The organism is Plantibacter sp. CFBP 13570, assembly GCF_014841395.1.
Lineage (GTDB): Bacteria > Actinomycetota > Actinomycetes > Actinomycetales > Microbacteriaceae > Plantibacter > Plantibacter auratus.
The window spans coordinates 1-57,671 of the sequence record NZ_JACYTW010000009.1; the positions used below are offsets into that span (position 1 = coordinate 1).

Here is a 57,671-nt window from a genome sequence, read left to right on the forward strand (position 1 = left end):
GAGGCCACGGGCGTCGCCGGGAGCCAGTCGACCATCGACCTCGTCGCGGCGACCACGCTCACCGCCTGGCCGGCGATCACCCTGGTGCTCGGCGTCGTGCTCGCACTCGCCGGGCTCGCGACCGTGCTCACCCACCGCCGGTGGCCCGGTCCGTCGAAGAAGTACCAGACCGTCCGGTTCACGCAGGTCGAGACGGCCCCGAGCGCCGACCCGGTGGGCGCCTGGGACGACCTCAGCCGCGGCGACGACCCGACGCGCTGACCGCTCCGCCGACCCCCGACGGCACCCCGGGCCACCTGGGAACTCGTGGCCCACGCACGGAACCGCGCACCGGTTGCCGGTACACTGGAACCCGCACTCGCACAGAAGGAGAACCATGAGCACCGACCCCTCGGACCCCGGCCACGGACACTCGCCCGCCGCCTGGACGGCCGTAATCATCATGTTGGTCGCGTTCGCCGCCGGTACGGTCTTCTTCTGGCTCGACATGCCCGTCCTCGTCTGGGCCTCCGCCGGCGTCCTCCTCCTCGGGTGGATCACGGGCGGTGTCCTCGCCAAGGCGGGTTACGGCGTCGGCGGGTCCAAGACCGTGGCGAAAGAGCACTGAACATGCTCGCCGACCTGATGGCCGGCGCGAAGGAGGACGCTCTCGGGCGCCTCGCGGGCCGTCCGGCTGCAGTCGTCGAAGCCGCTGCTGTCGACGCCCCTCCGGCCATCGACGCCCTCGCTGCGCTCGCCCCGGCCGACCAGGTCAAGATCATCGCCGAGGTCAAGCGGTCCAGTCCGTCCCGCGGCGCGCTGGCCGACATCCCCGACCCGGCGCTCCTCGCCTCGCTCTACGAGCAGGGTGGTGCCAGCGCGGTCAGCGTGCTGACCGAGGGCCGGAAGTTCGGCGGTTCGCTGCAGGACCTCGAGGCCGTCCGTGCCGCGATCCGCATCCCGGTCCTGCGCAAGGATTTCATCTCCTTGCCGTACCAGGTGTTCGAAGCCCGGGCATCCGGCGCCGACCTGGTCCTCCTGATCGTCGCCGGACTCGATCAGGCCACCCTGTCGTCGCTGCATGAACTCGTCGTGCAGCTCGGCATGACCCCGCTGGTCGAGACCCATTCCGCCGACGAGCTGGCCAGAGCGAGCGACATCGGCGCGCGGCTCATCGGTGTCAACGCGCGGAACCTCAGCACCTTCGAACTCGACCAACACCTCTTCGGATCGTTGACCGACCGTTTCCCCGCCGACGCCGTCAAGGTGGCCGAGTCCGCTGTGCTCCGCGCCGCCGACGTCGCCGCCTACCGACGTGACGGCGCCGACGTCGTCCTGGTCGGCGAGGCGCTCGTCACCGGCGACCCCGTCGCCACCCTCGAACAGTTCCTGGGAGCCACCGCATGACCATGTCACCAGCCACCCCCGCCCACGCGGAACCGACGCACCTCCGAGACGAAGCCGGTCCGTTCTTCGGTGACTTCGGCGGACGCTACATGCCGGAGGCGCTCATCGCCGCGGTCGACGAACTCGCGACGGCCTACGAGGCCGCCAAGGCCGACGAGAGCTTCCAGGCCGAGCTGACCACGCTGCTCCGCGACTACGCCGGCCGCCCGTCGATCATCACCGAGGTGCCACGCTTCGCCGCATCGGCCGGTGGTGCGCGCATCTTCCTCAAGCGCGAGGACCTCAACCACACCGGCTCGCACAAGATCAACAACGTCCTGGGCCAGGCGCTCCTCACGAAGCGCATCGGCAAGACCCGCGTCATCGCCGAGACGGGGGCCGGTCAGCACGGTGTGGCCACGGCCACGGCGGCCGCACTCTTCGGCCTCGACTGCACCATCTACATGGGCGAGGTCGACACCGAGCGCCAGGCGCTCAACGTCGCCCGCATGCGGCTCCTCGGCGCGACCGTGATCCCCGTCACGACGGGGTCGCGGACCCTGAAGGACGCCATCAACGAGGCGTACCGCGACTGGGTCGCGTCGGTCGAGACCACGAACTACATCTTCGGCACCGCGGCGGGCCCACACCCGTTCCCGGTCATGGTCCGCGACTTCCAGAAGATCATCGGAGAAGAGGCCCGCGCACAGCTCCTCGAGCTGAACGGTTCACTTCCCGACGCGGTCGTCGCCTGCGTCGGTGGCGGCTCCAACGCCATCGGTATCTTCCACGCCTTCCTCGACGACGCGGACGTCGCGCTCTACGGAGTGGAGGCTGCCGGCGACGGCGTCGACACCCCTCGGCACGCCGCGTCCATCGGCCGCGGTCGTCCGGGTGTCCTGCACGGTGCCCGCACCTTCGTCCTGCAGGACGACGACGGCCAGACCGTCGAGTCCCATTCCATCTCCGCCGGCCTCGACTACCCGGGCGTCGGACCGGAGCACGCCTGGCTCGCCGACACCGGGCGGGCGACGTACGTCCCCGCGACGGACGCCGAGGCGATGGAGGCCTTCCGGCTCCTGAGCCGCACCGAGGGGATCATCCCGGCGATCGAGTCCGCCCACGCACTTGCCGGGGCCATCGTCCTCGGCAAGGAGCTGGGCCCCGAGGCGACCATCCTGATCAACCTCTCCGGGCGCGGAGACAAGGACGTCGAGACGGCTGCCACCTACTTCGGACTCCTCGACGAAGCCGGGCGGAACGCATGACCGCCCCGGCCACCGACCACACGACGGTCTCACCGGTCGCCTCGGCGATCGACGCCGCCGCCGTCGACCGCCGCGGCGCCCTCATCGGGTACCTCCCCGTCGGGTTCCCCGACCTCCAGACGAGTATCGACGCCGCCATCGCGCTCGCGCAGAACGGCGTCGACGTCCTCGAGCTCGGCGTGCCCTACTCCGACCCCGTGATGGACGGAGCGGTCATCCAGGCTGCGACCATGACCGCCCTCGCGGAGGGGTTCCGGTTGCGCGACGTCTTCACGGCGATCAGCGCCATCCGCGCCGCCGTGGACGTCCCGATCCTCGTCATGACGTACTGGAACCCGGTGCTGCAGTACGGCGTCGAGCGCTTCGCCTCCGACCTCGCCTCGGCCGGCGGAGCCGGGCTCATCACCCCCGACATCACCCCCGACGCCGCGGCGGACTGGCTGGACGCCAGTGAACGCCACGGTCTCGACCGGGTCTTCCTCGCAGCACCGACCTCGAGCGACGAGCGCCTGTCGCTCGTGACCGAGCGCTCCCGCGGCTTCGTGTACACCGTCTCCACGATGGGCATCACCGGTGCCCGGCAGGACCTCGACGCGGCCGCGAAGACCCTCGTCGGTCGTCTCCGCACGGCGGGGGCACAGCACGCGTGCGTCGGCATCGGCATCTCGACCGCGGAGCAGGTCCGCTCGGTCCTCGAGTACGCCGACGGAGCCATCGTCGGCTCCGTCTTCGTCAAGGCTCTCGCCGACGGCGGCGTCCCGGCGATCACCGAGGTCGCCCGTTCACTCGCGGCCGGCACCGCCCGCTGAGGGTATCCTCACCACGTCCGCGATGCTGAAAGCCGTACACTCGATCAGAGTTCGTAACGAAAGGCGACCACTGCAGTGATTGCACCCCTCAGCATCCCGAGCCCGAACCCGGACATCGCGACCTTCAGCGTGGGCCCGTTCACGGTGCACATGTACGCGCTCTGCATCATCGCCGGGATCATCGCCGCCACCATCCTCACCTCCCGCCGGCTGACGAAGCGCGGTGCCGAGCCGGGCATCGTGCTCGACATCATCCTGTGGGCCATCCCCTTGGGGATCATCGGTGCGCGGATCTTCCACGTCCTGACCCACCCCGGCGACTACTTCTACCCGGGTGCCGACCTCCTGCGGACGCTCTACATCTGGGAGGGCGGCATCGCGATCTTCGGTTCGCTCATCGGTGGAGCGGTCGGCGCCTACATCGGCTGCCGCATGACCGGGATCCGGTTCTGGACCTTCGCCGACGCCCTCGCGCCCGGCCTGCTGCTCGCCCAGGCGTTCGGTCGCCTCGGCAATTACTTCAACCACGAGCTCTACGGGCTCCCCACGGACCTGCCCTGGGGCCTCGAGATCGAGGCCAGCAACCCCGCGTTCCCGATCGGTCTGCCCGCCGGCACGCTGTTCCACCCCACGTTCCTGTACGAGATCATCTGGAACCTGCTGGGGGTGGCCGTCATCCTCTGGATCGGACACCGCTTCAACCCGCAGTGGGGCCGCCTGTTCGGTGTCTACCTCATCTGGTACGGCGCCGGTCGCACGGTCTGGGAGACCATCCGGATCGACCCGAGCGAGTACCTCTTCGGCATCCGCGCCAACGTCTGGGCCGCGATCCTCGCGATCGTCGTCGGACTCGCGATCATCGTCATCCAGTCGCGTCGCCACACGGGTGCCGAGCCGTCGCCGTACGTCCCCGGCCGTTCCTGGGCCGATCCGAAGGCTGCGGTAGACTACTACGACACCGACGCGGAGAACCTGGGGCTGCGCAGTGCCTCCGCCGACGACGATGCCGACGGATCAGACCGCACTGCGTCATCCACTCCGTCGTCCGAAGCCACGGTCGCCACAAGCAAGACCGGCTCTCGCTCCTAGGCTGAACGCACCCTCGTCGGCCCGGTGGATCCCGGCTCAGCAGGGGATCCATCACCCGTTTCGTCCCAGGGCCAGCGACGTCCCCCTTCTGATCCCCTTTCGTGAGGACGGTAATTCCATGGCGCATGCACCGTACGCTTCGTTCAGCTCGGTTCCGCCCAAGCAGGGCATGTACGACCCGGCGAACGAGAAGGACGCCTGTGGCCTGGCGATGGTCGCGACCCTGACGGGCGAGGCCTCGCACAGCATCATCGACGCGGCGCTCGGTTCGCTCCGCAACCTGGAGCACCGCGGCGCGATCGGATCCGACGCCGGGACCGGCGACGGCGCTGGCATCCTCACCCAGATGCCCGACGCCTTCCTGCGCGGCGTCGCCGGATTCGACCTGCCGCCGCTCGGTGCGTACGCCGTGGGCATCGCCTTCCTGCCCACCGACGCCTCCGAGCGCGCACAGCTCCAGACGCGCATCGCCTCGATCGCCGCCGAGGAGGAACTCACCGTCCTCGGCTGGCGCGAGGTGCCGGTCGACCCCGACGAGCTGGGGAAGCTCGCCCGTGCGGCCATGCCGGCGTTCGAGCAACTGTTCGTCACCGGGTCCAGCACCTCGACGCCGACCGGGATCGCCCTCGACCGACTCGCCTTCCGGCTCCGGAAGCGGGCGGAGCGCGAGCTCGGGGCGTACTTCATCTCCCTGTCGAGCCGCACGCTCGTCTACAAGGGCATGGTCACGACACTCCAGCTCGAACCGTTCTACCCCGACCTGTCCGACGAGCGGTTCGCGACCAAACTCGCCATCGTCCACTCGCGGTACTCCACCAACACGTTCCCGTCCTGGCCGCTCGCCCAGCCGCTGCGCATGATGGCACACAACGGCGAGATCAACACCGTCGAGGGCAACCGCAACTGGATGCGCGCGCGGCAGTCGCAGCTCGAGTCCGAGCTCATCGGCGACATCCGCCCGCTGCTCCCCATCATCACGCCCGGAGCGAGTGACTCCGCCTCGTTCGACGAGGTCCTGGAGCTGCTGACGCTGACCGGACGGTCCCTCCCGCACGCCATGATGATGATGGTGCCCGAGGCCTGGGAGAAGCAGACCGGGCTGTCGCAGGAGCGACGCGACTTCTACGAGTTCAACTCCATGCAGATGGAACCGTGGGACGGTCCGGCCGCCCTCACCTTCACGGACGGCTCACTCGTCGGCGCGACCCTGGACCGGAACGGCCTGCGTCCCGGTCGCTGGCTGGAGACGACCGACGGCCTCGTCGTCCTGGGTAGCGAGATCGGCGTCCTCGACGTCGACCCGAGCCGGGTCAAGCGCAAGGGCCGCCTGCGCCCCGGAAAGATGTTCCTTGTCGACACCGAGGCCGGGCGGATCATCGAGGACGACGAGATCAAGGACGAGCTCTCGGCTTCGGCACCCTGGGGCGACTGGCTCGACGCCGGACGCATCAACCTGAGCGACCTGCCGGAGCGCGAGCACATCGTGCACACGCCGGCATCCGTCACCCGCCGCCAGCGGACCTTCGGATACACCGAGGAGGAGGTGCGCATCCTCCTGCAGCCCATGGGGCAGAACGGTGCGGAGCCGCTCGGCGCGATGGGGTCGGACACCCCGATCGCGGTGCTCTCCGACCGCCCTCGGCTCCTCTTCGACTACTTCGTGCAGCAGTTCGCCCAGGTCACCAACCCGCCGCTCGACTCGATCCGCGAGGAGGTCGTCACCTCGCTGAAGCTCGGGCTCGGCCCGGAGCGCAACCTCCTCTCGTGGGGCCCCGAGCACGCCAGGCAGGTCGTCCTCGACTTCCCGGTCATCGACAACGACGAGCTCGCCAAGATCCAGCACATCGACCCGAACCCGGCGAGCCCACTGACGACGACCGTCAAGGCGCTGTACCGCGTCGAGGACGGCTCGGCCGGACTCGAGACGCGCCTGCGCGAGATGTGCGACGAGGTCGACCAGGCGATCCTCGCCGGCTCGGAGTTCATCGTCCTGAGCGATCGTGACTCGAACTCCGACCTCGCGCCGATCCCGTCGCTGCTCTCGCTCGCCGCCGTGCACCACCACCTGATCCGCGCCGAGAACCGGATGAAGGTCGGGCTCGTCGTCGAGGCCGGCGACGTGCGCGAGGTCCACCACGTCGCGCTGCTCATCGGCTACGGCGCCTCCGCGATCAACCCGTACCTGGCCATGGAGAGCTGCGAGGACCTCGTCCGCAGCGGTCTCATCCAGGGCGTCACCCGCGAGCAGGCCGTCAAGAACGTCATCAAGGCGCTCGGCAAGGGCGTGCTCAAGATCATGTCGAAGATGGGGATCTCCACGGTGTCCTCCTACGCCGGAGCACAGGCCTTCGAGGCCGTCGGCCTGAGCCAGCAGCTCGTCGACAGCTACTTCACCGGTACGGAGACGAAGCTCGGCGGTGTCGGCATCGAGGTGATCGCCGAGGAGAACGCGAAGCGTCACCGGTACGCCTACCCCGAGGACGCCGCATCGACGGCCCACGAGCGCCTGCAGTCGGGCGGCGAGTACCAGTGGCGTCGCGACGGTTCGCCGCACCTCTTCAACCCGGAGACGGTCTTCAAGCTCCAACACGCGACCAAGACGCGCCGGTACGACATCTTCCGCGAGTACACCCACATGGTCGATTCCCAGGCGGCGCAGCTCATGACGCTCCGCGGGATGTTCACGCTCCGCGCCGGTGCCCGCCCGCCCGTCCCGCTCGACGAGGTCGAGTCGGTCGCGTCGATCGTGAAGCGGTTCTCGACCGGGGCGATGAGCTACGGTTCCATCTCGCGCGAGGCCCACGAGACGCTGGCGATCGCGATGAACAGCATCGGTGCCAAGTCGAACACGGGTGAGGGCGGCGAGGACGTCGACCGGCTCCTCGACCCGACGCGCCGCAGCGCGATCAAGCAGGTCGCCTCCGGCCGGTTCGGCGTGACGAGCATGTACCTGACGCACGCCGACGACATCCAGATCAAGCTCGCCCAGGGTGCGAAGCCCGGCGAGGGCGGGCAGTTGCCGCCGACGAAGGTGTACCCGTGGGTGGCGCGGACGCGGCACGCCACGGCGGGCGTCGGCCTCATCTCGCCGCCGCCGCACCACGACATCTACTCCATCGAAGACCTCAAGCAGCTCATCTTCGACCTGAAGCGTGCGAACCCGAAGGCCCGGATCCACACCAAGCTGGTGAGCCAGTCCGGCATCGGTGCGGTGGCCGCGGGCGTCGCGAAGGCGCTCTCGGACGTGATCCTGGTCTCGGGTCACGACGGCGGAACTGGCGCGAGCCCGTTGAACTCCCTGAAGCACGCCGGGACGCCGTGGGAGCTGGGTCTCGCTGAGACGCAGCAGACGCTCATGCTCAACAACATGCGCGACCGCGTCGTGGTGCAGGTCGACGGTCAGATGAAGACCGGACGCGACGTCGTCATCGGCGCCCTGCTCGGCGCCGAGGAGTTCGGCTTCGCGACGGCACCGCTCGTCGTCTCCGGGTGCGTCATGATGCGCGTGTGCCACCTCGACACCTGCCCGGTCGGCGTCGCGACGCAGAACCCGGTGCTGCGCGAGCGGTTCACCGGCAAGCCGGAGTTCGTCGTGAACTTCTTCGAGTTCATCGCCCAGGAGGTGCGCGAGTACCTCGCCGAGCTCGGGTTCCGGACGCTCGAGGAGGCGATCGGCCACAACGAACTGATCGACGCCGACCGAGCGATCGACCACTGGAAGGCGTCCGGGCTCGACCTCGCCCCGGTCCTCGTGGGTCCCGTCTTCGCCGACGACGAGCCGCGGATCAACCGCCGGCCGCAGGAGCACGAGCTCGAGAAGCACTTCGACCAGCAGCTCATCACGGCCGCCTCGGACGTGCTCGAACACGGCGGCCACTTCTCGGTCGACCTGCCCATCCGCAACACGGAGCGGGCGGTCGGCACCATGCTCGGCCACGAGGTCACCCGGCGGCACGGCGAGAACGGGCTCCCGGCAGGGAGCATCGACATCACCCTGCGCGGCTCGGCCGGGCAGTCCTTCGGTGCCTTCCTCCCCGGCGGCATCGCCCTGCGGCTCATCGGCGACTCGAACGACTACGTCGGCAAGGGCCTGTCCGGTGGACAGATCGTCGTCCGGCCATCCGAGCGCGCAGCCTTCGCGCCCGAGGAGAACGTGATCGCCGGCAACGTCATCGGATACGGCGCGACCCAGGGCACCATGTTCCTGAGCGGGATCGTCGGCGAGCGGTTCCTGGTGCGCAACTCCGGCGCCACGGCGGTCGTCGAAGGCGTCGGTGACCACGCGCTCGAGTACATGACGGGTGGTCTCGCCGTCATCCTGGGTCAGACCGGCCGGAACCTCGGCGCGGGCATGTCCGGCGGCACGGCCTACGTGTTCGACCTCGAACGCGACCAGGTCAACCGCGACTCCCTCGCATCGGGGGAGCTCACCCTGTCCGAACTCGACAGTGCCGACGCCGAGATCGTCCGCGACCTCCTCGAGCGGCACGTCGTGGAGACCGGTTCTCCGCTGGCCGGGCGCCTGCTCGCCGACATCGAGGACTCACTCGCCCGCTTCGTCAAGGTCCTGCCGCGTGACTACGCGGCAGTCCTGGCGACCCGACAGACCGCACTCGACGAGGGGCTCGACCCCGACGGCGACATCGTATGGAACCGAATCCTGGAGGTGACCGGTGGCTGATCCCAAGGGATTCCTGAAGGTACCGGAGCGCGAGCTCCCGAAGCGCCGGCCTGTGCCGGTCCGCATCATGGACTGGAAAGAGGTCTACGAGCAGAGCGACCCCGCGACCGTCCGCAAGCAGGCTGGTCGCTGCATGGACTGCGGCATCCCGTTCTGCCATCAGGGCTGCCCGCTGGGCAACCTCATCCCGGAGTGGAACGACCTCATGTGGCGAGGCGAGGGACGCTCGGCCATCGAGCGGCTGCACGCCACGAACAACTTCCCGGAGTTCACGGGTCGTCTCTGCCCGGCGCCGTGCGAGAGTTCGTGCGTACTGGGCATCAACCAGCCCGCCGTGACCATCAAGCAGGTCGAGGTGTCGATCATCGACCAGGCGTTCGCCAACGGTTGGGTCGAGTCCCACCCGCCGGAGCGGCTGACGGGCAAGACGGTCGCCGTCGTCGGTTCCGGTCCGGCCGGCCTCGCCGCGGCCCAGCAGCTGACGCGTGCGGGGCACACGGTCGCGGTCTACGAGCGCGACGACCGCATCGGTGGTCTGCTGCGCTACGGCATCCCCGACTTCAAGATGGAGAAGAAGCACCTCGACATCCGGCTGAAGCAGATGCAGGACGAGGGCACGCGGTTCCGCGCCGGTGTGAACATCGGGGTCGACATCAGCTGGGACGAGCTTCGCGCCCGCTACGACGCCGTCGTCATCGCCACCGGTGCCATGGTGCCGCGCGACCTCCCGATCCCCGGTCGTGACTTCTCCGGGGTCCACTTCGCGATGGAGTACCTCGTGCAGGCCAACCGCGTCGGCGCCGGCGACATGGTCTCCGACCAGATCACGGCGGAGGACAAGCACGTGGTGGTCCTCGGCGGCGGCGACACCGGTGCCGACTGCATCGGCACGGCGCACCGTCAGGGTGCCGCTTCCGTCACGAACCTCGCCATCGGCACGCAGCCGGCGGGGGAGCGGCCCGAGCACCAGCCGTGGCCCATGATGCCGACGCTCTTCGAGGTCGCGAGTGCGCACGAAGAGGGCGGCAACCGCGAGTACCTGGTGTCGACCGTCGAGTTCCTCTCCAACGAGGCCGGCGAGGTGCGGGCGATCCGCGTGGCCGAGACGGAGTTCGTCGACGGCCGTCGCGTGCCGAAGAGCGGCACCGAACGGGAGATCCCGGCCGACCTCGTCCTCCTCGCGCTCGGATTCACGGGCCCGGAGGGCGAGACCCTCGAGTCGCAGTTCCAGCTTCCCTTCACGGGGCGCGGCAACGTGGCACGGGAGCACGACTACCAGACCAACCAGCCCGGCGTGTTCGTCGCGGGCGACGCCGGTCGTGGCCAGTCCCTCATCGTGTGGGCGATCGCCGAGGGCCGCGCTGCGGCGGCGGCCGTCGACCAGTACCTCGAGGGCGAGACCCAGCTTCCCTTCCCGGTCCGTCCCACGGACCAGCCCATCTCCCTCTAGGCTTTCAAGCGGACGACAAGCGTCGGACGCATCATGCCGAGCAGTGAGTACCGAAGCGCCTCGCGCGCAGAAATCATGGAGAACACACACACATGAGACGAGCCAAGATCGTCGCAACGCTGGGGCCTGCAGTCTCCAGCTATGAGAACATCCGGGCCATCATCGATGCGGGGGTCGATGTCACCCGGATGAACCTGAGCCACGGCAGCTACGACGTGCACGAGGCCATCTACGCCAACGTGCGCAAGGCCACCGAGGACTCCGGCCGTGCCGTCGCCGTCCTCGTCGACCTGCAGGGCCCGAAGATCCGCCTCGGCAAGTTCGAGGGCGGCCCGTACGACCTCGCCGTCGGCGACATCTTCAAGATCACGACCGAGGACATCCTCGGCACCAAGGAGATCTCCTCGACGACGTTCAAGGGCCTGCCCCAGGACGTCAAGCCGGGCGACTTCCTCCTGATCGACGACGGCAAGGTCAAGGTCGAGGTCGTTGAAGCGGACGACACCGTCGTGACCACGCGCGTCATCGTCGCCGGCCCGGTATCGAACAACAAGGGCATCAACCTCCCCGGCGTCGCCGTCAACGTCCCCGCGCTCAGCGAGAAGGACGAAGCGGACCTCCGCTGGGGACTGCGTCTCGGCGCCGACCTCATCGCCCTCTCGTTCGTGCGCGACGCGGCCGACATCGACCGTGTCCACGAGATCATGGCGGAGGAGGGCCGCAAGGTCCCCGTGATCGCCAAGATCGAGAAGCCGCAGGCCGTCGAGAACCTTGAGGGCATCGTCGAGGCGTTCGACGCGATCATGGTCGCCCGTGGCGACCTCGGTGTCGAGCTCCCGCTCGAGGCCGTCCCGATCGTGCAGAAGCGCGCGGTGGAGCTCGCTCGCCGCATGGCGAAGCCGGTCATCGTCGCGACGCAGATGCTCGAGTCGATGATCTCCAGCCCCATCCCGACCCGCGCGGAGACCTCCGACGTCGCGAACGCGGTGCTCGACGGTGCTGACGCGGTCATGCTCAGTGGCGAGACGAGTGTCGGCGCCTACCCGGTGATCACGGTCCAGACCATGGCCCGGATCGTCGAGTCGACCGAGATCCACGGTCTCGACCGCGTTCCGCCGCTCGGCACGAAGCCGCGCACCCAGGCCGGAGCGATCACGCTGGCGGCCGTCGAGGTGGCGGACTTCGTCGAGGCGAAGTTCCTCTGCGTCTTCACGGAGTCGGGGGAGTCGGTCCGCCGCATGGCCCGTCTCCGCAACCGGATCCCGATCCTGGCGTTCACGCCCGACCCGGCCATCCGTCGTCGGATGGCGCTGAACTGGGGCGTCGAGTCCTTCGTCGTCGAGCGCGTGACGCACACCGACCAGATGGTCGCCCAGGTGGACGAGGTCCTCGTCGCCACGGGCAAGGCCGCCGTCGGTGAGCCGGTCATCATCATCTCCGGTTCCCCTCCCGGCATCCCCGGGACGACGAACGACATCCGCGTCCACAAGGTGGGCGACGTCCTCTAGTCGTCGACAGCAGCGAAGGCCGTGGTCCTCCCGTACGGGGACCACGGCCTTCGTCGTCCGCCGGGGGTGCGGTGGCACCGCGATTCCGGACGCCGTGGGTCTAGCCTGATCCCCATGAACCGTTCCGTCCTCGTCGACGACACCCTCCGCAGCGCAGTGGGCCTGGAGCCGGGAGGCGTCGACCGTGAGGCGACCGGTGCGGCGGGACTCCTGGCCTCCCGATTCGCCGTCCTGGAGCTCGCCGCGGTCGCCGTCGGCGCCGTGGAGGATGCCGCCGACCGACTCCGCATCGCCCTCGGGTACGAGCCGTTGCACACGGCTCTCGACCTCGAGCGGATCGCCGCGGCCTACCAGAGCGACCGCCTGTTGCGGATCGACGGAGCAGCCGTGGACGCGTTCGCGCCACTGTCCGGCTTCTTCGCCGCGGCAGACGGCTGGGTGCGCACGCACGCGAACTACCCGCACCATCGCCGCCGCCTGAGCGCCATGCTCGGGATCGGCGACGAGGCCACCCGCGCAGAGCTCGCCTCGGCGATCGCCTCCCGCTCGGCTCTCGACTTGGAATCGGAGGCCGCGGGAGTCGGCGCACTCCTCGTCGCCGTCCGGAGCGCTGCCGAGTGGTCGTCCACACCACAGGCCGCCGTCGGTGATGGACCGCTCGTCAGGCGTCATGGCGGCTCCGTCGGCTCGGCGATCGCCTCGTGGGTGCGGCCGACGAGGAGACACCCCTTGCGCGGCCTCCGCGTCCTCGACCTGACGCGGGTGATCGCCGGTCCGGTGTCCACGAGGACCCTCGCGCTCCTCGGCGCGGACGTCCTGCGCGTGGATCCACCGCAGGTCCCCGAGATCCCGTGGCAGCACACCGACAGCGGCCAGGGGAAGCGGACGGCGACCCTCGACGCGTCGACACCGCGCGGCCTCGCGACACTGCAGACGCTGAGCGACGAGGCCGACATCCTGGTGACGGGGTACCGGCCACACGCCCTCGAGCGCCTCGGTCTGCGAGGTCGCGACGGTCTGGTCACCGGCTCCGTCGACGCCTGGGGTACGACGGGGCCCTGGGGTGATCGACGCGGTTTCGACAGCCTGGTCCAGGCCGCCACGGGCATCGCGCTGGTCGAAGGGGAGGACGGCGCCCCGGGTGCCCTGCCGGCTCAGGCGCTCGACCACAGCGCGGGATACCTGCTGGCGGCGGCCATCGTCGACGACGTGGCGGCGGTGGTCGGCGGCGGTGATGCCGGCCGGTCGTCGGTGTCGCTCGCGCGCGTCGGTGCGGCGCTCCAGCGACTGCCACGATCCGGGGAACGCCCGCCGTCCGATCTCCCGGGAGCGCGGTGCCTGGTGACCCACGGTGCGGTGACGACGGCCCGCCCCGCGCTCAGCGCCTTCGACGACCACGCGTCCCCGGCGGCGGTCCTGGGGAGCGCCGAACCGCAGTGGACCCCGCGCAGCTGATCCCGGCACACTCCGCACCGGGAGATGACCGCCGTCCGGTCGCTCGCCTACCCTGGAGGTATGCGCCTCATCCTCATCAGACACGGTCAGACCTCGTCCAACGTCGCCGGCCTGCTCGACACCGCGATCCCCGGGGCCGTCCTCACCGAACTCGGCGAGACGCAGGCGGCCGCCCTCCCCAAAGCGCTCGTGGGGGAGCGGATCGACGCGGTCTACGCCTCCACCGCGGTGCGGGCGCAACAGACCGCCGCACCCGTCGCCGAAGTCAGTGGGCTTCCCGTGATCGTCCGTGACGGACTCCGGGAGATCAGCGCCGGCGACAACGAGATGCTCGGGTCGTCCGAGGCCGTCCAGGTCTACATCGACACCATCGTGGCGTGGGCGATGGGCGACCTCGACACCCGGATGCCGGGCGGCGAGGACGGCCACGAGGTGTTCGCGCGCTTCGACGCCGTGATCGAGGAGCTCGAGGGCTTCGGACTGGAGAGCGTGGTGGTCGTGAGCCACGGAGCGATGCTCCGGTCCTGGCTCGGGCTGCGCGGGGCGAACGTCGACGGACACTTCATCGGCACGCACCCCATCACGAACACGGGCGTCATCATCGTCGACGGGGACACGACGACCGGTTGGCGGGTCGACACCTGGACGGGCGACGCCGTCGGCGGACCGGAGCTGACGACGGAGGCCGACGGTCCGGCCGCCGCCGTCGAGCGCGGCTTCTGATCAGTTCGCGCCGTCAGCCGAGGTCGCGCCGTCCGTGAGGAACGGTCCGGGCTCTTCGCCGGGCTGACCCGGCAGTGAGCCGACGAGACGGTCGAGCTCAGCGGCGTCGACGTCGATGCCCTGGTCGCTGAGACGGTCCGCCAGCGCTGCCCGGACGTCGAGGTCCGGGGTGAGGGACCGGTCTGCTGCGACCTGCACCAGGATGCCCTGGAGCCGGTCGTCGGTGCTGGCGTCGTGGACGTCCTGGCGCGGGTCGGTGTGCTCTGCGGTCATGGTGTCGGGTCCCATCGTGTCGGACGACGTGAGGTACGCCGTGCTCTCGACGGTACGCTACGGCGTCGCCGACACCTCCCGCAGGGGCTTGACGATCGGGCGCGGTTCACGAGTCATCGGAGCCTGGACGGGCTGAGTCCGGAGCCTGAGTCCGGGCCTGAAATGGATGAAGAGAGTACCGGTGGTGGGACTCGAACCCACACGTCTTTCGACAAAGCATGTTGAGTGCGCCCGGAGGGCTTTCCCACTCATCGCGGTACCGGTGGTGGGACTCGAACCCACACGTCTTTCGACAAAGCATTTTGAGTGCTCCGCGTCTGCCATTCCGCCACACCGGCGCGTCCGCCGCACGGCGAACAGCAACCTGCATCAGAGTACCGTAGGATTTGAGGGTGACCGAGCAAGAGACCCCTCCCGCAGCCCCACGGCGCGTCGTCGTCGCTGAGGACGAATCCCTCATCCGCCTCGACATCGTCGAGATCCTCCGCGACAACGGTTTCGAGGTCGTCGGCGAGGCCGGCGACGGCGAGACCGCTGTCGCCCTCGCGACGGAACTCCGTCCGGATCTCGTGATCATGGACGTCAAGATGCCTCAGCTCGACGGCATCTCCGCGGCCGAGCGCATCGGTAAGGCGCACATCGCCCCGGTGGTCCTCCTCACGGCCTTCAGCCAGAAGGAGCTCGTCGAGCGGGCGAGCGAGGCAGGCGCCCTCGCCTACGTCGTGAAGCCGTTCACGCCGAACGACCTCCTTCCCGCGATCGAGATCGCCCTCTCGCGCTACCAGCAGATCATCACCCTCGAGGCCGAGGTCGCCGACATGGTCGAGCGCTTCGAGACCCGCAAGCTCGTCGACCGGGCGAAGGGCCTCCTCAACGAGAAGATGGGCCTCACCGAGCCCGAGGCGTTCCGCTGGATCCAGAAGGCCTCCATGGACCGCCGCCTCACCATGCACGATGTCGCGCAGGCCATCATCGAGCAGCTCAGCGCCAAGAAGTAGCGCTCCTCCCTCGTCGCAAGAGCGGCCCGTCCCCTCGGGGGCGGGCCGCTCTGCTGTGTCCGGTGCCGGGCTCGTCAGCCGGTCGGTGCGTCCTTGATGAGGTTCGTGATGCGGATCGTGGAGCACCGTCGTCCCTGCTCGTCGCTGACGGCGATCTCGTGCACGGTGAGCGAGCGACCGAGGTGGATCGGGGTGCAGACACCCGTCACGAGGCCCTCGGTGGCGGACCTGGTGTGCGTCGCGTTGATGTCGATGCCGACCGCGAGTTTGCCCGGGCCCGCGAAGAGGTTGGCGGCCATCGAGCCGAGGGACTCGCCGAGCACGACGTACGCCCCACCGTGCAGCAGCATCGCGGGTTGGGTGTTGCCCTCGACGGGCATGGTGGCGACGGATCGCTGCACCGTGAACTCGGTGAACTCGATGCCCATCTTGGCGGCGAGTGCGCCACTGCCCCTCGTCCGCAGGAACTCGAGTGCGTCGTCGGTCTCGTTCGTCATGTCCACCTTCGGATCGGGCCTGAGCCGTGTCGGCACCGGCTTGTAGGCTGGGCGCGTGTCGGAATCAGAAAAGCCTACCCTCCTCGTCGTCGACGGCCACTCGCTCGCGTTCCGGGCGTTCTACGCCCTGCCGGTCGACAGCTTCCAAACCCGCGACGGTCAGCACACGAACGCCATCCACGGCTTCATCTCCATGCTGATCAGCCTGCTCAAGAACGAGAACCCGAGCCACATCGCCGTGGCGTTCGACATCTCGCGCCGTTCCTTCCGCACCCGCGAGTACCCCGAGTACAAGGGCACGCGCGGTGAGACCCCGCCCGAGTTCAAGGGGCAGGTGCCGCTGCTCGAAGAGGCGCTCAAGGCGATGAACATCACGACGATCAGCAAGGAGGACTACGAGGCCGACGACATCCTCGCCACCCTCGCCAAGCAGGGCGCTGAGGACGGCTTCCGCGTGCTCGTCGTCTCCGGCGACCGCGACACCATCCAGCTCGTCACAGACGACGTCACTCTGCTGTACCCGTCGAGCCAGGGCGTCTCCGCGCTCACCCGGTACGACGGCGCCAAGGTCTTCGAGCGCTACGGCATCCGCCCGGAGCAGTACCCGGAGATCGCGGCACTCGTCGGCGAGACGAGCGACAACCTCCCGGGCATCCCGAAGGTCGGCGAGAAGACCGCCGTGAAGTGGCTCAACCAGTTCGGTTCCCTCGAGCAGATCCTCGAGCGCGCCGACGAGATCACCGGCAAGGTGGGGGAGAGCCTCCGCGAGCACAAGGAGAACGCGGTCCGCAACCGCCGCCTCAACCGGCTCCTCACCGATGTCGAACTGCCCGTCGGACCGAAGGACCTCGAACGCCGACCGATCGACGCGGACGCGGTGGCGGCCGTCTTCGGGCGGCTCGAGTTCCGCACGCTGCTCGATCGGGTCCTCAAACTCGACGGGCTCGAGGCCAACACGGATGTGTCCGCACCGCAGGCGGGCGGCGTGGTCATGCCACCGCAGAAGGAGCTGCTCGACGAAGAGCTCGAGGCGTGGATCACCCGTGCCGTCGCCGCACATCCCGCCGGGATCGGTCTCCACCTCGACCTCGACGGTGGCCTCCCGGTCGCAGCCGGCCTCGCGACCCCCACGGAGATCGTCTCGCTCGCCTGGCGTCCCGGTGAAGCCGACTACGCGCCGCTCGAAGCGTGGTTGGCGAGCGACGCCCCGAAGATCATGCACGACGCCAAGCCGCAGCTCCAGGCGGTCACGCGTGCCGGCCTGACGGTCGACGGTCTCGGCTACGACACCGCGGTCGCCGGCTGGCTCCTGCGTCCGAGCGGCGGCGACAAGACCATCGCCGACCTCATCACCCGCTATCTCGACGAGTCGATGCCCGTCGCCGACCCGAACCAGCTCGTCCCAGAGACCGACCCCGTCGGCGCCGGCGGTACCGCCTGGTACGCCCTCCGGGTCGCCGAGGCCACCCGCACGGCACTCGACGCAGGGTCGCTCGGCGTGCTGCTCGACATGGAACTGCCGGTCCTCCAGGTGCTGGCCCACATGGAGCTGACCGGGGTGACGGTCGACCACGACATCCTGAGCGGCCTGTCCGAGCAGCTCGGGAACCGGGCGGCGGAGCTCGCGAGCAACGCGTATGCGGAGATCGGCCGCGAGGTCAACCTCGGATCACCGAAGCAGCTGCAGGAGGTCCTCTTCGACCAGCTCGCCATGCCGAAGACACGCGCCAACAAGACGGGCTTCTCGACCGACGCCGGCGCCCTGGCCGATCTCCAGGAGAAGAGCCCGCACCCGTTCCTCGGGCTCCTGCTCGAGCACCGCGATGCGACGAAGCTCCGCCAGATCGTGGAGACGCTCGACAAGGCGATCACGCCCGACGGCCGTATCCACACGACGTACGTGCAGATCGGGACCAGCACCGGTCGAATCTCCTCGACCGACCCGAACCTGCAGAACATCCCCGTGCGCACCGAGGAAGGACGCCGCATCCGCGCCGCCTTCCAAGCCGGCTCCGGGTACGAGACCCTACTGACCGCCGACTACTCGCAGATCGAGATGCGGATCATGGCGCACCTCTCCGGCGATGCCGGCCTCATCGAGGCGTTCAAGTCCGGCGAGGACCTCCACCGCTTCGTCGGCGCGCGTATCTTCGGCGTCGCCGCCGAGGACGTGACCCCCGCGATGCGCAACAAGGTCAAGGCGATGTCGTACGGACTCGCCTACGGTCTGAGCGCGTTCGGGCTCTCGAAGCAGCTGCGGATCTCGAGCGCTGAGGCGAAGCAGCTCATGGTCGACTACTTCGAGCGCTTCGGTGCGGTCCGCGACTACCTGCGCAACGTCGTCGAGCAGGCGAAACTCGACGGCTACACCGAGACGATCTTCGGTCGTCGCAGGCTCTTCCCCGAGCTCTCGAGCCCCAACCGACTGGTCAGGGAGAACGCCGAACGCCAGGCGCTGAACGCCCCGATCCAGGGTTCGGCCGCCGACATCATGAAGCGCGCCATGATCGGCATCGAGTCCGAGCTGCGGTCCGAGTCCCTCAGCTCGCAGATGATGCTGCAGGTGCACGACGAACTGATCTTCGAGGTCGCCGAGGGGGAGTGGGACGCCCTGGAGCGCATCGTCCGAGCGCAGATGGCCGGCGCCGCCGAGCTGTCGGTACCGCTGGAGGTCCAGATCGGCCGCGGCCACGATTGGGACGCCGCAGCCCACTGAGCGCCCTGCGGGTCCGCACCCGGGCGTCGGGCGGGTGCGGACTAGGCTCGACGTCATGTCCCACGAAGAACCTCGTCAGAGCACACCGATCGACGCCATCGCCGAGAGCTGGGTGGAGACCCTCGTCCACCTGAAACCGGAGGTCGGCACCTACATCGGCCGCACGGACGTCGGCGGGCGGTACGGCGATTACTCGCCTGCCGGCCACGAGGCCTACATCGAAGCGGCATCGCGCACGCTTCGCGAGCTGCGGTCGGCCGCACCGGTCGACGCTGTCGACCGCGTCACCCAGACCGACCTCTCGGCGGAGCTGGAACTCGACCTCGCCTCGTCGGAGGCCGGTCTCCAGTACCGCGACCTCAACGTGATCGCGTCGCCGTCGCAGGAGCTGCGCGACGTCTTCGACCTGATGCCGACCGCGACGGTCGAGGACTGGAGCACCATCCGGACCCGCCTCGGCGCGTTGCCGGACGCGGTCGACGGGTACATCGAGACCCTGCGCGAGGGCATCGCCCGGGGGATCACCCCGGCACGCCGCCAGGTGGCTGAGGTGTACGAGCAGGTCCTCCGCACCGGCGCCGACGACGGCTTCTTCATCGGCTTCGCCGCCAACGCCGGTCCGGCGGACGGCCAGCTCCCGGCGTCCCTCGCCGCCGAACTCTCGACGGGTGCCGGCGCCGCAGCCGTCGCCTACAACCGTCTGGCGGACTTCCTCGCGCACGAACTGCTGCCTGCTGCAACCCAGGAGGACGCCATCGGCCGCGAACTCTACGCGCTGCAGTCCCGCCGCTTCCTCGGCGCGACGGTCGACCTCGACGAGAGCTACGAGTGGGGTATCGAGGAACTGGCGCGCATGGTGTCGGAGCAGGAGGCGATCGCGAACGAGATCCTCCCCGGCGCGTCCGTCGAGGAGGCGGTCGCCTTCCTCGAACAGGATCCGGCGCGCAAGCTGCACGGCACCGACGCGCTTCAGCGGTGGATGCAGGAGACGAGCGACCGTGCGGTCGAGGAGCTGGGGCGCACGCACTTCGACATCCCGCAGGAGATCCGCGCGCTCGAGTGCATGATCGCGCCGACGCAGGAGGGCGGGATCTACTACACCGGTCCGACGGACGACTTCTCACGCCCTGGCCGCATGTGGTGGTCCGTCCCCGCCGGCGTCACCGAGTTCGACACGTGGCGCGAGCTCACGACCGTCTACCACGAGGGTGTGCCAGGACATCACCTGCAGATCGGGCAGGCCGTCGTCAACCGGAAGACGCTCAACCTCTGGCGTCGACAGCTCGCCGGCACCTCCGGCCACGCCGAGGGCTGGGCCCTCTACGCCGAGCGCCTGATGGAGCAGCTCGGATACCTCGACGACCCGGCGGACCGTCTGGGCATGCTCGACGGTCAGCGGATGCGCGCGGCCCGCGTCGTCCTCGACATCGGGGTGCACCTCGGCAAGCCGCTCCCGGACGGCAGCGGGACCTGGACCGCCGAGTACGCCTTCGACTTCATGGGTCGCAACGTCAACATGTCGCCGGAGTTCGTCCGGTTCGAGGTCAACCGGTACCTCGGTTGGCCCGGCCAGGCGCCGTCGTACAAGATCGGCCAGCGCATCTGGGAACAGCTCCGCGACGACGCGGCCCGCCGCGCCGGGGACGCCTTCGACATCAAGGACTTCCACCGTCGGGCACTGGACCTCGGTGGCGTCGGGCTCGACACGCTGCGGTCGGCGATGCTCGGATGACGGCCGAACGGATCGTCGTCGCCGGCGCGTCCGGGTTCATCGGGCGTCGTCTGGTCGAGTCGTTCCGGGCCGACGGCGCCACCGTCTCCGTCATCGGGCGCGGTGCCGCCGACGCGCGGTGGGGTGACCACGCGGGCATCGCCCGGCTGGTCGACGGCGCGGACCTCTTGGTCAACCTCGCCGGGAAGAGCGTGAACTGTCGCTACACCCCGTCGAATCGTGCCGAGATCCTCCGGTCCCGCGTGGACACGACGACGGAGCTGGCGCGGGCGGTGCGTGCAGCCGCTGCGCCTCCGCCGCTCTGGATCAATTCGTCGACCGCCACGATCTACCGCCATGCCGACGACCGCCCGATGACGGAGGCCGACGGTGAGATCGGTTCCGGGTTCTCCGTCGACGTCGCGACCGCCTGGGAGCAGGCGTTCTTCGCGGACGAGCTGCCCGGGACACGACGGGTCGCCCTCCGCATCGCGATCGTCCTGGGCGACGGCGGAGCACTCACCCCGCTCAAGTGGTTGGCGCGCCTCGGCCTCGGCGGACCCCAACTGGACGGTCACTGGCCCCGTTCCCGATCGCGTCGTGCCGCCGGCACGGATCACCGCTTCGGGACGCCGGGCGGGCGGCAGCGGTTCAGCTGGATCCATCTGGACGACGTCGTCGGCATCGTCCGGTTCCTCCGTGGCCATCCCGAACTCGACGGCGTCGTCAACGTGACGTCCCCGAACCCCACCGACAACCGCGGATTCATGCGGACCGTGCGGTACGTGCTCGGGATGCCGGTCGGCCTCCCCGCACCCCGCTGGTTGCTGGAGATCGGGATGTCCATCCTGCGTACCGAGAGCGAGCTGGTCCTGAAGAGTCGCTGGGCGATGCCGGAGCGGTTGCTGCAGGCGGGCTACCAATTCAGGCACCCGACGCTCGATCCAGCGCTGCGGGACATCCTCTCCGACCGTGGCTTGCCTGCACACCCGGAAAATCGCTAGACTGGACTGTCACAATTGTGACGTCCTATCCGCCTGCCCGTCTCGCAGAGCGACACCGATCCCCGGATCGGTTCACACAACAGCATCGCTTCGATCAACGTCCGTGGTCATCCACGGGTCCGGAGCCGTGCGCGAGGCCGGCCTGAATCATTGTCCACCTGGAGCAATTACTACATGACAAGCGCAACGACCGCCCCCAAGCAGGTCGCAATCAACGACATCGGATCTGCTGAGGACTTCCTCGCAGCGGTCGAAAAGACTCTGAAGTTCTTCAACGACGGCGACCTCATCGAGGGCACCGTCGTGAAGATCGACCGCGACGAGGTCCTCCTCGACGTCGGCTACAAGACCGAGGGTGTCATCCCCTCGCGTGAACTCTCCATCAAGCACGACGTCGACCCCTCCGAGGTCGTCAACGTCGGCGACACGATCGAGGCTCTCGTTCTCCAGAAGGAGGACAAGGAAGGCCGTCTGATCCTGTCGAAGAAGCGCGCGCAGTACGAGCGTGCTTGGGGCGACGTGGAGAAGATCAAGGAATCCGACGGCGTCGTCACCGGTTCGGTCATCGAGGTCGTCAAGGGCGGCCTCATCGTCGACATCGGCCTCCGTGGCTTCCTCCCGGCTTCGCTCATCGAGCTGCGCCGCGTCCGCGACCTCACGCCGTACCTCGGCCAGGAGATCGAGGCGAAGATCCTCGAGCTCGACAAGAACCGCAACAACGTGGTCCTGTCGCGCCGTGCGCTCCTCGAGCAGACGCAGTCCGAGAGCCGCACCACCTTCCTCAACAACCTCCAGAAGGGACAGGTCCGCAAGGGCGTCGTCTCCTCGATCGTCAACTTCGGCGCGTTCGTCGACCTCGGCGGCGTCGACGGTCTCGTCCACGTCTCCGAGCTCAGCTGGAAGCACATCGAGCACGCCAGCGAGGTCGTCGAGGTCGGTCAGGAAGTCACCGTCGAGATCCTCGAGGTCGACCTGGACCGCGAGCGCGTCTCGCTGTCGCTCAAGGCGACCCAGGAGGACCCGTGGCAGGTCTTCGCCCGCACCCACGCCATCGGCCAGGTTGCACCGGGTAAGGTCACCAAGCTCGTCCCGTTCGGTGCGTTCGTCCGCGTCGCAGACGGCATCGAGGGCCTCGTGCACATCTCGGAGCTCTCCGGCAAGCACGTCGAGCTCGCCGAGCAGGTCGTGTCGGTCGGCGAAGAGGTCTTCGTCAAGGTCATCGACATCGACCTCGAGCGTCGCCGCATCTCGCTGAGCCTCAAGCAGGCCAACGAGGGTGTCGACCCCGAGGGCACCGAGTTCGACCCGGCCCTCTACGGCATGCTCACGGAGTACGACGAACTCGGGAACTACAAGTACCCCGAGGGCTTCGACGCCGAGACGCAGGAGTGGAAGGAAGGCTTCGACGCCGAGCGCGAGAAGTGGGAGCAGGACTACGCTGCCGCCCAGGCTCGTTGGGAAGCGCACAAGAAGCAGGTCGCTGCCGCAGCCGTCGAAGAGGCCAACCAGGCTTCCTCCTCGACCGCGTCCTCGTCGGCCGGTTCCTCGTTCTCGAGCGACTCCGCCGGCGGCGGCACGCTCGCTGACGACGAGTCCCTCGCGGCCCTCCGCGAGAAGCTCTCGAGCAACTAGTCCCACCAGCACCGACCAGCGTCGGTGTCCAGCAGGGGGTCGCCTTCGGGCGGCTCCCTGCTGCGTTGTGCGAGGGGCGCTCGTCGAAGGCGCTGCACGCTCCGCGGGTACGCTGGCTGACATGTACCTCATCGGCCTCACCGGCGGGATCGCCTCCGGCAAATCGACCATCGCGGCCCGGCTCGCTGAACACGGCGCCGTCGTCATCGACGCGGACGTCCTCTCACGAGAGGCCGTCGAGCCGGGGACCCCGGGACTGGCCGCCATCGCGAAGCGCTTCGGTGCCGACGTGATCGGGCCCGACGGAGCACTCGACCGCGCTGCGCTCGGCTCCATCGTCTTCGCCGACGACCAGGCGCGGGCCGACCTCAACGCCATCGTGCACCCGGAGGTCAAGCGGTGTTCACAGGCCCGGATCGCCGAAGCCTCGAGCGACCCCGGTGCCGTCGTCGTCTACGACGTCCCGCTGCTCGTCGAGACCGGCCGCGCAGACGAGTTCGACCTCGTGGTCGTCGCCGCAGCTCCGGAGGGGGAGCGCGCCCGTCGGCTCGTCGACCTCCGCGGGCTCGACCGGGGCGAGGCGGAACGACGGATCGCGGCCCAGGCGACCGAGGAGCAGCGCGCCGCCGTCGCCGACGTGGTGATCGACACCGCCGGCTCGCTCGAGCACACTCTCAGCCAGGTCGACGCGGTCTGGCACCGCGCCGCCGCGGCCGCTGTACCGGCGCCCGACCGTCAGGACGGCGTCTGAGCGCTTCACCCGCTCCGCTGTGGGCGAAGCGGGGCAGTGGTGTCGGTGGTCCTCCGTAGACTCGGAGCATGGAACCAACACGCGCCGTCCGCCCCTTCGAGGTGATCAGCGAGTACGAGCCGAGCGGCGACCAGCCCGCCGCCATCGAGCAGCTGTCCGGGCGCATCAACGCCGGCGAGACCGACGTCGTCCTGTTGGGCGCCACGGGTACCGGTAAGTCCGCGACGACCGCCTGGCTCATCGAAGCCGTCCAGCGCCCGACGCTCGTCCTGGCACACAACAAGACGCTCGCGGCCCAGCTGGCGAACGAGTTCCGCGAGCTCATGCCGAACAACGCGGTCGAGTACTTCGTCTCCTACTACGACTACTACCAGCCCGAGGCGTACGTCCCACAGACCGACACCTTCATCGAGAAGGACTCGTCGATCAACGCCGAGGTCGAGCGACTGCGGCACTCGACCACCAACTCGCTGCTGAGCCGTCGCGACGTCATCGTCGTGTCGACCGTGTCGTGCATCTACGGTCTCGGTGCGGCGGAGGAGTACCTGGAGGCGATGGCGGCGCTGCAGGTCGGGCAGAACATCGGGCGCGACCGCCTCATCCGCAAGTTCGTCGGCATGCAGTACAACCGCAACGACGTCGACTTCTCGCGCGGCAACTTCCGTGTGCGCGGCGACACCATCGAGATCATCCCGGTCTACGAGGAGCTCGCGATCCGCATCGAATTCTTCGGCGACGAGATCGAGGCCCTCTACGCCCTGCACCCGCTCACCGGCGACGTCGTGAAGAAGCTCGACGCGGTGTCGGTGTTCCCGGCCTCCCACTACGCCGCCAGCCCGCAGACGATCCAGCGCGCCATCGGCACCATCCAGGAGGAGCTGGCGGAGCGGCTCCAGTCGCTCGAACGCGAGGGCAAGCTCCTCGAGGCGCAGCGGCTCCGCATGCGGACCACTTTCGACCTCGAGATGATGCAGCAGATCGGCTTCTGCTCCGGCATCGAGAACTACTCGCGCCACATCGACGGTCGCTCGGCCGGTGAGGCACCGAACTGCCTCCTCGACTACTTCCCCGACGACTTCCTCACCGTCATCGACGAGTCGCATGTCACCGTCCCGCAGATCGGCGCGATGTTCGAGGGCGACGCCTCCCGCAAGCGCACCCTCGTCGAGCACGGGTTCCGACTCCCGAGCGCGATGGACAACCGCCCGCTCCGGTGGGACGAGTTCAAGAACCGCGTCGGCCAGACGGTGTACCTCTCGGCGACGCCGGGCAAGTACGAGATGGGCATCGCGGACGGCATCGTCGAGCAGATCATCCGCCCGACCGGCCTCGTCGACCCGGCGATCATCGTCAAGCCCTCCAACGGCCAGATCGACGACCTCCTCGAGGAGATCCGGGTCCGCGCCGAGCGCGACGAACGCGTCCTCGTCACCACCCTCACCAAGAAGATGGCGGAGGAGCTCACCGACTTCCTGACCGAGGCCGGCGTGCGCGTCCGCTACCTGCACTCCGACGTCGACACCCTCCGGCGGGTCGAGCTGTTGAGCGAACTCCGGCAGGGCGTCTACGACGTCCTCATCGGCATCAACCTGCTGCGCGAGGGGCTCGACCTCCCGGAGGTCTCGCTCGTGGCGATCCTCGACGCCGACAAGGAGGGCTTCCTCCGCTCGTCGACCTCGCTCATCCAGACCATCGGTCGTGCCGCCCGCAACGTGTCCGGCGAGGTCCACATGTACGCCGACGTCCTGACCGACTCGATGAAGCGCGCGATCGAGGAGACGGACCGTCGCCGCGAGAAGCAGGTCGCCTACAACGAGGAGCGCGGGATCGATCCGCAGCCGCTGCGCAAGCGGATCGCCGACATCACCGAGGCGCTCGCCCGTGAGGGCGCAGACACCGCGGCGCTGCTCGCCGGACGCGACAACGGCAAGAAGAAGAGCCCGACGCCGAACCTGCGTCGGGAGGGCATCGCCGCCGAGGGCGCGAACGACCTCGAGTCGATCATCGCGGACCTCAACGCCCAGATGCTGGCCGCCGCGGCGGAGCTCAAGTTCGAACTCGCCGGCCGTCTCCGCGACGAGGTCTCCGAACTCAAGCAGGAACTTCGACAGATGGCCAAGGCCGGGCACATCTAGTCCGGCGCTTCGCTGAGAGCGCAGTACCACAGACACCGCTCGGGAGTCCGGTGTCGGTGGTGCTGCGTAGACTCGAAGGGTGTCAATTGCCAAGGTAGATCACCACTCCACGCTCAGCGTCCGCGGTGCCCGCGTCCACAATCTTCAGAACGTCGACCTCGAGATCCCGCGCGACTCGCTCGTCGTCTTCACGGGTCTCTCGGGCTCGGGGAAGTCCTCACTCGCCTTCGACACGATCTTCGCCGAGGGCCAGCGACGCTACGTCGAGTCGCTCTCGGCGTACGCCCGCCAGTTCCTCGGTCAGGTCGACCGCCCGGACGTCGACTTCATCGAGGGCCTGAGCCCCGCGGTCTCGATCGACCAGAAGTCCACGAACCGCAACCCCCGGTCGACCGTCGGGACGATCACCGAGGTCTACGACTACATGCGGCTGCTCTGGGCGCGCATCGGCGTCCCGCACTGCCCGGTCTGCGGCGAGGTCATCCAGCGCCAGACGGTGCAGCAGATCGCCGACCAGCTGATGGAGCTCGAGGAGCGACGCCGCTACCAGATCGTCGCCCCCGTCGTGAGCCAGAAGAAGGGCGAGTTCGTCGACCTCTTCAAGGAGCTCTCGGCCAAGGGCTTCGCGCGCGCCATCGTCGACGGCGAGGCGATCCAGCTCGCGGAACCGCCGACCCTCAAGAAGCAGGTCAAGCACGACATCGCGGTCGTCGTCGACCGCCTCGTCGCCGGGCCCGAGATCCTCGGTCGCCTGACCGACTCCCTCGAGACGGCACTGCAGCTCACCGACGGCCTCGTGACGATCAACTTCGTCGACGAAGAGGGCGACGACGCCTGGAGCACCTTCTCCGAGAAGCTCTCCTGCCCGAACAACCACCCGTTGCAGCTGACCGAGATCGAGCCGCGGACGTTCTCGTTCAACGCACCGTTCGGTGCCTGCCCGGAGTGCTCGGGCCTCGGCACGCGCATGTCGGTCGACGCGGAGCTGCTCCTCGGCGACGAGGAACTCAGCATCAACGAGGGCGTCATCGTCCCGTGGACCACCCAGGGCAAGGGGCTCTACCAGTACTACGAGAAGCTGCTCGACGGGCTGGCCCGCGACCTCGACTTCTCGCTCGACACCCCCTGGCGCGACCTGCCTTCCAAGGTCCAGGAGGCGGTGCTCCGCGGCGACAACTTCAAGGTCAAGGTCAAGTGGAAGAACCGCTTCGGCCGCGAGATGAGCTACTCCTCGGGCTTCGAGGGCGTCATCCCGTACATCGAGCGTCAGTACCTCCAGGCCGACACCGACAGCCAGCGCGTGCGCTGGTCCGAGTACCTGCGCGAAGTCCCGTGCCAGGTCTGCGGCGGTCGTCGCCTGAAGCCGGAGGTCCTCTCCGTCCTGATCCACGACCACAACATCGCCGAGGTCGCCGAGCTGAGCCTCTCCGACGCCCGCGCGTTCATGGACCGCCTCGAGCTGAGCGACCGCGAGGCCCACATCGCCGCGCAGGTGCTGCGCGAGATCAAGGTCCGACTCGACTTCCTCATCCAGGTCGGACTCAACTACCTCGATCTGGCCCGGACCGCCGGCTCCCTCTCGGGCGGCGAGGCGCAGCGCATCCGCCTCGCGACGCAGATCGGCTCGGGACTCACCGGCGTGCTCTACGTCCTCGACGAACCGAGCATCGGCCTGCACCAGCGCGACAACCGCCGCCTCATCGAGACCCTCGTGGCCCTGCGCGACCTCGGCAACACGCTGATCGTCGTCGAACACGACGAGGACACCATCCGCACCGCCGACTGGATCGTCGACATCGGTCCCGGCGCGGGCGTCAACGGCGGCCGCGTCGTGCACTCCGGGTCGTACGAGGCGCTCGAGGCCAACACCGAGTCCCTCACCGGCGACTACCTCTCCGGCCGCAAGGCCATCGAGATCCCGGCGAAGCGTCGTCCGATCGACACGAAGCGTCAGATCCAGGTGATCGGAGCGCAGGCCAACAACCTGAAGAAGGTCAGCGCGGACTTCCCGCTCGGAGTCCTCACCGCCGTCACCGGCGTGAGCGGTTCCGGGAAGTCCTCGCTCGTCAACGACGTCCTGTACCGGGTCCTGGCGAACAAGCTGAACGGCGCGCGCAAGCTGCCCGGCAAGCACACCAGGGTCACGGGTCTGGAGCACCTCGACAAGGTGGTCCACGTCGACCAGGCGCCCATCGGCCGCACCCCTCGCTCGAACCCTGCCACGTACACCGGCGTCTTCGACAAGATCCGCAACCTCTTCGCGGAGACGCAGGAGGCCAAGGTCCGCGGCTACCTCGCCGGACGGTTCAGCTTCAACGTCAAGGGCGGCCGCTGTGAGGCCTGCTCGGGCGACGGCACGATCAAGATCGAGATGAACTTCCTGCCCGACGTCTACGTCGCCTGCGAGGTGTGCGGGGGAGCGCGGTACAACCGCGACACCCTGACCATCCACTACAAGGGCAAGAACATCGCCGAGGTCCTCGACATGCCGATCGCCGAGGCTGCCGACTTCTTCGAGCCGATCTCCTCGATCCACCGGTTCCTGAAGACGCTCGTCGAGGTCGGCCTGGGCTACGTCCGTCTCGGCCAGAGCGCCACGACGCTGTCCGGCGGCGAGGCCCAGCGCGTCAAGCTCGCGACGGAGCTGCAGCGGCGGAGCAACGGGCGCAGTGTCTACGTCCTCGACGAGCCGACCACGGGTCTGCACTTCGAAGACGTCCGGAAGCTGCTGCTTGTCCTCGGCGGGCTCGTCGACAAGGGCAACACGGTCATCGTGATCGAGCACAACCTCGACGTCATCAAGTCCGCCGACTGGCTCATCGACATGGGCCCCGAGGGTGGAGCCGGTGGCGGGACGGTCCTCGCCACGGGAACACCCGAGCACCTCGCGACGGTCCCCGGCAGCCACACGGGCTTCTTCCTGAACGAACTGTTCGAGGCAGAGGCCGGCGGCAGCCGCAAGGCGGGCTGACGTGGTGGCCGTCCGCGGCGGAAGTGGTCTGGCGTACCGGCCGAAGGCGGGGGAGATCCCCACCATGCCCGGCGTGTACCGCTTCAGCGACGACTCGGGCCGGGTGCTCTACGTCGGCAAGGCGATGAACCTCCGGGCGAGGCTCAGCAACTACTTCGCGCCCCTGCACACGCTGCACGAGCGAACGCGCCGCATGGTGACGACCGCGACCGGGGTCACCTGGACGACGGTCGGCAGCGACGTCGAGGCGCTGCAGCTCGAGTACACGTGGATCAAGGAGTACGACCCGCCGTTCAACGTCAAGTTCCGCGACGACAAGTCGTACCCGTACCTCGCGGTCACCCTCGGTGACGAGGCGCCGCGCGTCATGGTCACCCGGAACACCCGGATCCCGGGGGCCAAGTACTTCGGTCCGTACCCGAAGATCTGGGCCGTCCACGACACGGTCGACCTCATGATCAAGGTCTTCCCGATCCGCACCTGCTCCGACTCGGCGTACAAGCGGGCCATGGCCTCGGGGAAGCCCTGTTTCCCCGGACAGATCGGGCGGTGCGGCGGCCCGTGCTCCGGCAAGGTCACCATCGAGGAACACCGCGCGATCGTCGACGACTTCGTCTCGTTCATGGTCGGCAACGACCGCCGGTTCACGACGCGCATCACCGCCGACATGAAGGCCGCCGCGGCCCGCCAGGACTACGAGTCCGCGGCCGTCTACCGGGATCAGCTCCAGGCGCTCGACCAGGTGCTCGCGAAGAGCGCGGTCGTCCTGCGCGACGCCGTGGACGCCGACCTGTTCGGCATCGACCACGACGAGCTCGCCGCGTCGGTGCAGCAGTTCATCGTCCGTGGCGGCCGCATCCGCGGTGTACGGTCGTGGACCGTCGACAAGGAGCTCGACATGTCGACCGCCGAGCTCGTCGACAGCGTCGTCCAACGGGTGTACGCCGCCGCGAGTGGGACCGAGGTCCCGCGAGAGGTGCTCGTCCCGGAACTGCCGGACGACGCCGAGAGCCTCGAGGACTGGCTGGCCGAACGCCGCGGCTCGAAGGTCGCCCTCCGCGTCGCCCAGCGCGGCGAGAAGGCGACGCTCATGGAGACCGCGGTCGTCAACGCCAAGCAGGCCCTCATGCTCTACAAGACCCGGCGCAGCTCCGACTTCGTCGCCCGGACGCAGGCACTCGAGGACATCCGCGATGCGCTCGGGATGCCCGAGGCGCCGCTGCGGATCGAGTGCTTCGACGTGTCACACCTGAGCGGTACCAACATCGTGGCGTCGATGGTGGTCTTCGAGGACGGGCTGTCCCGCAAGGACGAGTACCGTCGCTTCGGCGTCGCCGAGTCCACCGACGACACCGACTCGATCTACCAGGTCGTCTCCCGGCGACTCGCACACCTCACGTCGTCCGAGCCCGTCGAGACGGTCGACGAGACCACGGGGGAGCGCAAGCGCCGGAAGTTCACCTATCCGCCGCAGCTCCTCATCGTCGACGGCGGGCAACCGCAGGTCGCCGCTGCCGCGCGTGCGCTGGAGGAGTCCGGCCTGACCGGGATCACCCTGTGCGGACTGGCGAAGCGACTGGAGGAGATCTGGTTGCCTGAGGACCCGTATCCGGTGATCCTGCCGCGGGGGAGCGAAGCGCTGTTCCTCCTCCAGCGGGTCCGCGACGAGGCGCACCGGTTCGCCATCAGTTTCCAGCGACAGAAGCGGAAGCGCGACATCTCGACCGTCCTCGGTGAGATCCCCGGGCTCGGTCCGGCGAAGGTCCGCGAGCTGCTCAAGCACTTCGGATCCGTCGCCCGCTTGAAGACCGCGACGCCGGCCGAGATCACCGAGGTCAAGGGCATCGGCGACAAACTGGCGGCCACGGTGCACGAGGCGTTGACCTCCGGCTCCGCACAGCCCTCGCAGGCCTCGCGGAATGGGTAGGCTGGGACTTCAGACCTTCGAGGAAAGCGTGTCGATGACCCCGGGCCAGCCGCAGCACCAGCAGGAAGTCCTCATCGTCACGGGGATGTCCGGCGCCGGACGCTCCACCGTCGCGAACGCGCTCGAGGATCTCGGCTGGTACGTCGTCGACAACCTGCCCCCGCAGATGCTCCGCCCCCTCGTCGACCTCGCCGAGCGCGCCGGATCACGTCTGCCGCGGATCGCCGCGGTGGTCGACGTCCGCGGCCGCGACTTCTTCAGCGAGCTGCAGGAGATCGTGCCGGCGCTCCGGGGCGGGACGCACCTCCGCATGATCTTCCTGGAGGCGACCGACGCGGCGCTCGTCCGCCGGTTCGAAGCCGTCCGCAGGCCGCACCCGCTGCAGGGCGAGGGAACGATCCTCGACGGCATCGTGGCGGAGCGTCACCGACTGAGCGAGATCCGTGAGTCGAGCGACGTCATCATCGACACGAGCGACCTCAACATCCACCAGCTCGCCACGACCACGCGTGAGCTCTTCGCCGGCGCGGAGACACCGGGTGTCCAGGTCACCGTGCTGAGCTTCGGGTTCAAATACGGCCTGCCCCCTGATGCGGACCTCGTCGCCGACATGCGGTTCCTCCCGAACCCGTTCTGGGTTCCGGAGCTGCGTGCGTTGAGCGGTCAGGACCCCGAGGTCAGTGAGTACGTGCTCTCGCAGACCGGAGCCGCCGAGTTCCTCGAGAGCTACGCCCACGCCCTCGAACCCGTCCTCGCCGGGTACCAGCGTGAGAACAAGCGTCACGTCACCATCGCCGTCGGCTGCACGGGGGGCAAGCACCGCTCGGTCGCGGTCGCCCTCGAACTCGCCGACCGGCTGCGGAACCAGTCCGGCGTCGCCGTACACGTCCGGCACCGAGACCTCGGGCGCGAATGACGCCCACAGGCCCGACGCAGCCGCGGCGGAGCCCGAACGGTCCGAGGCACCACGCCTCCGGATCGCGAACATGCAGGATCGACGCCGCACTCCGACGGCGCGATCACGACAGATAGGAACCACCGTGGCCCTCACCGCCGACGTCAAGAACGAACTGGCGCTCGTCCGCGAGACCCGCAACTCGGTCCGAGCGGCCGAACTCGCGTCCCTGCTCCGCTTCTCCGGCGGACTCCACACGATCTCCGGACGCGTGGCGATCGAAGCCGAACTCGACAGTCCGACCCTCGCGCAGCGGGTGCGGCGCGACATCGGCGAGCTCTACGGGATCCGCAGCGAGATCCTCGTGCAGAACCCCGGCAGCTCGGGCAAGCCGAGCCTGTTCGTGGTGCGCGTCATCGAGGGTGGCGAGACCCTCGCCCGGCAGACCGGACTCCTCGACGCCCGGCGGCGTGCGGTCCGCGGGCTGCCGAACCGGCTGACCACCGGGTCGCGCGACGAACTCGCCGCCGTTTGGCGGGGCGCGTTCCTCGCCACCGGGTCCCTCACCGACCCCGGCCGATCCGCGTCACTGGACGTCGTGTGCCCCGGTAACGAGTCCGCGATGGCGCTCGTCGGTGCCGCCGGCCGCATCGGTGTCTCCGCGAAGGCGCGGGAGGTCCGCGGCATCCACCGTGTCGTCATCCGCGAGGGCGACGCGATCAGCGGCATGCTGTCGCTCATGGGTGCCACCGGCACCGTCACCTCCTGGGAGGAGATGCGGCAGCGCAAGGAGGTCCGGGCGACCGCGAACCGACTCGTCAACTTCGACGACGCCAACCTGCGCCGCTCCGCCCAGGCGGCCGTGGCGGCCTGCGCGCGCGTCGAGCGCGCCCTCGAGATCCTGGGCGACGAGGTGCCCGACCACCTGCAGTACGCCGGTGCCCTGCGCCTCGACCACCGTGAGGCCAGCCTCGACGAACTGGGCCACTTCGCCGACCCTCCGATGACGAAGGACGCCATCGCCGGCCGCATCCGGCGCCTGCTCGCCATGGCGGACAAGCACGCGAGCGATCTCGGCATCCCGGGCACCGACGCCAACCTCCCGGCGGATTACGAGGACTGAAACAGCTCGTGAATCCTCGCCGACCCGCCATCGTCGCGGTTCGTCATGCTGGGAACAAGCCCCGACTCCCGACGGTTGCCGCTCACTAGACTGGGTGATGACGCTCAGAGCCGTGTGCAGACAGCGCACGGGACAACACGAGGAGATCACGAAGAATGGCTGTTTACTCACTGCCCGAATTGCCGTACGACTACAGTGCGCTCGAGCCGCACATCAGTGCGACCATCACCGAGCTCCACCACGACAAGCACCACGCCACCTACGTGGCCGGCGCGAACACGGCCCTCGAGAAGCTCGCTGAGGCCCGCGACGCCAACGACTTCACGAACGTCAACAAGCTCGAGAAGGACCTCGCGTTCAACCTCGGCGGTCACGTCAACCACACCATCTGGTGGAACAACCTCTCCCCGGACGGCGGCGACAAGCCGACCGGTGAGCTCGAGTCGGCCGTCGACGAGTACTTCGGCAGCTTCGACAAGTTCCAGGCGCACTTCACCGCCGCGGCGCTCGGCGTGCAGGGATCCGGATGGGCCGCGCTCACCTGGGACACCCTCGGTCAGCGCATCAACATCCAGCAGTTCTTCGACCAGCAGGGCAACTTCCCGGCCGGCACCGTCCCGCTGCTGCTGCTCGACGTCTGGGAGCACGCCTACTACCTCGACTACAAGAACGTCCGCGCCGACTACGTCAAGGCGTTCTGGAACATCGTCAACTGGGCCGACGTCCAGGCACGCTTCGAGGTCGCGCGCAAGCAGACCAACGGCCTGCTGGTACTGTCGTAGTTGACCGGTCCGTCCCGGTCCCACGGGCCGGGACGGACCACTTTCCTCCTCACTCGGGGAGGGCGCTCACTCCGAGCAGACCGTACAATCGCGCCGTCTGGCGCCTCAGTATCAGGAGTCATCTGTGTCCGTCAAGATCGGCATCAACGGCTTCGGCCGCATCGGCCGCAACTTCTTCCGCGCCGCCCTCGCCAAGGGCAGCGACCTCGAGATCGTCGCTGTCAACGACCTCACCGACAACAAGGCGCTCGCCCACCTCCTGAAGTACGACTCCATCACGGGTCGTCTGGACGCCACGGTCGAGCTCGACGGCGACAAGATCATCGTCAACGGCAAGCCCATCATCGTGCTCGCGGAGCGCGACCCCGCCGACCTCCCCTGGGGCGAGCTCGGCGTCGACATCGTCATCGAGTCGACCGGTCGCTTCACGAAGTCCGACGACGCCCGCAAGCACATCACCGCCGGCGCCAAGAAGGTCCTCGTGTCCGCTCCCGCCACGGGCAGCGACGTCGCCACGATCGTCCTCGGCGTCAACGAGGGCACCTACGACGCCGCGACGCACGACATCATCTCGAACGCGTCCTGCACGACGAACTGCCTCGCGCCGCTCGCCAAGGTCCTGCTCGACAACTTCGGCATCGAGCGTGGCCTCATGACCACGGTCCACGCCTACACCGCCGACCAGAACCTGCAGGACGGCCCGCACAGCGACCTCCGTCGTGCCCGCGCCGCCGCCGTCAACATCATCCCGACCTCCACCGGTGCAGCCAAGGCACTCGGCCTGGTCATCCCGGAGCTCGTCGGCAAGCTCGACGGCTACGCCCTGCGCGTCCCGGTCCCGACCGGTTCGATCACCGACCTCACGGTCGAGCTGACCAACCCGGCCACAGTCGAGGAGATCAACGCCGCGTACAAGGCTGCCGCCGAGGGCCCCCTCAAGGGCATCCTGAAGTACACCGAGGACCCGATCGTCTCGAGCGACATCGTGACCGACCCGCACTCCTCGATCTTCGACGCCGGCCTCACCAAGGTCATCGGCTCGCAGGTCAAGGTCGCCTCGTGGTACGACAACGAGTGGGGCTACTCGAACCGCCTCGTCGACCTCACCGAGTACGTCGCGGACCGCCTCTAACCAACCGGCTGTCTGCCGCACTCCTCACCCGAGCAGCCAGACACCGCATGGTCCGAACGGGCGTCCTGAATCATCTTCAGGGCGCCCGTTCGGCTTCGTCGGTGGTCGTGGCTCAGCGCAGAGAAAGACCTTCCTCATGACCCTCCGCACCCTCGACTCGCTGGGCGACCTCAGCGGTCGCAGAGCCGTCGTCCGCCTCGACCTCAACGTTCCGCTCAAAGACGGCGTCATCACCGACGACGGCCGCATCCGCGCGGCACTCCCCACCCTCAACGCGCTCATCAACCAGGGTGCGCGTGTCGTCATCGTCTCGCACCTCGGCCGCCCCGACGGCACACCCGACGCGAAGTACAGCCTTGCGCCCGTCGCGCAGCGGCTGTCCGAACTCCTCGGCAAGCCCGTGACCTTCGCCGCCGACACCGTCGGCAGTGCCGCGACCGACGCCGTCGCCGCGCAGACCGACGGTGACGTCGTGCTGCTCGAGAACCTGCGCTTCAACTCCGCCGAGACCAGCAAGGACGCCGGCGAACGTGAGGCGTTCGCCGCCAAGCTCGCCGCCTTCGGCGACGTCGTCGTCTCCGACGGCTTCGGTGTCGTCCACCGGAAGCAGGCGAGCGTGTACGAGCTCGCCAAGTTGCTCCCGAGCGCTGCCGGGCTGCTCATCGCCGCCGAGCTCGAAGTCCTCGACCGTCTCACCGAGACCCCGGAGCGCCCCTACACGGTCGTCCTCGGCGGCTCGAAGGTCTCCGACAAGCTGGGCGTCATCGGCCACCTGCTGCCGCGCGTCGACTCGCTGCTCATCGGCGGTGGCATGCTGTTCACCTTCCTCGCCGCCCAGGGGCACGCCGTCGGCTCGAGCCTGCTCGAAGCGGACCAGATCGAAACCGTCCGCGGGTACCTCGCGAAGGCCGACGAGCTCGGCGTGACCATCGTCCTGCCGACCGACGTCGTCGTCGCCTCGGCGTTCGGTGCCGACGCCGAGCACGTCGTGCGCCCGGCCGACGCCATCGAGGACACCCCGTTCGGTGCCTCAGGACTCGGACTCGACATCGGACCGGACACGGCTGCAGCGTTCGCCGAGATCGTCGCCGCGTCCAAGACGGTGTTCTGGAACGGCCCGATGGGTGTGTTCGAACTCGCGCCCTTCGCCGCCGGTACGCGCGCGGTCGCTGAAGCACTCACCCGCACGGACGGCCTGAGCGTCGTCGGTGGCGGTGACTCGGCCGCAGCGGTTCGTGCGCTCGGCTTCGATGATGACCAGTTCGGTCACATCTCAACTGGTGGCGGCGCCAGCCTCGAGTTCCTCGAGGGCAAGCGCCTGCCTGGACTGGAGGTCCTCGGATGGCAGCAGTAACCCCCGGGCGCACGCGTGTGCCCCTGATCGCCGGCAACTGGAAGCTCAACCTGGACCACCTCCAGGCGATCGCCCTCGTCCAGAAGCTCGATTGGACGCTCAAGGACGGCAAGCACGACTACGCCGACGCCGAGGTGGCCATCTTCCCGCCGTTCACGGACCTCCGCTCGGTCCAGACGATCGTCGCCGCCGACAAGCTCAAGCTGGCCTACGGGGCGCAGGACCTGTCGCAGCACGACTCTGGCGCCTACACCGGTGAGATCTCCGGAGCGTTCCTCGCGAAGCTCGACTGCCGCTACGTACTCGTCGGACACTCCGAGCGCCGCACCCTGCACAACGAGACCGACGAGGTCGTCCAGGCGAAGACGGCCGCAGCCGTGCGACACGACCTCGTCCCCGTCATCTGCATCGGTGAGACCGCCGAAGACCTCGAGGAACACGGCCCGTCGGCCGTCCCCGTGGCGCAGCTCAAGGCGGCCATCGACGGACTCGCACCGGATGCGGACATCGTCGTGGCCTACGAGCCGGTGTGGGCCATCGGTTCCGGTCAGGCGGCGACGCCCGACCAGGCGCAGCAGGTCGCAGCCGCTCTCCGCAGCACGCTCGCCGAGGTCCTCGGCGACGAGGCAGCGCAGCGCACGCGGATCCTCTACGGCGGTTCGGTGAAGGCCTCGAACATCGCCGGCTTCATGCGCGAACCCGACGTCGACGGCGCCCTCGTCGGTGGCGCGAGCCTGCTCGCCGAGGAGTTCGCCGGGATCGCCCGCTTCTCGCAGCACGTCGGGCTCTAACCGACCTGCTGCACCAGCAGCACCGACACGGCTCGGCCCGCGGCACCAGCCGCGGGCCGAGCCGTGTCCGCTGAACCGTCGAGGTATACTGGACGGCGGTTCAGCCCCTCTGAACGCGAATGCGAAAGGTCTCACGTGGAGATTCTCCAGGTCATCCTGCAGGTGCTGCTCGGCATCACCAGCCTCCTGCTCACCTTCCTGATCCTGCTGCACAAGGGCCGCGGCGGCGGTCTGTCCGACATGTTCGGTGGCGGCTCCTCCAGCAACCTCGGTTCGTCAGGGGTCGCCGAGCGCAACCTCAACCGCTTCACCGTCATCCTCGGCCTGACCTGGGGTGCCTGCATCGTCGTGATCGGGCTCCTGACGAAGTTCGCCGCCGCCTAGCCCGGCCGCGAAGCCCCGATCCCGGGGACGCAACTCGACGCACCACACCCGAACCACTCTCGACAGTACGAGAAAGAGGAAACACCATGGCATCAGGCGGAAGCGCTATCAGGGGATCACGCGTCGGCGCCGGTCCCATGGGCGAGCAAGACCACGGCTACCACGCGGACCGCATCGCCATCTCCTACTGGGACGCCCTCGGCAACGAGACGGTCCGCCACTTCGCGGCGAACGTCCCCGACGAGGAGATCCCGGAGACGATCGACTGCCCGACGTCCGGTCTGCCGGCCGGTCGCGACAAGGCGAACCCGCCGGAGGTCGCGAAGCTCGAGCCGTACAAGACCCACCTCGCCTACGTGAAGGAACGACGCACAGAGGAAGAGGCGGAGCAGCTGCTCGAAGAGGCACTCCAGCAGCTCCGTGCACGCCGCGGTACGGCAGCGAAGTAGCCGGACACAGCACCACATACGCGGAAAGGCCGTTCCCCTCGGGGAACGGCCTTTCTGCATAGCGGCACCGGCTCGCCGACCGGCCTTCCGCTAGTACTCCGGGAGGATCAATGAATCCGGGACCTCGGCGGCCGCATCCTGGTCGACGAAGAACACCGTCCGTTTGCGTCCCTTGGCCCCGGCGGCGGGGACCTCGTTGTAGCTGGCACCCGCGAGGGCGAGGCCGAGTGCCGACGCCTTGTCGGTGCCGGCGAGGACGAGCCAGACCCGCACGGAGGAGTTGATGGCCGGCCGCGTCAGGCTGAGTCGTTCCGACGGCGGCTTGGGGGAGTTCCGCACCGGGACCACCGAGGTGTCGGTGACCGAGACCTCGGCCCGCTCGGGGAAGAGCGATGCGACGTGACCGTCGGGACCGACACCCAGGAACGTGATGTCGAACCGCGGGTGGTCCTCGCCGGGCCGCGCGAACCGACGGAGCTCGTCCGCGTAGCGCACCGCAGCGGCGTCGAGGTCGATGCCGTCCTCCGGCGCCGGGTATCCGTGCACGTGTTCGGCGACGAGGCCACGCTCCGGAAGCGCCAGCAGGGTCTCCAGCAAGGCCTCGCGTGCCTGCAACTCGTTCCGATCGGCGTCGTCCCGAGCGACCCAGCGCTCGTCCCCCCACCAGAGGTGCACCCGGGACCAGTCCACCCGGTCGCGGTCCTTCGACGCGGCCACGGCGGCGAGCGTCCCCGTGCCGACCGTACCGCCGGTCAAGACGACGTGGACCGTCTCCTGCGACTCGAGCAGTTCACGGGTTCGGGAGAGGAACCGCTTGGCGACCGAGGTCGTCAGCTGGTCGCGGTCCTGGTAGACGAGGACGCGTCGCTCGGTCGGCATCAGCTGGTCCGAGCGCGGAGCGTGACCGGCTCGCCGAGGCCGGGGAGGCCCACGGTGATGACCTGTCCGTACAGGACGTCCGGGTCGAGCGTGCGCAGCTCCTCGGCGAGGCAGTCGCGCAGACTGCGACGGGGGAGCGAGAGGTCGTGCGTCGGCTGCCCGGGCTGGATCAGCGTCGCGATGTCGGGAACGGGTCGCTCGAGGACGACGTTGCCGGACGCCCGCGTGAGGCGGACACCGTGGATGCCGCTCGACCCGTGCGCCATGCTGAGTTCGTGGGTCACGTCGACCTGCAACTGCAGCTGGAGCCAGGCGGCGAGCAGCTCGGTCGACGGGGAGTCCGATGCTCCGGACACCTCGATCGCCGTGACGGGCTCGTACGGCGGCTGGTCGAGCACCGCCGCGAGCTGTGCACGCCAGAGCGTGAGCCTGGTCCACGCGAAGTCCGTGTCTCCGGGGGCGTAGTTCGCCGCGCGACCGCGAAGGGCGGCGTGGGTGTCCGCCGCCGCGGACGCGTCGGTGATGCGACGCTGGGCGATGCGGCCGATCGGTGACGTCGAGACGCGTTCCGGTGCCTCTCCCGGCCACCAGGCGACCACGGGCGCGTCGGGCAGGAGCAGACCGGTCACGAGGCTCTCCTCGTTCTCGGCGACCGCACCGTAGGCGCGGAGGATGACCACCTCGCTCGCTCCGGCGTCGCCGCCGACGCGGATCTGGGCATCGAGCCGGTCTCCGATGGAGGAGTGCTGGTCGTCGTGCTCCGTGGAGAGGACGATGACCCGCATGGGGTGCTCGCGGGAGGCCTCGTTGGCGGCCTCGATGGCCTCCTCCTCGGCTCCGAGCCGCGTCGAGATCACCAAGGTGAGCACGCGACCCAGGGCGACGGCGCCGCCGTCCTCGCGGATGGTCACGAGCGCCTTCGAGAGCTTGCTCGTGGTCGTGTCTGGCAGGTCTACGATCATGGTCGTCTCCAGGTGCGTCCGTCGCGGTTCATGAGGTCGTCGGCCGAGGACGGGCCCCAGGTGCCGGGAGCGTACTGCTCGAGCGGCGTGTCCTGAGCGGCCCAGTACTCCTCGATCGGGTCGAGGATCTTCCAGGAGAGCTCGACCTCCTCGTGACGGGGGAAGAGCGGCGGGTCGCCCAGCAGGACGTCGAGGATGAGGCGTTCGTACGCCTCGGGGCTCGCCTCGGTGAAGGCGTGGCCGTAGCCGAAGTCCATCGTGACGTCGCGGACCTGGGTGCCGGCACCCGGGACCTTCGAACCGAAGCGGATGGTGACACCCTCGTCGGGCTGGACCCGGATGACCAAGGCGTTCTGGCCGAGCGCCGAGGTCTGGCTCTCCGCGAACAGGTACTGGGGAGCACGCTTGAAGACGACCGCGATCTCGGTGACGCGGCGTCCGAGGCGCTTCCCGGCACGCAGGTAGAACGGCACGCCGGCCCACCGACGCGTGTTGATGTCGAGCCGCATGGCCGCGTAGGTCTCGGTCGTCGACTCCGGGTTCATCCCGTCCTCGTCGAGGAAGCCCAGCACGTGCTCGCCGCCCTGCCAACCACCGGCGTACTGCCCACGGGCCGTCGCGGCCCCGAGGTCGTCGGGGAGGCGGACGGCCGCGAGGACCTTCTCCTTCTCCGCGCGCAGGTCTGCGGCGTTGAAGGAGATCGGCTCCTCCATCGCCGTGAGGGCGAGGAGCTGCAGCAGGTGGTTCTGGATGACATCGCGCGCCGCTCCGATGCCGTCGTAGTACCCGGCACGACCGCCGACGCCGATGTCCTCGGCCATGGTGATCTGTACGTGGTCGACGTAATTGGCGTTCCAGATGGGCTCGTACAGCTGGTTCGCGAACCGGAGCGCCAGGATGTTCTGGACGGTCTCCTTGCCCAGGTAGTGGTCTATCCGGAAGATCGAGTCCGACGGGAAGACCGACTGCACGATGTCGTTCAGCTCGCGAGCCGTCTTGAGGTCGCTGCCGAACGGCTTCTCGATGACCACCCGGCGCCACTGACCGTCAGCGGGCTCCGCGAGTCCCGAGCGACGGAGCTGCTCGGTGACCTGCGGGAACGCCTTCGGCGGGATCGAGAGGTAGAACGCGTGGTTGCCCATCGTCCCGCGATCCGCATCGAGCTCCTCGATGGTCTCCTTCAGCTTCTCGAACGCCGCGTCGTCACCGAATTCACCGGGGACGAACCGGATGCCCTGGGCGAGCTGGTTCCAGACGTCCTCGCGGAACTCGGTCCGGGCGTACTGCTTGACGGATTCGTAGACGACCTCCATGAAGTCCTGGTCCTCCCAGTCCCGTCGGGCGAACCCGACGAGTGAGAAGCCAGGGGGCAGGAGGCCCCGGTTCGCCAGGTCGTACACGGCCGGCATCAGCTTCTTGCGGGACAGGTCGCCTGTCACGCCGAAGATGATGAGGCCGCTCGGACCGGCGATCCGATTGAGGCGTCGGTCGGTGTCCACCCGCAGCGGGTTGGACTCCGGGGTGATTTCCACCGGGGACATGAAGCTCCTTGTGCAGTGACGCGCTAGTCGTTGACGGCGTCGAAGAGGGTGACGATGTTCTGGTCCGGCGACGTGAGGGTCAGCGTGAGGACCGGACGACCGTGCTCGGCGAGGACGCGGGCGTCGCCGCCAGCCTGGGCCTCGATGAGCTGGCCGAAGGTGAACGGGCGCTCGGGTATCTCCAGGTCGACGGGGGCCGTCTCGGTGATCTGCAGGAACACGCCGTTCGCGGGGCCGCCCTTGTGGTACTGACCCGTCGAGTGCAGGAAGCGCGGGCCCCAACCGAAGGTCGTGGGTCGTGCCGCCTTCGCCGCGACGAGGTCGCGGATGCTCTCGAGCTGCGGGGAGGCGAGACGGTCGACGTAGCCCTGGATCGCGACGTAGCCGTCGGAGGGGAGCTGCGCGAGCAGTGCCTCGACGGCGCCGGACAGGGTAGTCACGCCGTCCAGCAGACCGGCCGAGCCGCGGACCTCGACACCGTCGGCGACGAAGGCGGGTGCCTCAGGCTCCGGACGGTTGTCGAGCAGACCACGGGTGGCGACCTTCGCGGACTCGACGTCCGGCTGGTCGAACGGGTCGATGCCGATGAGGCGCCCGGCGACGACGGTCGCGTACTCCCACACCAGCATCATCGCGCCGAGGCTGCCGCTGACGAGGATCTCGCCCTCGTGGCGGTCGTGGCGCAGCAGGTGGAACTCGTGGGCGTCGTCGACGATGCGGACGATCTGGAGGTCGGCCGGCTTCGACTCGAGCTCGGGAGCGAGCGGGTTGAGCACGACGGGCAGCAGGCCGCGACCGGACTTACCGGTCGATTCGGCGATGAGCTGTTCGGCCCAGTCCGGGAATCCGACGATGTGCGTCCCGTCGGTGATGAGACCGACCTTGTCGCGCAGCGGAACGGTGCCACCGATCGCCGCACCCAGGATGAGTCCCGGGTTCGACGCGTCGTCGATCGCGAGTTCCCCGAGCACCGCGTCGGCCTCGTCGAGCAGCGCGCCGATGTCGACACCGGCGAGACCGGACGGCACGAGACCGAAGGCGGTGAGCGCGCTGTAGCGACCGCCGACGTTGGGGTCGGCGTTGAAGACCCGGTAGCCGGCCTCGTTCGCCGCCGCCTCGAGCGGGGAGCCCGGGTCGGTGACGATCACGATGCGGCCCGCGGGGTCGATCCCCGCAGCCGTGAACGCGGCCTCGTAGGCACGGCGCTGGCTGTCGGTCTCGACGGTGGAGCCGGACTTCGAGGAGACGACGAGAACCGAGGTCTCGAGGCGGTCCGCCAGGGCCGCGAGGACCTGACCGGGAGCGGTCGAGTCGAGGACGGTGAGGTTGCCACCCAGCGTGTTCGTGATGACCTCGGGCGCGAGCGAGGAACCGCCCATGCCCGCGAGCACGATGTGGTCGATACCCTCGTCGTTGAACTGCTCGCGGAGCGCGAGGATCGGCTCGACCAGCGGGCGGGAGATGGAGACCGCCTGGACCCAGCCGAGGCGCTTGGACGCCTCGGCCTCGGCCGCAGGACCCCACAGCGTGGGGTCCTGGTCCGTGATGCGCGACGCGACGAGGTCGCTGACGAGCGTGGGGACCACCGATGCGACAGCGGCTTCCGCCGCGCCGCTCACGCGGATCTTGAAGCTCACTTGGAGGCCTCCAGAGCCGTCTTCACGGTCTCGAGCAGCTCGTCCCAGGACACGATGAACTTCTCGACGCCCTCACGCTCGAGCAGCGCCGTCACCTCGTCGTACGACACGCCGAGTGCGGCGATGGCATCGAGGACCTCGTTCGCAGCCGCGTAGGAGCCGGTGACGGTGTCGCCGGTGATGACGCCGTGGTCGAAGGTCGCCTCGAGGGTCTTCTCCGGCATGGTGTTGACCACGCCGTCGGCGACGAGCTCGGTCACGTAGAGCGTGTCGGGGAGGTCGGCGGACTTGACGCCCGTCGAGGCCCAGAGCGGACGCTGCTTGTTGGCGCCGGCCTCGAGGAGCGCGGTGGCACGCTCGCTCGCGAACTCCTGCTCGAAGACCTGGTACGCGAGCTGGGCGTTCGCGACGCCGGCCTTGCTCTTCAGCGCGGTCGCCTCGGGGCTGCCGATCGCGTCGAGACGCTTGTCGATCTCGGTGTCGACCCGCGACACGAAGAACGAGGCGACCGAGTGGATCGTCGAGAGGTCGTGGCCCGCGGCCTTGGCCTGCTCGAGACCGGTGAGGAACGCGTTGATGACCTCGCGGTAGCGGGTGAGGCTGAAGATCAACGTGACGTTGACGCTGATGCCGGCGCCGATGACCGCGGTGATGGCCTCGAGGCCCTCGACCGTCGCGGGGATCTTGATCATCGCGTTGGGCTGGTTGACCTTGGCCCAGAGCTGCTTGGCCTGGTCGATCGTCGAGGATGCGTCGTGCGCGAAGCCCGGTTCGACCTCGATCGACACGCGGCCGTCGTACCCGTTCGAGGAGTCGTAGACCCCACGGAAGATCTTCGATGCCGCGGCCACGTCGTCGGTGGTGATCTCGAAGACCGCCTCGGTGACGTCCTTGCCGTCGGCGGCGAGCTGGGCGACCTGCTCGGCGTAGACGTCGCCGTTGCTGAGCGCGGACGCGAAGATCGTCGGGTTCGTCGTGACACCGACGACGTTGCGGTCGGCGATGAGCTGCTCCAGCCCACCGGACTGGATGCGTCCGCGGGAGAGGTCGTCGAGCCAGATGCTGACGCCGGCGGCGGACAGCTGGGCGGTTGGGGTTTCAGTCATGTTCTTCTGTCTCCTTCGCCCGGGCTACTTGCCGAGCGTCTCGTGTGCTGCGGAGACGACTGCCTCCGTGGTGATGCCGAACTCACGGAACAGCGTCTTGTAGTCGGCGGACGCACCGAAGTGCTCGATCGACACGGTCCGGCCGGCGTCGCCGACGATGCTCTTCCAGGTCAGGCCGAGACCCGCCTCGACGGAGACGCGTGCGGTGACGGCCTTCGGGAGGACGGACTCGCGGTACTCGGCGGACTGCTCCTCGAACCACTCGAGTGCGGGCACCGAGACGACGCGAGCGTTGACGCCCTCGCCGCGCAGGACCTCACGGGCCTCGACGGCGAGCTGGAGCTCGGAGCCCGTCGCGATGAGGATGACGTCCGGCGTGCCGCCGGGAGCCTCGGCGAGGATGTACGCACCCTTGGCGACGTTCGACGCTGCAGCGAAGGTCTCGCCGGTGGCGTCGCCCGTGCCGCGCTCGAACACCGGGATGTTCTGACGGGTCAGCGCGATGCCGGTCGGGCCGCCGCGACGCTTGAGGATCTCGAGCCAGGCGTAGGCCACCTCGTTCGCGTCACCCGGTCGCACGACGGCGAGGTTCGGGATGGCACGGAGCGAGGCGAGCTGCTCGATCGGCTGGTGCGTGGGGCCGTCCTCACCGAGGGCGACGGAGTCGTGGGTCCACACGAAGATGGACGGCACGTTCATGAGCGCGGCGAGACGGACGGCCGGACGCATGTAGTCGCTGAAGATGAGGAAGGTGCCACCGAACGCGCGGGTCGGGCCGTGCAGGACGATGCCGTTGAGGATCGCGGCCATGGCGTGCTCGCGGATGCCGAAGTGCAGGACGCGACCGTAGGGGTTCCCGGTCCACTCGTGGGTGGAGTGCTCGCTCGGGATGAACGACGCACCGCCCTCGATCGTCGTGTTGTTCGACTCGGCGAGGTCGGCCGAACCGCCCCAGAGCTCCGGGATGACCGGGCCGAGGGCGTTGAGCACCTTGCCGGATGCGGCGCGGGTCGAGACGTCCTTGCCGGCCTCGAACACGGGCAGCGCCGACTCGACACCCTCGGGGAGTTCGCCGGCCTCGAGACGCTCGAGCAGCGCAGCGCGCTCCGGGTTGGCCGCGGCCCAGGCGTCGAACGTCTGCTGCCACTCGGCGCGTGCCTCGGCACCGCGGTCGATCGCCTTGCGGGTGTGCTCGATGACCTCGTCGGCGACGAAGAAGTTCTGCTCGGGGTCGAAGCCGAGCACCTCCTTGACGGCCGCGAGCTCCTCGGCGCCCAGCGCCGAACCGTGGATCTTGCCGGAGTTCTGCTTCTTGGGAGCCGGCCAACCGATGATGGTCTTGAGGATGATGAGCGACGGCTTGTCGGTCTCGGCCTTCGCGGCCTCGATCGCGTCGTTGAGCGCGTGGACGTCCTCGACGTACTCGCCCGTCTTCTTCCAGTCGACGACCTGGACGTGCCAGTGGTAGGCCTCGTAGCGGGCCTTGACGTCCTCGGTGAAGGCGATGTTGGTGTCGTCCTCGATCGAGATCTGGTTGGAGTCGTAGATCGCGATGAGGTTGCCGAGCTGCTGGTGACCGGCGAGCGAGGAGGCCTCGCTCGTGACGCCTTCCTGCAGGTCGCCGTCACCGGCGATGACGTAGACGAAGTGGTCGAACGGGCTCGTGCCGGCCTCGGCCTCGGGGTCGAACAGGCCACGCTCGAAGCGGGACGCGTACGCGAAGCCCACGGCGGAGGCGAGCCCCTGGCCGAGGGGACCGGTGGTGATCTCGACGCCGTCGGTGTGGCCGTACTCCGGGTGACCCGGCGTGAGCGAGCCCCAGGTGCGGAGCGCCTCGAGGTCGGAGAGTTCCAGACCGTAGCCGCCCAGGTAGAGCTGGACGTACTGGGTCAGCGAGCTGTGCCCGACCGACAGGACGAAGCGGTCGCGTCCGAGCCAGTCCTGGTCCTTCGGATCGCGTCGCATGACCTTCTGGAACAGCAGGTAGGCGGCGGGGGCGAGACTCATCGCCGTTCCCGGGTGGCCGTTGCCGACCTTCTCCACCGCGTCGGCGGCGAGGATGCGCGCCGTGTCGACTGCTTTGCTGTCAATGCTTTCCCACTGCAGATCTGCCACTGAATACTGACCCTTCTCATCGGAACAGGAGGCCGACGAGCGGTCGAGCCTTCTTCTGTGCGTTCGCGGCCCACGTCGTCTTCGGCGTCCGAGCACACGACACCGCTCTTCGAACTGGGTGAAGGGGGGCGCACGCGTGCACAGTGGCTGGCGAGCACTTCCCAGCATAGCGAACCCCTGCAGCCGAGGGTCGATGTTCGACGAGCGCGAACACGCGACGTCACGGATCGTCGCAGAGCTTGCAGGACGGGCGTCACCCGGTGAGGGACCGCGCGTCTGCGCACCGTGAGTAGGGAGCCGTCCGCGCGTGTCGTAGAATCGTCTGCGGACCGCGCACCGGGCGAGCAGTGCGTGGTGAACCGAACGTTAGAGGAGCAATGGACGTCGCTGTAGCAGAACGTGTGTCGAGCCCCAAGCTCGGTTTCCGACGCAAGGCGAAGGCGTACATCGCCCTCACCAAGCCGCGGGTCATGGAACTGCTGCTCGTGACGACGATCCCCGTCATGATCCTCGCGAAGGGCGGTCTGCCCGACTGGTGGCTCGTCATCGCGACAGTCATCGGCGGGTCGTTGAGCGCGGGCTCCGCGGCGGCGTTCAACTGCTACATCGACCGCGACATCGACGCGGTCATGGACCGCACGAAGAAGCGCCCCCTCGTGACCGGCGAGCTCACGCCGCGCGAGGCACTCGTGTTCGCGTGGACGCTCGGCGTCGTCTCGACGGTCTGGCTCCTCGCCACCACCAACTGGCTCGCGGCCGCACTGTCCGTCGGCGCGATCCTCTTCTACGTCTTCGTGTACACGCTGTGGCTGAAGCGACGCACCCAGCAGAACATCATCTGGGGTGGCATCGCGGGCTGCTTCCCCGTCGTCATCGGCTGGGCCGCCGTCACCGGTTCGCTCTCGTGGGCACCGATCATCCTCTTCGCGGTCGTGTTCCTCTGGACGCCGCCGCACTACTGGCCGCTGTCCATGAAGTACCGCAGTGACTACCAGGCCGTCGGCGTGCCGATGCTCGCCGTCGTCCGCGGTCGCGCGCAGGTCGGCCTCCAGGTCATCCTGTACGCGTGGGCGACGGTCGTCTGCTCGCTCCTGCTCATCCCGGTGGCCGACATGGGGCTGCTGTACAGCGCCGTCGCCCTCCTGTCCGGCGGCTGGTTCGTCTACGAGACCCACCGCCTCTACAACCTCGCGATCCGCCACGAGCACGTCTCGCCGATGCGCGTCTTCCACGGGTCGATCACCTACCTGACCCTCCTGTTCCTCGCCGTCGGCATCGACCCGCTGCTCCCGTTCTGACCCGGTGGCTGACGCAGCGGAACGCGGCCGGCTGATCGCTGCGGCGGGGGAGAGCCCCGACATCGTCTTCGATCGGTTCGTCTCCTGGGCCGAGGCCGGCGGACTGAGCCTGTACCCGGCGCAGGAGGAGGCGCTCATCGGCATCGTCGACGGCGCCAACGTCATCCTCTCCACCCCGACGGGCACCGGCAAGAGCCTCGTCGCCGCCGGCGCGCACTTCGCGGCGCTGAGCTCCGGTCGCCGCAGCTACTACACGGCCCCGATCAAGGCGCTCGTCAGCGAGAAGTTCTTCGCACTCGTCGAGATGTTCGGCGCGGAGAACGTCGGGATGGTCACCGGGGACTCCTCGGTGAACGCCGACGCGCCGATCGTCTGCTGCACCGCGGAGATCGTCGCCAACCTGGCGCTCCGGCACGGCGAGGACGCCGGCATCGACCAGGTCGTGATGGACGAGTTCCACTTCTACGCCGACCCCGACCGCGGGTGGGCGTGGCAGGTGCCGCTGCTCACCCTCCCGGACACGCAGTTCATCCTCATGTCCGCGACCCTCGGCGACGTCGGCGACCTCGCGCGCGACCTCGAGCGCCGGACCGGCCGCGAGACCGCCATCGTGACCGGTGTCGAACGACCGGTCCCGCTCCATTTCTCCTACGCGACCACACCGATCCACGAGACCGTGGAAGACCTCCTCCACACGGGACAGGCTCCGATCTACATCGTCCACTTCGCGCAGGCGGCGGCGCTCGAGCGGGCCCAGGCGTTGACCAGCCTCAAGGTCGTCACCCGCGAGCAACGCGACGAGATCGCCGACGCCATCGGCGACTTCCGGTTCAGCACCGCGTTCGGCACGACGCTGTCCCGGCTCGTCCGCAGCGGAATAGGCGTGCACCACGCCGGCATGCTGCCGAAGTACCGACGCCTCGTGGAGCAGCTGGCCCAACGTGGTCTCCTCCGCGTCATCTGCGGGACGGACACCCTCGGCGTCGGGATCAACGTCCCGATCCGCACGGTCCTGTTCACGGCGCTCACGAAGTACGACGGCACGAAGATGCGCCAGGTGAACGCCCGGGAGTTCCACCAGATCGCCGGTCGTGCGGGTCGGGCCGGCTACGACACCGCGGGCACCGTCGTCGTCCAGGCCCCCGAGCACGAGACCGAGAACCTCAAGCTCATCGAGAAGGCCGGCGACGACCCGAAGAAGCGCCGGAAGATCATCCGGAAGAAGGCGCCGGAGGGGTTCGTGTCCTGGGGGGAGCCGAGCTTCCAGCGACTCGTCGCGGCCGAGCCTGAGACGCTGACCAGCCACATGCAGCTCACCCACGCGATGATGCTCAGCGTCATCGCACGCGGCGGCGACAGCTTCGGCACCATCCGCTCCCTCGTCTTCGACAACCACGAGCCTCGGGCGAGACGCTTCGCCCTGGCCAGGCGGGCACTCGAGATCTACCGCACCCTCCGAACGGCAGGGGTGATCACCCAGACGATCGACCCCGAGACGGGTGAGGTCGTCATCGGCCTCACGGTCGAACTGCAGCCGAACTTCGCGCTCAACGCTCCGCTGTCGCCGTTCGCCCTCGCCGCGTTCGAGCTGTTGGACCCCGCGGAGCCCGGCTTCGCCCTCGACGTCATCTCGGTGGTCGAGTCGACGCTCGACGATCCGCGCCAGATCGTCATGGCCCAGCAGCACCTCGCCAGGGGCGAGGCCGTGCAGGCGATGAAGGCCGAGGGGATCGAGTACGACCAGCGCATGGAGCTCCTCGAGGCTGTCACCCATCCGAGACCGCTGGCGGAACTCCTCGAGGCGGCGTTCACGAGCTACACCGCCGCGCAGCCGTGGGCACTCGACCTCGAGCTCCGCCCGAAGGCGGTCGTCCGCGACTTCATCGAGCGTGCACTGAACTTCAGCGAGTTCGTCTCGTTCTACAGTCTTTCGAGGTCCGAGGGACTCGTCCTGCGATACCTCTCCGACGCCTTCCGGGCGATCCGGCAGAGCGTGCCGGACGAGTTCAAGGACGAGGAGCTCCAGGACCTGATCGAGTGGCTCGGAGAACTCGTCCGACAGGTCGACTCGAGTCTGCTCGACGAGTGGGAGGAACTGTCCCACCCGGACCCCGAACGCCATGCGGAGACGAGTCGGTCACTCCCACCCACGCCACGGAGCGTCCTCGCCAACCGCCGGGCGTTCACCGTCCTCGTCCGGAACGAACTCTTCCGCCGGGTCCAGCTCGCGTCGCTGGAGCACTACGACGCGCTCGGCGAGCTCGACGCGTCGGCTGGATTCGACGCCGACACCTGGGCGGACGCCATGGATCCGTACTTCGAGGAGCACGGTGAACTCCCGACCGGCGCTGCAGCACGGAGCCCGGCGCTGCTGGTCGTCGACGACGAGGACGAGCGCCCCGTCGGCGACACGGGCGGTGTCTGGCGGGTGCGTCAGGTGTTCGCCGATCCGGCCGGCGACCATGACTGGGGGATCAGCGCGGTCATCGATCTCGACGCCTCCGACGAGACCGGGACCGCGGTCGTCCGCGTGACCGCGGTCGGGATGCTCTGAGTCGTCAGCAGGCGCAGTGAGTCGTCAGCAGGCCCGCTGACCCGTCAGCGGAAGTGCGTCTGAGCCGTCAGCGGGAGACGCTGAGGGATGCCGACTCCTCGACGCGTGACGCGGTCCGGACCGGGATCCGCTGCTGCAGCACGACCCAGGTCATCGCGGCGACGAGCAGTCCGGCGAGCACCATGTGCAGCCCGACGAGCACCTCGGGGAGTCCGAGGCGGGCCTGGGTGAGCCCCACGATGATCTGCACCACTTCGACCGCGAGCAGCGTGGAGACCGCGGTGCGCACCCCGCGCGACCCGCGGCGGGCACCGAGCGCGATCGCGCCGACGAGCAGCACGATGGTGCCGGCGAGCGTCGCGTAGGCGGGCCAGCTGTGCAGGTGCTGGAGGAACTCGGGGTCGAACCCGTTGCGCGGCGCCGGCACCTCCTTCGAGTTGTCGCCGGCGTGCGGGCCCGAGCCCGTCGTCAGGATGCCGAACACGACGGTGACGGCGACGAAGAGGCTCGTCAGGTGGACGACGCCGAGGTACCAGCCGGGCATGACCTTCACCGCACCACGGGGCCCGCGGTAGACCCGATGGACGAGCATCGTCGCGAGGGCGACCAGGACGATCGAGATGACGAAGTGCAGCCCGACCACGTACGGGTTCAGCCCGGTGAGGACGGTGATGCCGCCGAGGACCGCCTGCGCGGGGATCGACAGGCCCTGGAGCAGGGTCAGTCGGAAGAGGTCGGGGCGCTGCCGACGCATGCGGATCACCGCGAGGAACGCGGCGATCACGATGGCCGCGAGGACGAAGGTCAGAAGGCGGTTGCCGAACTCGATGAAGCCGTGGATGCCCATCTCCGGCGTGTTGACGAAGGAGTCGTCCGTGCAGCGCGGCCACGTCGGGCATCCGAGCCCGGAGGCCGTCAGGCGGACGGCGCCCCCGGTCCCGATGAGGACGAGCTGGAAGGCGAACGAGAGCCAGGCGACGACCCGTACGCGCTTGTCGATCGTCGTCGGCAACCACTGCCAGAACCGGGTGGCCCGCACCCGGTCGGGAAGGGACGGTGCCGGCGTCGGTCGACCGGCGGTCTTGGAGTGGTGTGACACGGGTCGATCCTTCGGTTCGCGGTGGCCACGGCTGCGGTATCCACCGTCCTCACCCACAACCCACAGGAAGCTGTAGGATTATGAGGTTCACGGTGCGCGCGAGAAGCGCCATGGTTCATGAACATTGTAGGTTCGCGAAGAAGCCGCCCGCACATCCCCTCCCCAATCCGCTCCGATCAGGCGCGTGCCATGGGAGGGAATGACGACCTCCAGCCGGTGGTTGTCTCCAGGGAGGAAAGAGGGACACATGTCAGACATCCTGATCGATCGCCCGGAGCTCGCCGGACTCGGCCAATACGAGTTCGGATGGCACGACGGCGACGTCGCCGGCGCTTCAGCGCGCCGCGGCATCTCCACGGAGGTCGTGGCCGACATCTCCGCACTGAAGAGCGAACCGGACTGGATGCTGCAGCGCCGCCTCAAGGCCCTGCAGCTGTTCGAGCGCAAGCCCATGCCGACGTGGGGCGCCGACCTCTCCGAGATCGACTTCGAGAACATCAAGTACTTCGTCCGGTCCACCGAGAAGCAGGCTCAGACCTGGGAGGACCTGCCGGACGACATCAAGAACACCTACGAGAAGCTCGGCATCCCCGAGGCGGAGCGCCAGCGCCTCGTCTCCGGCGTCGCCGCGCAGTACGAGTCCGAGGTGGTCTACCACCAGATCAACGAGGAGCTCGAGGCGCAGGGTGTCATCTTCATGGACACCGACACGGCGTTGCGTGAGCACCCCGAGTTCTTCGAGGAGTACTTCGGCACGGTCATCCCGTCCGGCGACAACAAGTTCGCCGCGCTGAACACCGCCGTGTGGTCGGGTGGCTCCTTCGTCTACGTGCCGCCCGGCGTGCACGTCGAGATCCCGCTGCAGGCCTACTTCCGGATCAACACCGAGAACATGGGTCAGTTCGAGCGCACGCTGATCATCGCCGACGAGGGCAGCTACGTGCACTACATCGAGGGTTGCACCGCGCCGATCTACAAGTCGGACTCGCTGCACTCCGCGGTCGTCGAGATCATCGTCAAGAAGAACGCCCGCGTCCGCTACACGACGATCCAGAACTGGTCGAACAACGTCTACAACCTGGTCACGAAGCGCGCCACGGCCGCCGAAGGCGCGACCATGGAGTGGATCGACGGCAACATCGGATCCAAGGTCACGATGAAGTACCCGTCCATCTACCTCATGGGCGAGCACGCCAAGGGCGAGACCCTGTCCGTCGCGTTCGCCGGTCCCGGCCAGCACCAGGACGCCGGCGCGAAGATGATCCACATGGCTCCGTACACGCAGTCGTCCATCGTCTCCAAGTCGATCGCCCGAGGCGGCGGACGCGCGGGATACCGCGGCGAGGTCCGCGTGGACGCCAACGCCCATCACTCGGCCAACACCGTGCGCTGCGACGCGCTCCTGGTCGACACCATCTCCCGCAGCGACACGTACCCGGCGATCGACATCCGTGTGGACGACGTCCAGCTCGGACACGAGGCGACGGTGTCCAAGGTCAGCGAGGAGCAGCTCTTCTACCTCATGAGCCGCGGCATGCCGGAAGACGAGGCCATGGCGATGATCGTCCGCGGCTTCATCGAGCCGATCGCCCGCGAACTGCCCATGGAGTACGCACTCGAACTCAACAAGCTCATCGAGATGGGCATGGAAGGATCCGTCGGTTAATGACGACTGCAGCACCGACTCAGACCGAAGGACAGCACGGCATCACGGCACACAGCGACGGCGCAGGACGCGTCATCCCGGTGCAGACCCGATCGGAGCGCTTCAGCTCCTATGATGTCGCCGACTTCCCAGCGGTGACGGGACGCGAGGCGGTCTGGAAGCTCAGCCCGGTCGCGCAGTTCACCGACCTCACCGCGGGGGAGCTCGACGGCTCGCCCACCCCGATCACGCACGACGACGTCGACGGCTTCAGCGTCGAGTGGATCAGTCGCGACGACGCCCGCGTCGGCTCCGCCGGCGTGCCGGAGGAGCGCGCCTCCGCGAACGCCTGGTCGAGCTTCGACCAGGCGCTGGCGATCTCGGTCACGGGCGAGGAGTCCAAGACCCTGCGCCTCGAGCGGAGCGGGCTCGGCGACGGCGCCCGCGCTGCGCACACCGTCATCACCGCCGCACCGTTCAGCCGCGGCCTCATCATCATCGAGAACGCGGGCGACGCCCGCCTCACCGAGAACGTCGAGATCGTCGTCGGCGAGCAGGCCGACGTGACCGTCGTGACCGTGCAGTGGTGGGACGACGCAGCCGTGCACCTCGCCAGCCACTTCGCGTCCATCGGTCGCGACGCCCACCTCAAGCACGTCGTGGTGTCGCTCGGCGGCAAGGTCGTCCGGGTGAACCCGACCCTGCACCTCGCCGGTCAGGGCTCGGACCTCGACTCGCTCGGCGTGTACTTCTCCGACGCGGGTCAGCACCTCGAGCAGCAGGTCTACATGCACCACGACGCACCGAACACCCGCGGGCGCGTGACCTACAAGGGCGCACTGCAGGGCGAGGGTGCGCGGTCCGTGTGGATCGGCGACGTCCTCATCAGCAACCGTGCCGTCGGCACCGACAGCTACGAGCAGAACCGCAACCTGGTCCTCTCCGACGGCACCCGTGCCGACTCCGTGCCGAACCTCGAGATCGAGACCGGCGACATCGCCGGTGCCGGTCACGCGAGCGCGACCGGACGCTTCGACGACGAGCAGCTCTTCTACCTGCAGGCTCGAGGCATCCCTGAGGACGAGGCACGACGACTCGTCGTCCGCGGCTTCCTCGTGGAGATCATCCAGCAGATCGGCGACACCGAGCTGCAGGAGCGCCTCTCGGCGGCCATCGAGGCCGAACTGCTCGGCGCCGACGGACAGGGCACCGGCGGAGCGCAGCACTGATGGCGACGAAGGTGTGCTCGTTCGACGAGCTCGCCGTCAACCAGGCCAAGCGGGTCGTGGTGGACGGCGTGCCGATCGCCCTCGTGCGCGACGCGTCGGACGAACTGTTCGCGATCGGAGACGTCTGCACCCACGGCGACATCTCGCTGTCCGAAGGCTTCGTCGAGGACGGCAACCTCGAATGCTGGGCACACGGCTCGCAGTTCTCGCTCACGACGGGCAAGCCGCTCACCCTTCCGGCCTACGAGCCGGTCCCCGTCTACACCGTCGAGCTCATCGACGGCGACATCTACATCGACCCGACCGCAACGAAAGAGATCTAGCACCATGTCAGTCCTCGAAATCCGCGACCTGCACGTCAGCGTCGAAACCGAACAGGGCACCAAGCCGATCCTGCGTGGCGTCGACCTCACCATCCGGAAGGGCGAGACCCACGCGATCATGGGTCCGAACGGTTCGGGCAAGTCCACGCTCGCGTACACGATCGCCGGCCACCCGAAGTACACCGTCGACAGCGGATCCATCACGCTGGACGGCGAGGACGTCCTCGCGATGAGCGTCGACGAGCGCGCCCGTGCCGGACTCTTCCTCGCGATGCAGTACCCCGTCGAGATCCCCGGTGTCACGGTCACGAACTTTCTCCGCACGGCGAAGACCGCGGTCGACGGCGAGGCGCCCGCGATCCGCGGCTGGATCAAGGACGTCCGCGAGTCGATGAAGAACCTGCGCATGGAGCCGGCCTTCGCCGAGCGCAACGTCAACGAGGGCTTCTCCGGTGGCGAGAAGAAGCGTCACGAGATCCTCCAGCTCGAGCTGCTGAAGCCGCAGTTCGCAGTCCTCGACGAGACCGACTCCGGCCTCGACGTCGACGCCCTCAAGATCGTGTCCGAGGGCGTCAACCGCGCCAAGGAGAACACGGGCCTCGGCGTCCTGCTGATCACGCACTACACGCGGATCCTCCGCTACATCAAGCCGGACTTCGTGCACGTCTTCGTCGCCGGCAAGATCGCCGAACAGGGCGGTCCCGAGCTCGCCGACCGACTCGAGAACGAAGGCTACGACCGTTTCCTCGTCGATGCCGTCGTCGCCCCGGAAGGTGCCTGAAGCCGCGCGAGCGGTCTAAGATAACGACATGGTAACAACGCTCAGTCCGCAACGATTCGACGAGGTCGAAGAGGCGCTCAAGGACGTCATGGACCCCGAGCTCGGGGTGAACGTGGTCGACCTCGGTCTCATCTACGACCTGGGTTGGGATGACGAGAACGACGCACTCATCATCCACATGACCCTGACCTCCGCCGGATGTCCGCTCACGGACGTCCTCGAGGAGCAGACGGGTCAAGCGCTCGACGGCATCGTCGACGCCTTCCGCATCAACTGGGTGTGGATGCCGCCGTGGGGCCCGGAGCGCATCACGGACGACGGGCGCGACATGATGCGTGCCCTCGGCTTCTCGATCTGATCGAACCTCCACGACGACGGACGGCTGCAGTGCAGCCGTCCGTCGTCCTGTTCCCGGCAGCGTCGTCCGGCTGATCCCGGATAGGGTCGAGGCATGACCGAGATCGTGTCCGCAGACCCCCTCGACGTCCTGCGCAGCCGGACGAGCGAGAAGTGGTCCGAGTACCCCGACGACGTCCTGCCCATGTTCGTCGCCGAGATGGACGTCCCCCTGGCACCCGTGGTCCGCGACACCCTGCACGCGGCGATCGACCGCGGTGACGCCGGGTATGTCGCGAGCCGCACACGGCTCCCACAGGCGTTCGCCGACTTCGCAGCGCGACGCTGGGGATGGGACCTGGATCCCGGCTCCGTGTTCACCACCGCCGACGTCAGCATGGGCATCGTCGAGATCCTGCGGCGCGTCATCTCGCCCGGCGAGGGCGTCGTGATCACCTCGCCGGTCTACCCACCGTTCTTCGACCTCGTCACCGAGGCCGGGGGAGTCGTGGTGGACGCCCCCTTGCTCGGGTCCAGCCGCGCCGACGATCCCGCCGGAGGCTGGCGGCTCGACCTGGACGGTCTCGAAGCCGCATTCCGCAACGGCGCGAAGGCGTTCCTGCTCTGCAACCCGCACAACCCGGTCGGTCGGCCGCACACGGTCGACGAACTCCGCTCGGTCGCCGCGCTGGCCGCGCGGTACGGGGTCACGGTCGTGAGCGATGAGATCCACGCTCCGCTCACCCAGCCGGGCGAGCGGTTCGTCCCCTATCTCAGCGTGTCCGACGAGGCCGCCGAACACGGGTACGCCGTCCTGTCGGCGAGCAAGGCCTGGAACCTCGCCGGCCTGAAGTGCGCGGTGATGGTCACCGCCGGCCCCGGGCCACGGAGCGTGGTCGCGGGGATGCCGGTCGAGGTGTTCTGGCGGACGGGCCAGTTCGGTGTGCTGGCTTCGGTCGCCGCCTTCGAGGCCGGAGAGCCCTGGTTGGACGGGCTCCTCGGGTTGCTCGACGGCAACCGGCGGCTGCTCGGTGAGCTGCTGGGCACCGAGTTGCCAGAGGTCGGCTACCGTCCGCCTGCCGCCGGGTACCTCGCCTGGCTGGACTGCACCGCGCTCGATTGGACCGAGCCCCCGGCGCGGCGCATCCTGCGCGAGGCGCGCGTCGCCCTGCAGGAGGGAGCCCCGTTCGGGCCCGGAGGCGTCGGCCACGCACGACTCAACCTGGCCTGCTCACCCGAGCTCCTCACCGAGGCGGTCGGACGGATCTCCGCCCTGCGTTGACGGTCGTCCGGCTGCGCCGGCACGGCCGCGGTGCTGAGCATGGGATTCACGATTTATACTGGGAGGCTGACCCCCACCCTCCGCGTTGTCGAAACGCACCCGAAGAAATGGACTATGCCTGTGCTGAGTGTGCACGACCTCGAGATCCGCGTGGGGGCACGCGTGCTCATGGAGCACGTGAACTTCCGTGTGTCCGCCGGCGACAAGATCGGCCTCGTCGGCCGTAACGGTGCCGGTAAGACGACCCTGACCAAGACGCTGGCGGGGGAGACCCTCCCGACGAACGGCAAGATCGATCGCGGTGGCGAGATCGGGTACCTGCCGCAGGACCCGCGCTCCGGCAACCCGGAGGACCTCGCCCGCACCCGCATCCTCGATGCGCGCGGTCTCGGCCAGCTCGCGCTCGGCATGCACGAGTCGAGCATGGCCATGGCGAGCGACGACCCGAAGGTGGCGGAAGCCGCCATGAAGAAGTACGGCAACCTCACCGACCGGTTCAACGCGCTCGGCGGCTACGCCGCAGAGGCCGAGGCGGCCTCCATCGCATCGAACCTGAACCTGCCCGACCGCATCCTCGATCAGCAGCTGAAGACGCTCTCGGGTGGACAGCGCCGCCGCATCGAACTCGCGCGCATCCTCTTCTCCGACGCCGAGACGCTCATCCTCGACGAGCCGACCAACCACCTCGACGCCGACTCCGTCGTCTGGCTGCGTGAGTTCCTCAAGCAGTACAAGGGCGGGTTCATCGTGATCTCGCACGACATCGAGCTCGTCGGCGAGACCGTCAACCGGGTCTTCTACCTCGATGCGAACCGCACCGTCATCGACATCTACAACATGAACTGGAAGAACTACCAGCGTCAGCGCGAAGCCGACGAGGAGCGCCGGAAGAAGGAGCGCACCAACGTCGAGAAGAAGGCGACGGCGCTCCAGCTCCAGGCGGCCAAGTTCGGTGCGAAGGCCAGCAAGGCGGCCGCAGCCCACCAGATGGTGGCTCGCGCCGAACGAATG

Annotated in this window: 46 protein-coding genes and 1 tRNA gene (1 of these 47 running past the window's edge); 37 read left to right on the forward strand and 10 right to left on the reverse strand. The window is 68.6% G+C overall.

The genetic code is table 11. The features are described 5' to 3' along the window. From IFT89_RS04985 to IFT89_RS05035, 11 genes are all read left to right on the forward strand, one after another. On the forward strand, window positions 1-261 hold a 261-nt coding region (locus tag IFT89_RS04985; protein ID WP_202938417.1), incomplete at its 5' end, for a Trp biosynthesis-associated membrane protein. A 115-nt stretch (window positions 262-376) separates the two neighbouring features. Further along, window positions 377-607, forward strand: a complete 231-nt coding sequence (locus tag IFT89_RS04990) for a DUF6704 family protein (RefSeq protein ID WP_079705940.1) — start codon at window positions 377-379, stop codon at window positions 605-607. A gap of 2 nt (window positions 608-609) precedes the next feature. After that, window positions 610-1,386: an indole-3-glycerol phosphate synthase TrpC gene (gene trpC / locus IFT89_RS04995; RefSeq protein ID WP_079705941.1), complete on the forward strand. Its 777-nt coding sequence runs from the start codon at window positions 610-612 to the stop codon at window positions 1,384-1,386. Beyond that, a complete protein-coding gene (trpB, locus tag IFT89_RS05000; protein ID WP_370281926.1) occupies window positions 1,383-2,633 on the forward strand; it encodes a tryptophan synthase subunit beta in 1,251 nt (416 codons plus the stop codon). Before trpC ends, trpB begins: the two co-directional genes overlap by 4 nt. Beyond that, window positions 2,630-3,442, forward strand: coding sequence for a tryptophan synthase subunit alpha (gene trpA / locus IFT89_RS05005; RefSeq protein ID WP_202938418.1), 813 nt, complete (start codon window positions 2,630-2,632; stop codon window positions 3,440-3,442). Before trpB ends, trpA begins: the two co-directional genes overlap by 4 nt. A 75-nt stretch (window positions 3,443-3,517) precedes the next feature. Beyond that, a complete protein-coding gene (gene lgt, locus IFT89_RS05010) occupies window positions 3,518-4,531 on the forward strand; it encodes a prolipoprotein diacylglyceryl transferase (RefSeq protein ID WP_079002517.1) in 1,014 nt (337 codons plus the stop codon). Between the two features lie 118 nt (window positions 4,532-4,649). Next, on the forward strand, window positions 4,650-9,212 hold the full coding sequence (gltB, locus tag IFT89_RS05015; protein WP_202938419.1) for a glutamate synthase large subunit: 4,563 nt from the start codon (window positions 4,650-4,652) through the stop codon (window positions 9,210-9,212). Beyond that, complete coding sequence (locus IFT89_RS05020) at window positions 9,205-10,662, forward strand: glutamate synthase subunit beta (RefSeq protein WP_202938420.1); 1,458 nt, start codon at window positions 9,205-9,207, stop codon at window positions 10,660-10,662. Before gltB ends, IFT89_RS05020 begins: the two co-directional genes overlap by 8 nt. A 92-nt stretch (window positions 10,663-10,754) precedes the next feature. Then, the gene (gene pyk, locus IFT89_RS05025; RefSeq protein WP_064296910.1) at window positions 10,755-12,170 is read left to right on the forward strand and encodes a pyruvate kinase; all 1,416 of its coding nucleotides are present in this window, start codon (window positions 10,755-10,757) and stop codon (window positions 12,168-12,170) included. A gap of 114 nt (window positions 12,171-12,284) precedes the next feature. Further along, window positions 12,285-13,625, forward strand: a complete 1,341-nt coding sequence (locus tag IFT89_RS05030; protein WP_202938421.1) for a CoA transferase — start codon at window positions 12,285-12,287, stop codon at window positions 13,623-13,625. Between the two features lie 60 nt (window positions 13,626-13,685). Further along, window positions 13,686-14,348, forward strand: coding sequence for a histidine phosphatase family protein (locus tag IFT89_RS05035; protein ID WP_202938422.1), 663 nt, complete (start codon window positions 13,686-13,688; stop codon window positions 14,346-14,348). Here IFT89_RS05035 and IFT89_RS05040 read toward each other — a convergent pair whose 3' ends face one another. Beyond that, window positions 14,349-14,621 carry a hypothetical protein gene (locus tag IFT89_RS05040; RefSeq protein ID WP_137241668.1) on the reverse strand — a complete coding sequence of 91 codons (273 nt, stop codon included), beginning with the start codon at window positions 14,619-14,621 and terminating at the stop codon, window positions 14,349-14,351. It abuts the gene before it with no gap. 257 nt (window positions 14,622-14,878) lie between these two features. Then, a tRNA-Leu gene (locus IFT89_RS05045) sits at window positions 14,879-14,959 on the reverse strand. A gap of 54 nt (window positions 14,960-15,013) precedes the next feature. Here IFT89_RS05045 and IFT89_RS05050 point away from each other — a divergent pair. Continuing rightward, complete coding sequence (locus IFT89_RS05050; RefSeq protein WP_064296913.1) at window positions 15,014-15,619, forward strand: ANTAR domain-containing response regulator; 606 nt, start codon at window positions 15,014-15,016, stop codon at window positions 15,617-15,619. A gap of 74 nt (window positions 15,620-15,693) precedes the next feature. Here the strand turns inward: IFT89_RS05050 and IFT89_RS05055 are convergent, their stop codons facing one another. Then, window positions 15,694-16,116 carry a hotdog fold thioesterase gene (locus IFT89_RS05055; protein ID WP_137241667.1) on the reverse strand — a complete coding sequence of 141 codons (423 nt, stop codon included), beginning with the start codon at window positions 16,114-16,116 and terminating at the stop codon, window positions 15,694-15,696. Between the two features lie 55 nt (window positions 16,117-16,171). Between IFT89_RS05055 and polA the strand changes: the two genes are divergently transcribed. The 16 genes from polA to IFT89_RS05135 all read left to right on the forward strand — a co-directional run bounded on the left by polA (window position 16,172) and on the right by IFT89_RS05135 (window position 37,873). After that, complete coding sequence (gene polA / locus IFT89_RS05060; RefSeq protein WP_202938423.1) at window positions 16,172-18,832, forward strand: DNA polymerase I; 2,661 nt, start codon at window positions 16,172-16,174, stop codon at window positions 18,830-18,832. A 55-nt stretch (window positions 18,833-18,887) separates the two neighbouring features. Next, the gene (locus IFT89_RS05065) at window positions 18,888-20,564 is read left to right on the forward strand and encodes a DUF885 domain-containing protein (RefSeq protein ID WP_202938424.1); all 1,677 of its coding nucleotides are present in this window, start codon (window positions 18,888-18,890) and stop codon (window positions 20,562-20,564) included. Beyond that, window positions 20,561-21,547 carry an epimerase gene (locus IFT89_RS05070; protein WP_202938425.1) on the forward strand — a complete coding sequence of 329 codons (987 nt, stop codon included), beginning with the start codon at window positions 20,561-20,563 and terminating at the stop codon, window positions 21,545-21,547. Before IFT89_RS05065 ends, IFT89_RS05070 begins: the two co-directional genes overlap by 4 nt. A 174-nt stretch (window positions 21,548-21,721) precedes the next feature. Then, window positions 21,722-23,179, forward strand: coding sequence for a 30S ribosomal protein S1 (rpsA, locus tag IFT89_RS05075; protein ID WP_056005690.1), 1,458 nt, complete (start codon window positions 21,722-21,724; stop codon window positions 23,177-23,179). 121 nt (window positions 23,180-23,300) lie between these two features. Continuing rightward, a complete protein-coding gene (coaE, locus tag IFT89_RS05080) occupies window positions 23,301-23,930 on the forward strand; it encodes a dephospho-CoA kinase (protein WP_202938426.1) in 630 nt (209 codons plus the stop codon). Between the two features lie 68 nt (window positions 23,931-23,998). Then, complete coding sequence (gene uvrB, locus IFT89_RS05085) at window positions 23,999-26,065, forward strand: excinuclease ABC subunit UvrB (protein ID WP_056777426.1); 2,067 nt, start codon at window positions 23,999-24,001, stop codon at window positions 26,063-26,065. A 79-nt stretch (window positions 26,066-26,144) separates the two neighbouring features. Then, window positions 26,145-29,036 (forward strand): excinuclease ABC subunit UvrA, encoded by a 2,892-nt coding sequence (gene uvrA / locus IFT89_RS05090; protein ID WP_202938427.1) that lies wholly within the window; start codon window positions 26,145-26,147, stop codon window positions 29,034-29,036. Between the two features lies 1 nt (window position 29,037). Continuing rightward, the gene (gene uvrC / locus IFT89_RS05095) at window positions 29,038-30,963 is read left to right on the forward strand and encodes an excinuclease ABC subunit UvrC (protein WP_290368182.1); all 1,926 of its coding nucleotides are present in this window, start codon (window positions 29,038-29,040) and stop codon (window positions 30,961-30,963) included. Between the two features lie 34 nt (window positions 30,964-30,997). Further along, window positions 30,998-31,879, forward strand: a complete 882-nt coding sequence (gene rapZ, locus IFT89_RS05100) for an RNase adapter RapZ (protein ID WP_064296920.1) — start codon at window positions 30,998-31,000, stop codon at window positions 31,877-31,879. A 124-nt stretch (window positions 31,880-32,003) separates the two neighbouring features. Next, window positions 32,004-32,981, forward strand: coding sequence for a DNA-binding protein WhiA (gene whiA, locus IFT89_RS05105; RefSeq protein WP_064296921.1), 978 nt, complete (start codon window positions 32,004-32,006; stop codon window positions 32,979-32,981). A 155-nt stretch (window positions 32,982-33,136) separates the two neighbouring features. Next, complete coding sequence (locus IFT89_RS05110; protein WP_064296922.1) at window positions 33,137-33,763, forward strand: superoxide dismutase; 627 nt, start codon at window positions 33,137-33,139, stop codon at window positions 33,761-33,763. A gap of 124 nt (window positions 33,764-33,887) precedes the next feature. Next, window positions 33,888-34,895 carry a type I glyceraldehyde-3-phosphate dehydrogenase gene (gene gap / locus IFT89_RS05115; RefSeq protein ID WP_064296923.1) on the forward strand — a complete coding sequence of 336 codons (1,008 nt, stop codon included), beginning with the start codon at window positions 33,888-33,890 and terminating at the stop codon, window positions 34,893-34,895. Between the two features lie 136 nt (window positions 34,896-35,031). Next, window positions 35,032-36,249, forward strand: coding sequence for a phosphoglycerate kinase (locus IFT89_RS05120; RefSeq protein ID WP_079705956.1), 1,218 nt, complete (start codon window positions 35,032-35,034; stop codon window positions 36,247-36,249). After that, window positions 36,237-37,040, forward strand: a complete 804-nt coding sequence (gene tpiA / locus IFT89_RS05125) for a triose-phosphate isomerase (RefSeq protein ID WP_202938428.1) — start codon at window positions 36,237-36,239, stop codon at window positions 37,038-37,040. The genes IFT89_RS05120 and tpiA overlap by 13 nt, the downstream gene beginning before the upstream one ends. A gap of 135 nt (window positions 37,041-37,175) precedes the next feature. Continuing rightward, a complete protein-coding gene (gene secG, locus IFT89_RS05130; RefSeq protein ID WP_056005661.1) occupies window positions 37,176-37,424 on the forward strand; it encodes a preprotein translocase subunit SecG in 249 nt (82 codons plus the stop codon). Between the two features lie 86 nt (window positions 37,425-37,510). Continuing rightward, window positions 37,511-37,873, forward strand: a complete 363-nt coding sequence (locus IFT89_RS05135) for an RNA polymerase-binding protein RbpA (RefSeq protein WP_064296926.1) — start codon at window positions 37,511-37,513, stop codon at window positions 37,871-37,873. Window positions 37,874-37,963: 90 nt separating this feature from the next. Here IFT89_RS05135 and pgl read toward each other — a convergent pair whose 3' ends face one another. From pgl to tkt, 6 genes are read right to left on the reverse strand one after another with little or no spacing between them, the layout of a single operon-like run. Next, window positions 37,964-38,752 carry a 6-phosphogluconolactonase gene (pgl, locus tag IFT89_RS05140; RefSeq protein WP_079705958.1) on the reverse strand — a complete coding sequence of 263 codons (789 nt, stop codon included), beginning with the start codon at window positions 38,750-38,752 and terminating at the stop codon, window positions 37,964-37,966. Further along, a complete protein-coding gene (locus tag IFT89_RS05145; protein ID WP_079705959.1) occupies window positions 38,752-39,714 on the reverse strand; it encodes a glucose-6-phosphate dehydrogenase assembly protein OpcA in 963 nt (320 codons plus the stop codon). The genes pgl and IFT89_RS05145 overlap by 1 nt, the downstream gene beginning before the upstream one ends. Next, entirely contained in the window at window positions 39,711-41,255 is a 1,545-nt protein-coding gene (zwf, locus tag IFT89_RS05150) for a glucose-6-phosphate dehydrogenase (protein WP_202938429.1), read from the reverse strand. The genes IFT89_RS05145 and zwf overlap by 4 nt, the downstream gene beginning before the upstream one ends. A 23-nt stretch (window positions 41,256-41,278) precedes the next feature. Then, window positions 41,279-42,892, reverse strand: a complete 1,614-nt coding sequence (locus tag IFT89_RS05155; protein WP_064296930.1) for a glucose-6-phosphate isomerase — start codon at window positions 42,890-42,892, stop codon at window positions 41,279-41,281. After that, complete coding sequence (tal, locus tag IFT89_RS05160) at window positions 42,889-43,998, reverse strand: transaldolase (protein ID WP_192017932.1); 1,110 nt, start codon at window positions 43,996-43,998, stop codon at window positions 42,889-42,891. Before tal ends, IFT89_RS05155 begins: the two co-directional genes overlap by 4 nt. A 24-nt stretch (window positions 43,999-44,022) precedes the next feature. After that, complete coding sequence (gene tkt, locus IFT89_RS05165) at window positions 44,023-46,113, reverse strand: transketolase (protein ID WP_064296932.1); 2,091 nt, start codon at window positions 46,111-46,113, stop codon at window positions 44,023-44,025. Window positions 46,114-46,490: 377 nt separating this feature from the next. Between tkt and IFT89_RS05170 the strand changes: the two genes are divergently transcribed. Both IFT89_RS05170 and IFT89_RS05175 read left to right on the forward strand, forming a co-directional pair. Further along, complete coding sequence (locus tag IFT89_RS05170) at window positions 46,491-47,411, forward strand: heme o synthase (RefSeq protein ID WP_064296933.1); 921 nt, start codon at window positions 46,491-46,493, stop codon at window positions 47,409-47,411. 4 nt (window positions 47,412-47,415) lie between these two features. Continuing rightward, the gene (locus IFT89_RS05175; RefSeq protein WP_192017931.1) at window positions 47,416-49,965 is read left to right on the forward strand and encodes a DEAD/DEAH box helicase; all 2,550 of its coding nucleotides are present in this window, start codon (window positions 47,416-47,418) and stop codon (window positions 49,963-49,965) included. 67 nt (window positions 49,966-50,032) lie between these two features. On the opposite strand, the gene IFT89_RS05180 is transcribed toward IFT89_RS05175, so the two are convergent. Then, on the reverse strand, window positions 50,033-51,004 hold the full coding sequence (locus tag IFT89_RS05180) for a COX15/CtaA family protein (RefSeq protein WP_137243062.1): 972 nt from the start codon (window positions 51,002-51,004) through the stop codon (window positions 50,033-50,035). A gap of 307 nt (window positions 51,005-51,311) precedes the next feature. Here IFT89_RS05180 and sufB point away from each other — a divergent pair, with 307 nt between their 5' ends. From sufB to abc-f, 7 genes are all read left to right on the forward strand, one after another. Beyond that, on the forward strand, window positions 51,312-52,730 hold the full coding sequence (gene sufB, locus IFT89_RS05185) for a Fe-S cluster assembly protein SufB (protein ID WP_056005633.1): 1,419 nt from the start codon (window positions 51,312-51,314) through the stop codon (window positions 52,728-52,730). Next, the gene (gene sufD / locus IFT89_RS05190; RefSeq protein WP_191941116.1) at window positions 52,730-53,938 is read left to right on the forward strand and encodes a Fe-S cluster assembly protein SufD; all 1,209 of its coding nucleotides are present in this window, start codon (window positions 52,730-52,732) and stop codon (window positions 53,936-53,938) included. The genes sufB and sufD overlap by 1 nt, the downstream gene beginning before the upstream one ends. Next, window positions 53,938-54,261 carry a non-heme iron oxygenase ferredoxin subunit gene (locus tag IFT89_RS05195; protein ID WP_064296937.1) on the forward strand — a complete coding sequence of 108 codons (324 nt, stop codon included), beginning with the start codon at window positions 53,938-53,940 and terminating at the stop codon, window positions 54,259-54,261. Before sufD ends, IFT89_RS05195 begins: the two co-directional genes overlap by 1 nt. A 4-nt stretch (window positions 54,262-54,265) precedes the next feature. Further along, on the forward strand, window positions 54,266-55,042 hold the full coding sequence (gene sufC, locus IFT89_RS05200) for a Fe-S cluster assembly ATPase SufC (RefSeq protein WP_079002531.1): 777 nt from the start codon (window positions 54,266-54,268) through the stop codon (window positions 55,040-55,042). A gap of 28 nt (window positions 55,043-55,070) precedes the next feature. Next, window positions 55,071-55,400, forward strand: coding sequence for a metal-sulfur cluster assembly factor (locus tag IFT89_RS05205; RefSeq protein ID WP_056005622.1), 330 nt, complete (start codon window positions 55,071-55,073; stop codon window positions 55,398-55,400). A 93-nt stretch (window positions 55,401-55,493) separates the two neighbouring features. Next, entirely contained in the window at window positions 55,494-56,660 is a 1,167-nt protein-coding gene (locus IFT89_RS05210; RefSeq protein ID WP_202938430.1) for a MalY/PatB family protein, read from the forward strand. Between the two features lie 120 nt (window positions 56,661-56,780). Continuing rightward, window positions 56,781-57,671: the 5' portion of a ribosomal protection-like ABC-F family protein gene (abc-f, locus tag IFT89_RS05215; protein ID WP_056005615.1), read on the forward strand. The gene runs 708 nt beyond the window's last position; the window shows 891 of its 1,599 coding nt (coding positions 1-891); the start codon lies at window positions 56,781-56,783; its stop codon lies beyond the right edge, outside the window.

Coding starts and splice junctions, on each gene's coding strand:
- IFT89_RS04990 (WP_079705940.1), top strand. CDS start 377: ATGAGCACCGACCCCTCGGACCCCGGCCACGGACACTCGCCCGCCGCC.
- trpC (WP_079705941.1), top strand. CDS start 610: ATGCTCGCCGACCTGATGGCCGGCGCGAAGGAGGACGCTCTCGGGCGC.
- trpB (WP_370281926.1), top strand. CDS start 1,383: ATGACCATGTCACCAGCCACCCCCGCCCACGCGGAACCGACGCACCTC.
- trpA (WP_202938418.1), top strand. CDS start 2,630: ATGACCGCCCCGGCCACCGACCACACGACGGTCTCACCGGTCGCCTCG.
- gltB (WP_202938419.1), top strand. CDS start 4,650: ATGGCGCATGCACCGTACGCTTCGTTCAGCTCGGTTCCGCCCAAGCAG.
- pyk (WP_064296910.1), top strand. CDS start 10,755: ATGAGACGAGCCAAGATCGTCGCAACGCTGGGGCCTGCAGTCTCCAGC.
- IFT89_RS05030 (WP_202938421.1), top strand. CDS start 12,285: ATGAACCGTTCCGTCCTCGTCGACGACACCCTCCGCAGCGCAGTGGGC.
- IFT89_RS05035 (WP_202938422.1), top strand. CDS start 13,686: ATGCGCCTCATCCTCATCAGACACGGTCAGACCTCGTCCAACGTCGCC.
- IFT89_RS05040 (WP_137241668.1), bottom strand. CDS start 14,621: ATGACCGCAGAGCACACCGACCCGCGCCAGGACGTCCACGACGCCAGC.
- IFT89_RS05055 (WP_137241667.1), bottom strand. CDS start 16,116: ATGACGAACGAGACCGACGACGCACTCGAGTTCCTGCGGACGAGGGGC.
- IFT89_RS05065 (WP_202938424.1), top strand. CDS start 18,888: ATGTCCCACGAAGAACCTCGTCAGAGCACACCGATCGACGCCATCGCC.
- IFT89_RS05070 (WP_202938425.1), top strand. CDS start 20,561: ATGACGGCCGAACGGATCGTCGTCGCCGGCGCGTCCGGGTTCATCGGG.
- rpsA (WP_056005690.1), top strand. CDS start 21,722: ATGACAAGCGCAACGACCGCCCCCAAGCAGGTCGCAATCAACGACATC.
- coaE (WP_202938426.1), top strand. CDS start 23,301: ATGTACCTCATCGGCCTCACCGGCGGGATCGCCTCCGGCAAATCGACC.
- uvrB (WP_056777426.1), top strand. CDS start 23,999: ATGGAACCAACACGCGCCGTCCGCCCCTTCGAGGTGATCAGCGAGTAC.
- rapZ (WP_064296920.1), top strand. CDS start 30,998: ATGACCCCGGGCCAGCCGCAGCACCAGCAGGAAGTCCTCATCGTCACG.
- IFT89_RS05110 (WP_064296922.1), top strand. CDS start 33,137: ATGGCTGTTTACTCACTGCCCGAATTGCCGTACGACTACAGTGCGCTC.
- IFT89_RS05120 (WP_079705956.1), top strand. CDS start 35,032: ATGACCCTCCGCACCCTCGACTCGCTGGGCGACCTCAGCGGTCGCAGA.
- tpiA (WP_202938428.1), top strand. CDS start 36,237: ATGGCAGCAGTAACCCCCGGGCGCACGCGTGTGCCCCTGATCGCCGGC.
- IFT89_RS05135 (WP_064296926.1), top strand. CDS start 37,511: ATGGCATCAGGCGGAAGCGCTATCAGGGGATCACGCGTCGGCGCCGGT.
- pgl (WP_079705958.1), bottom strand. CDS start 38,752: ATGCCGACCGAGCGACGCGTCCTCGTCTACCAGGACCGCGACCAGCTG.
- IFT89_RS05145 (WP_079705959.1), bottom strand. CDS start 39,714: ATGATCGTAGACCTGCCAGACACGACCACGAGCAAGCTCTCGAAGGCG.
- zwf (WP_202938429.1), bottom strand. CDS start 41,255: ATGTCCCCGGTGGAAATCACCCCGGAGTCCAACCCGCTGCGGGTGGAC.
- tal (WP_192017932.1), bottom strand. CDS start 43,998: ATGACTGAAACCCCAACCGCCCAGCTGTCCGCCGCCGGCGTCAGCATC.
- IFT89_RS05170 (WP_064296933.1), top strand. CDS start 46,491: ATGGACGTCGCTGTAGCAGAACGTGTGTCGAGCCCCAAGCTCGGTTTC.
- sufB (WP_056005633.1), top strand. CDS start 51,312: ATGTCAGACATCCTGATCGATCGCCCGGAGCTCGCCGGACTCGGCCAA.
- sufD (WP_191941116.1), top strand. CDS start 52,730: ATGACGACTGCAGCACCGACTCAGACCGAAGGACAGCACGGCATCACG.
- IFT89_RS05195 (WP_064296937.1), top strand. CDS start 53,938: ATGGCGACGAAGGTGTGCTCGTTCGACGAGCTCGCCGTCAACCAGGCC.
- sufC (WP_079002531.1), top strand. CDS start 54,266: ATGTCAGTCCTCGAAATCCGCGACCTGCACGTCAGCGTCGAAACCGAA.
- IFT89_RS05205 (WP_056005622.1), top strand. CDS start 55,071: ATGGTAACAACGCTCAGTCCGCAACGATTCGACGAGGTCGAAGAGGCG.
- IFT89_RS05210 (WP_202938430.1), top strand. CDS start 55,494: ATGACCGAGATCGTGTCCGCAGACCCCCTCGACGTCCTGCGCAGCCGG.